The following is a 54805-nucleotide window of genomic DNA, read 5'->3' on the forward strand; positions in this document are numbered from 1 at the left end:
GCCACGCGCTCGGCCGGGGTCATCGACTCCAGCACCACGAGGAAGGCCATGGTGAGCGACTCGTCGAGGGTGACCCGGTCGGCCGGGTCCGCTCCGCCGCCGCCCGACCATCCTGTGATCCACTCCGCGCGGTCGGGCAGCGGCTCCGGGATCCATTCGCCGACGTAGCTCTCGCGCCGGGCCCGCGCCGAGCGGAGCAGATCGAGGCAGATGCGGCCGGCGACCTTCGTCAGCCAGGCGCCGGGCGAGGCGATCGCCCGCTGGTCCTGCGCCGACATGGCGTACCAGCGGGCGTACGTCTCCTGCACGACGTCCTCGGCGTCGGCCAGCGAGCCGAGGAGCCGGTAGGCGAGATTGATCAGCTGCCGGCGCTCGCTCATGACCGCGTCCAGGCCCGAGTCGAGCGGGCCGTCTCCTGGCTCGGACCGGCTGGTCATGGTGCGGCACCTCCCTCGGTCGCATCCGTGCGCACCGCTGTGCCCACATCTGTCCGACGAGACAGCGCCGTGAAGTGTGAGCCGTGGCCCGGCAGCATCCCGCACCTCACATTCCGGGGGGCTGTGTCGTCGTACGGATCGAGACGACTGGGATCAGTTTGGGAGCTATCTGCCATGACTACCACGATCAACGCCGGCGGCGAGCTGACCGGCGACTACGTTCTCGACCCCGCCCGCACCCGGATCGGCTTCGCCGCCCGGGCGATGCTGCTCGGCAAGGTGCGCGGGCACTTCGACGACTTCGAGGGCAGCGCCCATCTGGACGGCGACGACCCGTCGAGGTCCGACGTACGGCTGGTGATCCGGAGCCACAGCATCCAGACCCGCAACGAGAAGCGCGACGACCATCTGCGCGGCGGCGACTTCCTCGCCGCGGACGAGCACCCGGCCATCGTGTTCGCCTCGACCGGGGTGGAGCGGATCACCGGGACCGACTTCAGGGTCACCGGTGATCTCACACTCCGCGGTGCGACCGGACCGGTCACCGTGGACCTCCGGCTGACCGACGCCGAGAGCGACGCACCGGGCGGCTCCCGCGTCGGCTTCACGGGCAGGGCGACGATCGACCGCACGGACTGGGGCATCACCTGGGGGCGGGGCATGATCGGCAGGAAGGTGACGCTGGAGTTCGAGGTCGCGGCGACCCGTCCGTAGTGGGACGGACCGTCGGTGCCGTCGGTCAGGGGGCCGTCGTGGCGGCACTGGTCGGGACGTCCGGGTCCGGGGCGCTGTCCTTTGCGTCCGAGTCCGGGCCTTCCGCCAGGAAGCCGCCCGACTGGTGCCGCCACAGCTTCGCGTAGGCGCCCTCGGATGCGAGCAGTTCCTGGTGGGTCCCCTGCTCGACGATCCGGCCGCGGTCGAGGACGACGAGCCGGTCCATGGTGGCGACCGTGCTCAGCCGGTGTGCCACCACCAGCGCCGTACGCCCCTCCATGAGCCGCCACAGCGCCGCCTGCACGAGGATCTCGCTCTCGGAGTCCAGCGCACTGGTCGCCTCGTCCAGCAGCAGGATCGGCGCGTCCCGCAGGATCGCCCTGGCCAGCGCGACCCGCTGGCGCTGGCCGCCGGAGAGCTTGATGCCGCGCTCGCCCACCATCGTCTCGAAGCCGTCCGGCAGCGCGTCGGCGAACTCCGTGACGTGGGCCGCCTCGGCCGCGCGGCGGATCTCGGCGTCGGTGGCGTCGGGCCGGGCGAAGGCGATGTTCTCCCGCAGGGTGCGGTGGAACATCGCCGGATCCTGCGGAACGTAGGCGATCAGCCCGCGCAGGTCGCTCTGGCGCAGCCGGCTGATGTCCTGGCCGCCGATCAGGATGCGGCCGCCGTCGATGTCCGTCATGCGCAGCAGCAGCCGCGTCAGCGTGGTCTTCCCGCCGCCGGACCGGCCGACGAGGCCGATCTTCGTCCCGGCGGCCACGTCCAGGTCGAGGCCCTCGAAGAGCGGGTCCCCGCCGCCGTGGGCGAAGTTCACCCGCTCGAAGCGGACGTCGGCGGGCCCGGGCGGCAGCGGCTCGGGCGACTGCGGGTCGAGCACGGTGGGCTCGACCAGCAGCAGTTCGGTGAACTGGGCGGCCTCCGTCATCGAGCTCTCCAGACGGCGGTAGATCTGGTTGAACTCGAACATGATCTTCGTGGCGTTGGTGTAGTACGTGAAGGCCACGACCACGGCCTCGACCCCGTGCTCGCCGCCGCCGAGCGCGACCGCGAGCAGCAGGCCCAGCACGTTGGTCAGTACGGACATCGGTGCGACGAGGGTGTCGATGCGCAGGTTGCCGTAGTCCCACGACTTCAGCATGAGCCGTCGCGCGTGGGCGACGCGGCGCCGGTGCTCGGCAGCCTCGCGGCGTTCGGCCGCGAACGCCCGGACGGTGTCCATGTTCATCAGGCTGTCGGCGACATGGCCCGACACCTGGGCGAGGGCCTCCTCGCGCTTGTTGACGAGTGCCTGGCGGCGCCGGATCAGTGGCGCGACGCACACCGCCGTCAGCAGGATCATCGTCAACAGGCCGACGACGAGCAGCGGTTCGTAGCGCCACAGCACCACCGAACCGAACACCAGCGGCACCAGGCTGCCCATGATGTTGAACGTCAGGGTGTCGGCGAACTCCTCGAAGCGGGAGGCGAAGCTCAGCACGCGCTTGGTCAGCGCTCCCGCGAAGTTGTCGTGGAAGAACGTCGCGTCCTTGGCGAACAGTTCGTCCATGCCGACCACATACAGATGCTCGACGCCGAGGGCGTCGAGGCGGTTCAGACAGTGCAGTCCGATGCGCCACAGCCCCTCCGACAGGAGCAGGACGCCGGCGAAGGCGAGAACGTAGGGGAGGTTGGCGCGGATGCCGCCGCCGGCGCCCCCGGCGATGCGGCCGACGATTTTCGCGACGATCAGCGGCGCGATGTACGACAGCCCGATGTTGCCCAGCGCCGGCATCAACATGCCGGGCACCGTCAGCAGCCGAAGCCGGGCCAGTTCCCGTCCGTAGTAGCGAAGCGCGAGGAGCACGGGGCCCCGGCGCGGTGGAGCCTCGCGCGAGTCAGGTAATCCCATCCCGATCCTGTGTCTTGGTGGCAGCGGCCAGGCGGAGCTATGGAGTGTCCCGCGACGGCACCCACCGTGTCCAAGCGTTTTCTCTCCGTCACGTTGCCGCGTGGCCGCCGGCGGACACGACAAAGGCCGCTTTCCCGTGATGGGAAAACGGCCTCCGACCTGCCATCGAGCTGGTCGGGACGACAGGATTTGAACCTGCGACCCCTTGACCCCCAGTCAAGTGCGCTACCAAGCTGCGCCACGTCCCGATGCGCTTCGCGTGGTGAACCACGTGATCGCGCGGACAGTACTTTACCCCACGTCGGGGCCCGCCCTCGAAGCGGGCGGCGGGGGCGCGCGACAATCGGTGCATGGCAGGGACATCCTCAGCAGACGCGGGCCGGCCGGTGGCCGCCCGGGACCGGGACGGCGAGGGGCGGGCGCGCAATGCCCGGCCGCGGGACGGGCTCGGGCGGCCGCTGCCGTACGGCGCGGGCGGTGTGGACCGGCAGCCCGAGGGCGTCGTACGCACACCGGACCGGACGGTCGCCGAGGCGCAGGAGTTGCTGGACGCGGGCAAGCCCTTCCATGCGCACGAGGTGTTCGAGGACGCCTGGAAGTCGGGCCCGCAGGAGGAGCGGACCCTGTGGCGGGGCCTGGCGCAGCTCGCCGTGGGGCTCACCCATGCCGCCCGGGGCAATGTGACGGGCGGCGCCCGGCTGCTGCGGCGGGGCGCCGGGGCCGTCCAGGAGTGGGCGGCGGAATCGGGGCAGCCGCGGCCGTACGGGATGGATCTGGCGGGACTGGCCGACTGGGCGCGCGGGCTGGCGGGCGAGGTGGAAGGCGGTGGCCCGGCTGTCGACGCCGCGGCCCGGGCCCCTCGGCTGCGGGGCCGGACCCCCTAGACCGGCACTGTCAGTGGCGTACGGCAGACTCGGGGTGTGCGAAAGATTCATGTCATCGGTATCGGCGCGGGCGACCCCGAGCAGCTGACGCTGCAGGCGGTCAGGGCGCTGCGGAGCACGGACGTGTTCTTCCTGCTCGACAAGGGCGAGGCGAAGGACGACCTGACGCGGCTGCGCCGGGACATGCTGGACGCGCACATACCGGACCCGGGGTCGTACAGGGTGGTCGAGGCGCGCGATCCGGAGCGGGACCGCACGGCCGGGGGCGCGGCCTACTCCCCCGCCGTCGGTGACTGGCGCAGCGCCCGCGCGGACATCTACGAGCGGCTGATCGCCGAGGAGCTGGGCGAGGACGAGAGCGGCGCGTTCCTGGTGTGGGGGGATCCGGCGTTGTACGACAGCACGCTCGGGATTCTCGAGGAGGTGCGCGAGCGCGGCGGTGTCGGTTTCGAGTACGACGTCGTGCCGGGCATCAGCAGTGTCTCGGCGCTGGTCGCGCGGCACCGCACGGGGCTCAACCGGGTGGCCCGGCCCGTGCAGATCACCACCGGGCGGCGGCTGTCCGAGGGCTTCCCGCAGAACGTGGACGACGTCGTGGTGATGCTGGACGCGCACCAGACGTTCCGGCAGTACGCCGAGGAGGACATCGACATCTACTGGGGTGCCTACATCGGCACTCCGGACGAGATACTCGTCTCCGGGCCGATCGGCGAGGCCGGGCCGCGGATCGAGCGGCTGCGGGCCGAGGCGCGCGAGCGCAAGGGGTGGATCATGGACACCTATTTGCTGCGGCGCCGCCCCGAGCGCCGTCCCGAGGCATAGCCGTCGCCGGGCACGCGTAGTCGTCGCCGGGCAGGCGTAGTCGTCGCCGGGCAGGCGTAGTCGTCGCCGGGCGCGGCAACCACGCGCGGCTCAGGGCGAGTTGAGCCCCAGCCGCGCCAGCACCCCCGCCACGTCCGGCACCGCGCTCACCCCGTCCGGCAGGGGCGGGCGGCCTACCACCACGACGGGCAGGGCGAGTTGGCGTGCGGCCGTGAGTTTGGCGGCTGTCGCCGCTCCCCCGCTGTCCTTCGTCACGAGCACGTCGATCAGGTGCTCGCGCAGCAGCGCCGTCTCGTCGGCCACCGTGAACGGGCCGCGGGCGAGCAGCAGTTCGGTGTGCGGTGGCATCGGTGGCTCGGGGGGCTCCACCGACCGTACGACGAAAAGCAGGTCCGCCAGATGCGCGAAGGCCGCGAGCCCGAGGCGGCCGGTGGTCAGGAGGACCCGGGAGCCGAGGCGCGGCAGCAGGTCCGCGGCGGCGGAGAGCGACGGGACCGTGTGCCAGCGGTCGCCGGGGCCCGGCCGCCAGCCCGGGCGGCGCAGCACGACCGCGGGCACGCCGCTCGCCGCCGCGGCCCGCGCCGCGTTCGCGGTGATCTGCTCGGCGAAGGGATGCGTGGCGTCGACGAGGACGTCCACGCGCTGTTCGCGCAGCCAGTCCGTCAGCCCCCGGACTCCGCCGAAGCCTCCGACGCGTACGTCCCCCGCCAGTGCGCCCGGCCGGTTCACGCGTCCCGCGAGGGAGGTCGTGACGTGCACGCCGGGGCGTGCCGCGAGCGCGGCGGCCAGTTCACGGGCCTCGGCGGTGCCGCCGAGGATCAGGACGTGGGGGGACATGGGGCGAGCGTACGAGGTCGCACTCCGCGGGGAGAGCGCAGGGCCCGCCTCGCCTCGCCCCGCCTCCACCCCCCGTCACGGGCACCGTTCGTGGGCCGCGGTGCCGCCGAACACTATGAACACAACGGTCAGAGCATGGTTCGCGGCCGCCCCCGCTCCCTAGCATCGCCGCCGACGGCGCGACGGCGCGCCGACGAGGACGAGGAGCAGCGTCTTGGACAGATCGAGAACGCGCGCACTGATCCGCGCGGCGAACCGCCGGCGGCGTACGGGAGTACTGGCCGTCCTGGCGGCCACGGTCTCCACCGCACTGGTCGGCGCGGTGCCCGCCCGGGCGACCGCGCCGCCGCCGGCGGCCGCCACCTGCCCGGCCGAACTGGCGGGCAAGGCCACGTGTTACACGGGCCAGGACGCCAACGGCGCGTACTACGCGATCGCCGTCCCCAAGGACTGGAACGGCTCCCTCGTCGTGCACGCGCACGGCGGCCCCGACCTCGGCGCCGGCTCCGACCCGCAGCGCAGCGTCGACGACCTGGCCCGCTGGTCGGTGATGGTGGACGAGGGGTATGCCTGGGCGGGTTCGTCGTACCGCAGGGGCGGATACGGCACGCGGATGGCCGCCGAGGACACCGAGAACGTGCGCCGGCTGTTCGTCGAGCGGTTCGGCAAGCCGAAGCGGACGTATGTGCACGGCCAGTCGTGGGGCGGGGACGTCGCCGCGAAGGTCGTCGAGACGTACGGACGCAAGAACGGTCCCTACGACGGGGCGCTGATCACCAGCGGTGTCCTGGGCGGCGGTTCGCGGGGCTACGACTACCGGGTGGACCTGCGCGTGGTCTACCAGTACTACTGCCACAACCATCCCCGCCCGACCGAGGTGCAGTACCCCCTCTGGGAGGGGCTGCGGGCCGGGTCGACGATGACGACGGCGGGGCTGCGGGCCCGTCTGCAGGAGTGCACGGGCTATGCCTCGGCCCCCGAGGAGCGCACGGCGCTGCAGCAGCGCAACCTCGACGACATCCTGGCCGTCACGCGTATCCCCGAGCGCACGCTGGAGTCGCACTTGCGGTTCGCGACCTTCACGTTCCGGGACATCGTGCACGACCGGCTCGGCGGCCGTAACCCGTTCTCCAACGAGGGCGTGTGGTACTCCGGTTCGCACGACGACAAGGCGCTGAACGCCGGTGTCGAGCGGTTCTCCGCCGACCCGAGTGCCGTGCGCGATCTGTCCTACGACAGCGATCTCACCGGCAAGGTGTCCATCCCGGTGCTGACGATGCACGCGATCGACGATCCGACGGCGTTCGTGGAGCACGAGGCGGCCTACCGGGCGACCGTCGAGGGTGCGCACCGGGAGCGTTATCTGGTGCAGTCGTTCACCGACGAGCACGAGCACAGCCAGCTGAGCAACTCCGAGTACGCCAACTCGATCACCGCGCTGGACAGTTGGGTGCGCACCGGGCACAAGCCGACGCCCCAGTCGCTCGCGGACTCGTGCGGCGCGTTCGACCGGACGTACGGCACGGGCTGCTTCTACGAGCCCGGCTTCCACCCCTCGCCCTACGCCACGCGCGTCCGGCCGCGGCCGGGCGGGCTGCGGTGGCCCGCCATGTCGGCGGCGCAGGAGAAGAAGTGGAGCAGGATCGACGGGGTCGGGATCGCCCCGTAGCGATGCGGTCCAGCGATGCGGTCGAGCCGACACGCGAAGGGCGGCCTCCTGCCGGGAGGCCGCCCTTGCGTGGCTCGTCGGCTGCGCGGCTCGTCAGCCCTGGCGGGCCTTGAAGCGCGGGTCCTTCTTGTTGATGACGAAGACCCTGCCGCGGCGGCGGACCACCTGGGCCCCGGGCTTGGCCTTCAGCGAGTGCAGTGAATTGCGCACCTTCATGGTTCGGCTCTCCTGGTCGCGTCTCTCAGTCGCGGGTCGCGGTGCGGCCGTAGCGGCGCTCGAAGAGCTCCACGCGGCCGGCGGTGTCCAGGACCCGTGACTTGCCGGTGTAGAAGGGGTGGCTCGCCGACGAGATCTCCACGTCGATGAGCGGGTAGGTGTGGCCGTCCTCCCACTCGATCGTCTTCGACGAGTCGGCGGTGGAACGGGTGAGGAACGCGGCGTTCGCGGCGCGGTCGCGGAAGACCACGAGGCGGGAGTCGGGGTGGATGCGGGGCTTCATGGGGTTACCTCCTCGGTGCCCTGTGCGGCGGGCGGCACGTATTCGTTCAGCGCTCCTCGCGGAACGCGACGTGCTCGCCGGCCACCGGGTCGTACTTGCGCAGGACCAGTCGGTCGGGGTTGTTCCGGCGGTTCTTGCGGGTCACGTAGGTGACTCCGGTGCCGGCCGTCGACTTCAGCCTGATGACGGGACGCGCGGTGCTGCGTGCCATGAGGTCCTCCCTTCGCCCACGCCCTGGATCACTGATCCGAGCATGTCAATCACAGTGGCTGTAACGCGGCGACCCCCCGCCGCATTCCCGCCCCCGCGGCGGCGTGCTCCGGGGCTCAGCGCAGCAGCAGCTGCAGGCCGCCCACGATCGTCGCCGCGATCACGAGCTGCTCGAAGAGACGCTGGTTGATGCGGTTCACGGCCCACTTCCCGATGAACGCGCCGGGGACGACGAACACCGCGAGCGCGGCATCCAGGAGCAGCGAGTGGCCGTCGATCAGGCCGAGTCCGGCGCTGAAGGGCACCTTCGAGACGTTCACGATCAGGAAGAAGAACGCCGACGTGCCCAGGAAGCCGAGCTTGCGGAAGCCCGCCGAGAGCAGATACATCGACATCACCGGGCCGCCCGCGTTGGCGACCATCGTGGTGAAGCCGCCGAGGACACCGTAGGAGCGGGCCTTGACGCGGCCGGAGCGGGTGACCACCGAGTCCGGTTCGTCCTCGGCCTGCGTCGTGCGCCGCCGCCAGATCGTCACGCCCGCCATCAGCAGCAGGATCGCGCCGATCGAGACGCGTACGACCGCGTCGTCGGCCCACACCAGGAAGAGCGTGCCCACGACCACGCCCGCAGCGACCGCCGGGAACAGCCGCCACAGGGTCGGCCAGTGGGCGTGCCGGCGATAGGTGAGGACGGCGAGGACGTCGCCGACGATCAGGACGGGCAGCAGTACGCCGGTGGAGGCGCGGGCGGGCAGGACCGCCGCGAAGACGGCGAGGCTCACCGTGTTCGCCCCGCTCACGGCGGTCTTGGAGAAGCCGACGAGGAGAGCCGCGAAGGCGAGGGCGGCGAACTCCCAGCCGGATATGTGCCAGAGCGTCATCGTGTCCATGCGGAGACCGATGGTATGTGCAGACATACGGTCGGGTCAGTACCGTCTCGCCTGTTGGCCACCACAGGCACAGCACCGTTCACCGACGCAGCTGGAGGAGACATGGCCGAGGCCCGCGAGCATGTGCTGAGCGGCACCCGGGGCACGATCACCGCACGCGAGTGGCCCCATGAACGGCCGCGCTACGTCGCTGTCGTGGTGCACGGCTACGGCGAGCACGTCGGACGGTACGAGGAGCTGGCCGGGGTGCTGACCGGGCACGGCGCGGCGGTGTTCGGCCCCGACCACATGGGGCACGGCGCGTCGGCCGGCGAGCGGGTGCTGATCGAGGACTTCGAGGAGGTCGTCGACGACGTCCGCGCCGTGGCCGACCTGGCCCGCTTCACGCACCCGAACGTGCCGCTCGTGCTGATCGGGCACTCGATGGGCGGTTTGATCGCCGCCCGCTACGCCCAGCGCCACGGCGACGAACTCGCCGCGCTCGTGCTGTCCGGTCCGGTGATCGGCGCCTGGGAGCTGCCGGGGCGGCTGCTGGCGCTCGACGAGATCCCCGACACGCCCATCAGCCCCTCCTCGCTCTCCCGGGACCCGGCGGTCGGCGCCGCCTATGCCGCCGATCCGCTGGTCTGGCACGGACCGATGAAGCGGCCGACCGTGGAGGCGTTCGACCGGGGCCTTCGGACCATCGCCACGAGCGGCGACATCGGCCGGCTCCCGCTGCTGTGGCTGCACGGCGCCGACGACCGGCTCGTCCCCCTGGCCGGGAGCCGGATCGGCGTCGAACAGCTGAACGGCGGCCACCTCACCGAGCGGGTCTACGCCGGTGCCCGGCACGAGGTGTTCAACGAGACGAACAAGGCCGAGGTCTTCGCCGAGCTGACCCGGTTCCTGGACGGCGTGCTCACTGGCTGAGACGAACCGGGGGGTGCCCGGAGGGTGTTTGCAGCGGTTCGGCCTGGGCACTGGGGACATGACGTCAAGAGGAGAGGAACCCCATGTCTGTCGTGAAGAGCACGCTTCCGGAACCGGCCCGCAAGGTCGTCGGCCAGGCCCTGCAGAGCACTCTTGTGGATCTTCTCGGGCTCTCGCTGATAGGTAAGCAGGCGCACTGGAACATCGTGGGTCCGCGGTTCCGCTCGATCCATCTCCAGCTCGACGAGGTGGTGACCACGGCACGCACGTTCTCGGACACCGTGGCGGAGCGCACCGCCGCGCTCGGCCTGCCGCCCGACGGCCGGCCGGAGACCATCGCGGCGGCCTGCACGCTGCCCGGCCCGAAGGACGGCTGGCTGAAGGACACCGAGGTCGTCCAGGTCATCGTGGACGCCCTGGAGGCCGCGATCGGGCGGCTGCGCGAGCGCATCACCGCGACCGACGAGGCGGACCCGGTCACCCAGGACCTGCTGATCTCCATCACGGCCGAGCTGGAGAAGCAGCGCTGGATGTTCGACGCGGAGAACTGGCCGCGGGACAACTGAGCCGCCGTGGAGAGGGGTTCGTGATGACCGACGCCCTCGAACTGGACGCGCTGTGGGAGGACTTCCACCGCGCGGTCAACATGACGTCGCAGGAGCTGGCCGCCTGGCTGCGGGTGAGCGACGCCACCGACACCATTGAGCCGTTGCCGGACAAGGCGGGTACACCGACCGGGCAGCACGTCCTCGCCATCCTGCAGAAGCGGCGCACCGACCTCACCGACGCGGACATCCGGGTGATGTACCAGGTGGTGGACACGGTCGAGGCGCAGGCGGACGTGGAGAACGAGCCCGAGGCCGAGGACTCCGACCGCCGGCACCGGCTGATGACGATCGGCCACGACCCGCTCAAGCCGTGACCGGCCAGAAGGACGTGGTGCGGGCGCTCGTCGGCTCCCACGGGCGGACGTTCGCAGAGGAGGCGGGCATCACGCTCAGGGACACGCCGCAGCCGCTGTACCGGCTGCTCGTCCTCGCGCTGCTGCTCAGCGCCCGCATCCGCGGGTCAGTCGCCCTCGCGACCGCCCGCGCGCTGTACGAGGCGGGGCTGCGCGACCCCCGCCGGATGGCCGGGGCGAGCTGGCAGCAGCGCGTGGACGCCCTCGGCCGCGGCGGCTACCGGCGCTACGACGAGCGCACCGCCACCCAACTCGGCGACGGCGCCGAGCTGTTGACCGAGCGCTGGGGCGGCGACCTGCGTCGTGTACGCAAGGAGGCGGACGGCGACACCGGGCGGCTGCGTGACCTGCTTGAGGAGGTCCCGGGCCTGGGCCCGGCGGGGGCCGACATCTTCCTGCGCGAGGTTCAGCTCGTCTGGCCGGAGGTCGCTCCGTACCTGGACCGCAAGGCCCTCGACGGTGCGGCGCGGCTGGGGCTGCCGAAGGAGCCCGACCGGATCGTGCGCCTCGCCGGTGACACCGAACCGGCCGTGGTGGCCGCCGCGTTGGTGCGCGCCGCGCTCGACAAGAACGTGGTCGAGGACAGCCGCCGCGGAGCGGCATGACGGATCACCCCAGCAGCCATCCCCCGTCCACGCTCAACTCCACCGCGTTCACCGACCTGTTGCGCAGCAGGAAGTCCACCGCGTCCACGACGTCCGCCATGGTGGCGAGCCGCCCGGTCGGTGTCCTCGCGCGCAGGGCGGCCAGTACCTCGTCCGGCTTGTCGCGCCAGTAGGGGCTGTCGCCGACGACCCCGGGGTGGACGGCGTTGACGCGGATCGGCGCGAGTTCGACCGCGAGGGTGTTCACCAGGCCCCGTACGCCCGCGTTGACCGTGGCCACGGTCGTCGCGCCGGGGTAGGGGCGCTCCTTGGCCTGGCCGCCGAACAGGACGATCGCGCCGTCGTCGGGCATGCGCGGCCGCAGACAGTGCACGACCTCGGTGTACCCGACGAGCTTGAGGGTCACGAGGCGGAGCGCGGCGCCGATGTCGTACTGCGTGGCGTGGTTCTCGTCACGGGTGATGCCCGCGAGGACCAGATGGTCGACGTGTGCCAAGTCCCCGAGGACGTCCGCGAGTTCGTGCGGCCGGGACAGGTCGAGGGCGAGGCCGCGGGCACCGATCTCCTTGGCGACGGCGTCGGCGCGGCCGGGGTCTCGGCCGGTGAGGACGACCTCGTCGCCCCGCTCGGCGCGGACGCGGGCGAGTTCGCGGCCGATGCCCGATGTGCCGCCGACGACCAGGACGTTGCTCATGACTCCAGGGCCTCCCTCAGATAGTCCCAGTCCCGGGTGAACCGGTACGAGTGGCGTGGCGGCGGCTGCGGCGCCTGCGTCTCCAGCCAACGCAGCGGTCCCCGACCGGCGTTGGCGAAGCCGTGCACACAACCGGCGCCCGCCCAGGCGCAGTCGCCGGGTCCGAGGCGGTACCGCTCGCCGTCGAACACCGCGTCCGCCTCCCCTTCCAGGAAGTAGTACGTCTCCTCGAAGGGGTGGTCGTGGGTGCCGGCGACGCCGTCGGGCGCGTACTGCACCATGAACATCGTCGAGGCGACCGCGCCGAGATCGCTGTCGACCATCATCTTGACGGTGATGCCGCTGTAGACGAGCAGCGCGGTGCGCATGCTCGCCGAGACGGCCAGCAGGTCCTGGGACTGTTTGCCCGGGTCCATCTGCGCGGGCTCGAAGTGGCCGAAGGCGCGGGTGCGCGGATCACGCACGTCGATACGGACGGGGTCGCGCCGCGGCAGGTCGGGCACCCGCTGCGTGTCGTGCCCGTAGCGCGCCCGCGGCACGGGCGCCAGCATGTCCGCCCAGCGCGCGGCGGTGTCACCGGAGCCGCGCCAGGCATGGGGCACGCCCGTCGGGAGGATGCCGTAGTCGCCCTCATCCAGGAGGTACGAGCCCTCGGGCACGTCGAGGACCGCGGTGCCGTCGAGGATGTGGAAGCTCTCCTCGTACGAGTGCACATGCGCCGGCACCCGTCCGTCGGGGCGCAGTTCGCACAGGCCGAAGCCGGTGTGCACGCTGCCGTCGTCCTCGCCGACCAGCGTCCGGCGGCGGTGGCCGTGTGTGTCGTACGGCGGCTCGGGCACCTCGGTGGCCCGCCGCACCAGATGCCGGGTCATGCGCTCTGCTTCGCCTCCTTCGCCGCCAGCAGCCGGTCGCGTGACTCCTCGACGAGCCGCCGGGCGCGCGCGACGTCGCCCGTCAGCTTCCCGTCGCGCTTGTGGATCACGCCGTCGACGACGACCGTCTCGACGTTGGACACGTCCGCGCACAGCGTGACCGCACTGGTCGCGTCGTGCACAGGCGCCATGTTGAGCGCGGTGGCGTCGAGGGCGACGACGTCGGCGCGCTTGCCGGGGGTCAGGGAACCGGTGCGGTGCTCCAGTCCCGCGACATGCGCGCCGTTCGCCGTCGCGATCTCCAGCATCCGACGGGCCGTCAACATGGTGTCCGGCACCGGCATGTTGGCCTTCCAGCAGTCGGCGTTGACCCGGGCCCGCTCGGCGCCGAAGGCCGCGCGGATCTGGGTGAACATGTCGCCGGGCACGGTGGTGACGACGTCGGTGCTGAGCGAGGGCCGCAGGCCGTACTCGATGGCCTTCATCACGGGCGGCCAGCCGTGTCCCATCTGGGTCTCGACCTGCGGTGCGACCGACACCGTGCCGCCGCTGTCGGCGACCATCCGCCACTCGTCCTCGCTCAGGTAGCAGCAGTGGACGTAGGTGGTGTCCGGGCCGAGCAGCCCCAGGTCGTGCAGCTGCTTGACCATGCCGAAGCGGCCGGCGAGCCGGCCCATCGCGACGTGCACGGTGATCGGGATGTCCAGCTCACGGGCGAGCGCCCACTCGGAGGTGACGACCTCGTTGAGGCAGAAGCCGGGGCCGCGGGTGGCGAGCGCCATGGTCAGCAGGCCGTCGTCGGAGGCGAAGTAGGTGTCGCGGATGCGGCGTACGTCGTCGCCGGGGATCGCGATCTTGCTCTCGAACCAGTAGTCGGCGAGGGAGGTGTTGGCGCTGCCGTACGCGTACTGGGCGCGGATGCCGGACTCGGTGAGCGCCTGGATCGCCGCGTCCGGGTGTGCGGGCGTGTTGTTGATGTGGGACCAGTCGACGAGCGTCGTGATGCCGGCGTTGAGGCATTCCAGCGCGCCGGCGAGGTTGGCCGCGTACACGTCCTCGGCGGTGTACAGCGGGGCGAAGGTGTCGAGGATGTCGACGAAGTAGTCGTCGAGCGTGGCGTCGGGGGCGACGCCCCGGATCGAGGCCTCCCAGGTGTGGCGGTGGGTGTCGACGAAGCCGGGGATCACGATGCGCCCGGTCATGTCGAGGACCTCGGCGTCGGCGCTGATCTCCGGCTGCACGGCGGCGATCCTCCCGTCCTCGATCAGGACGTCGCCCTTCGGCAGCTCCCCGACGGAGGTGTCCATGGAGATCACGTGCCCGGCGCGAAGCAGTGTCCGATCGGTCATCGCGCTTCCTCCTCAGGGGTGTTCAGTACGCGGCGAGGCTCCGGACGCCCGCCACGAGCTTGTCCACGGTGGGAATGACCCGCTCCTCGAGCGCGTCGGCGAACGGCAGCGGCACGCACTCCCCCGCGACCCGCCGCACGGGCGCGTCCAGCAGGGAGAACCCCTCGTCGGCGACGACCGACACGAGGGTGGCGCCCCAGCCGCCCTGGTACGGGTTCTCCTCGACGGTCACGAGCCGCGAGGTCTTCGCCAGGGAGGCGAGGACGGTGGCGGTGTCCAGGGGGACCAGGCAGCGCAGGTCCACGACCTCCGCGTCGATGCCCTCCTCGGCGAGCCGCGCTGCTGCCTGCAGCGCCAGCGGCACCATGGCGGCGAGGGCCACCAGCGTGACGTCGGCGCCCTCGCGGACGACGGCGGCGCGGCCCAGTTCGACCACATGGCCGGGCGGCGGCGGGGCGCCCTTGCTCGCCAGCAGCCCCTTGTGCTCGAAGAAGACGACGGGGTCGTCGCTGCGGATCGCCGCCGCCATCATGCCGATGACGTCGGCGGGGGTGGCGGGTGCGGCGATCTTCAGGCCGGGGACGGTGAACGCCCAGTTCTCGGTGGACTGCGAGTGCTGGGCGCCGAAGCCGAGCCCGCCGCCGTTGGCGGTGCGCACGACGAGCGGGACGGTGACCTGACCGCCCGTCATATAGCGGACCTTGGGTATCTCGTTGGCGAGGTAGTCCCAGCAACAGGCCAGGAAGTCGGAGAACATGATCTCGGCGACCGGGCGCATCCCGGTCATGGCAGCGCCCATCGCCGCGCCCACGATGGCCTGTTCGGAGATCGGCGTGTCCCACACCCGCTCGGGCCCGAACTCCTTGAACAGGCCGACGGTCGTCTTGAACACCCCGCCGGCCTCGCCGATGTCCTCGCCCAGGCACACCACGGCCGGATCGCGCCGCATCTCGCGCGCGATGCCCTCGGCGACCGCGTCCCGGTAGGTGATCACGTCCCGTGCCGTGCTCAGGTCCGCCATGCCGCACCTCCGTCCGCCCATACGTCGGTCAGCGCCTCGGCCGGGTCCGGCGGCGGCGCGTTCTTCGCCGCGTCGATCGCCTTCTGTACGACGTCACGGGCGCGCTCGTCGGCCGCCGTGAGCGTCTCCTCGGGCACGCCCAGTTCGGCGAGCCGGCCGCGCGCCAGGTCCAACGGGTCGTGCTTGAGCCAGCGTTCGACCTCCTCGGCCGGGCGGTAGGTGGCCGGGTCGGCGCGGCTGTGCCCGAAGTGGCGGTAGGTCTCGGCCTCCAGCAGGGCGGGCCCCTCCCCTGCCCGGGCCCGCCGCGCGAGCGCGGCCACCGCGTCCCGTACGGCGACGACGTCGTTGCCGTCGACGACCTCGCCCGGGATGCCGTACGAGGGGGCGCGGTCGGCCGCGGGCCGGGCGACGGCGGTGACGTCGGCGATCGGCGTGTACTCCATGTACAGGTTGTTCTCGCAGACGAACAGCACCGGCAGCTTCCACACGGCGGCCAGGTTGAGCGCCTCGTGGAAGGCGCCGATGTTGGTGGCGCCGTCGCCGAAGAAGGCGACGGCGATCTGTCCGGTGCCGCGCAGCCGGGCCGACCAGGCGGCGCCGACCGCCATCGGGAGGTGGGCGCCGACGATGGCGTAGGAACCGAGCATGTTGCCGGTGGCCTTGGTGAGGTGCATGGAGCCGCCCTTGGCCCTGCACAACCCCGTTGCGCGGCTCATGAGTTCGGCGAGGCACTCCTCGGGGGTGGCGCCGCGGGCCATCGCGTGGTGGTGGCCGCGGTAGGTGGCGAAGACGTAGTCGTCGTCGCGCAGCGCGGCGCTCGCGCCGACGGCGATCGCCTCGTGACCGGCCGCGAGATGGGTGGTGCCCTTGACCAGGCCGGACATGAACAGGTCGTGGGCGGCCTTCTCCGTACGGCGGATGACGGCCATCTGCTCGTACAGGACGAGGAGTTCGTCGCGGGATGCGTCACGGTCGGTCATCAGGCACCCCCATTGGTCGGGGTGTTGAGGTGGGACTGGGACTCGCGGCGGGTGTTGAGCTCGCCGCCCGCGGTCCAGTACTTGCGGCCCGCGACGAGCAGTTCCTCGGCCGGGAACTTGGTGATGACCTCGCAGCCGTCGGCGGTGACGACCAGCTCCTCCTCGATCCGGGCGGCCGACCAGCCGTCGGCGGCCGGCCAGTAGGTCTCCAGGGCGAACACCATGCCCTCTTCGAGGACTTCGGGGTGGTCGAGGGAGACCAGCCGGCTGAAGATGGGCTTCTCCCAGATCGACAGGCCGACCCCGTGGCCGTACTGCAGGGCGAAGGCCGCCATCTCGTCGGCGAAGCCGAACTCCTCGGCACGCGGCCACACTTGGACGATGTCGGCTGTGGTGGCGCCGGGCCGGACGAGGGCGATGGCCTGGTCCATGTACTCGCGGCAGCGGACGTAGGCGTCGCGCTGGGCGCGGGAGGCGCTGCCGACGGCGAACGTGCGGTAGTAGCAGGTGCGGTAGCCGAGGTGGCTGTGCAGGATGTCGAAGAAGGCCGGGTCGCCGGGGCGGATCAGGCGATCGCTGTATACGTGCGGGTGGGGTGAACAGCGTTCGCCGGAGATGGCGTTGACGCCTTCGACGTACTCGCTGCCGAGGTCGTAGAGCACCTTGCTGACGAGGCCGACGCACTCGTTCTCGCGCACCCCCGGGCGCAGATACCCGTACAGCTCCTCGTAGGCGGCGTCCACCATCGCGCAGGCCTGGGTCAGCAGGGAGATCTCGTCGCGGGTCTTGGTGCGGCGGGCCTCCAGGAAGACCTGCTGGCCGTCGACGACGTCGATGCCCTCGGCGCGCAGTGCGGCGAGGACTGGCATCTCGGCTACGTCGACGCCGAGGGGTTCGTTCGCGAGGCCGTGTTCGCGCAGTTCGACGGCGATCTTGCGGGCGACGTCCTCGGCGATCCCGGCGTCCGGGTGGAAGGCGCCGCGCAGGGTGGAGATCCCGGCGCGGGCGCCGGTGGGCGGGCCGTCCTTGCCGTCGCTGTAGTCCAGCCACGGGTTGTAGAGCTGGTGGTGGCGGGCGGCGGAGCCGAAGTCCCAGATCACCGGTTCGCCGCCGCGCACCAGCAGGGCGAAGCGGATCAGCTTGTCCATCGCCCAGGTGCCGATGTGCGTGGCGGTCATGTAGCGGATGTTGGCGAAGTCGAAGCTCAGCACGGCGCCGAGCGACGAGCGGTTCAGCGAGTCGTTCAGCCGGGACAGGCGCTCTTGGCGCAGCCGGTCCAGGTCGATGCGCTCTTCCCAGTCGACGGCATTGGGGCCGAAGGTACGGATCGCCATGACGACCACCCCCACTTCGGAGTGAACGACCGTACGGCACGAGTGTCAAGTGTCACTGAACACGAACCAGACCCCGACGGCCGGTTCCTCTCCATCGTTGCGGTAGCGGTGCGGGGTCGTCGACTCGAAGCACACCGCGTCGCCGGGGCGCAGCGTGTACTCCTCGAAGCCGAGGGTGAGGACCAGCTCCCCCGAGGTCAGACAGCCGTACTCGGTGCCCGCGTGCCGCATCAGTCCGCCCGAGCCGGAGGAGGCGCCGCCGGGCCGGTAGGTGACCTGGAGGAAGTCGACGTCCGTGCCGGGCACGTGTCCCAGCCGCTCCCACACCACCCCGGAGTCCAGCTCCAGCACCTCCCGCTCGCCGGGCGTGACCACCGGGCCGATACGGCGGCCCGGGTCGGCAGAGAAGGCGGCCAGGGCATGCAGGACGGGTCCGGGTGCGGCGGCCGACGAGGCGGCGACGACCGGGGAGGCGGCCGCGCTCTCCGTGGCGTCGAAGAGCGACTCCAGGGAGATGCCGAGGGCGGTCGTGATGGCGTAGAGGGTGCTCACCGACGGCTGGCTCTTGCCGGTCTCGATCTGGGACACCAGACTCGCTGAGACACCGACGTCCCGGGCGAGGGCACGCAGGCTCACGCCTTTCGCGGTGCGCGCCTGACGGATGCGCGCACCGAGCGGCGGCACGGCGGCGGAAGACACGGCGACTCCTCTCCGGTACGGAATGTCCAGTCTCCGGTACGGGCTTGCCAGCCCTGTTCGCGGGATGTTCAGCCCCATTGAACAGCCGGGGCCGTCCGGGGCGCCAGAGCCGCAGGTGAGGCGAGGCGGCGGCCCGCTGTGCGTCAGGTCGGCAGGCCCAGCACCCGCGTGATCGTGCGCAGCACGCCGTTGTCGTTGTTGGACGGGGCGAGGTGGCGGGCGCGGGCGATGACGTCGGGGTGGGCGTTGGCCATGGCGAACGACCACTCGGCGGCGTCCAGCATCTCCAGGTCGTTGAGGTAGTCGCCGAAGACCATGGTCTGGGCGGGCGTGATGCCCAGCTCCCTCTGCAGCCGGCGCAGGTCGGCGCCCTTGTCGGCGGTGCGGTTCATGACGTCGACCCAGTGCTCGCCGGAGACGACGACCTGGTGGGTGGCGGTGAAGGGCGCCAGGGCGGGGGCGGTGGTGCGCGCGGCGGAGCCGAAGTCGAAGAGGGCGACCTTGATGACGTCGTCGTCGGGTGCGGTGGCGTCCTCGACGACGCGGTGTTCGACGTAGTACTTGCGCACCTCGGCGAGGAACGCCTCGTCGGACCGCTCGACGTAGGCGGAGCGCTTGCCGCAGACGACGGCGCCCACGTCCACCCCGTCAGCCACCAGTGCGCGTACGGCCCGCACGATGCAGGCGGCGTCCTCGGGCTCCAGCGGGTCCGAGCTGAGCTCCACGCCGTCGCGCACCACATAGGTGCCGTTCTCGGCGATGAACACCATGCCCTCGGCCACGTCGGCGAACTCCCGTGCCAGCGTGGCGTATTGACGCCCGCTCGCCGGGCTGAACAGCACCCCGCGCCGGCGCAGTTCGGCGAGCATGTCCCGCAGCCCCGGCGGCATCCGCTTGGCGTCGTCCAGGAGCGTGCCGTCCATGTCGGTGACGATCAGCCGGATGTCGGCGGAGCCGGCGGGCGGGCCGGGGGTGGTCATCAGGGGCGCGGGGGCGGTGGACATGACCTGCTTCCGGTGGGGGTCGACGACGGCCCCGCCAGCCTACGTGGTCAGGTGTTCTGCCTGATCAACCCGGTCAGGTAGCGCCACAGCGAAAACCGCCGCCCGGCCGGCCGGTCCGGTGCGGCGGGTGCGTCCGGTACGTCCGGCACGCGCGCCGGTGCGAGTTGCGGCACCGGCCCCACGATCTCGTAGCGCACCGGCAGTGCGCGCAGCCCCCGCATGAACGGCGAGGAGCGCCACGGCAGTTGGTCGACGGGGAGGGCGAGCTCGAGATGCCCGAACCGTTCGAAGAGGCGGCGTACGCCTGCCGACGCGATGGTTGACCTCGAGGGAGGGGCCGAGCGGCCAGTCGGCGGGCACGCGGCCCTCGGAGCGGGCCCGCCAGTTCTCCAGCCCCTTGGGCCAGGCGGCGTCGTCCTGGAGGATGCGGAGCGACTGGCGGTAGCCGAGCACGAGCCAGGCGGGTACGCCGAGGAGGTCGACCGGCGCGACGGGGCCGTGCCGTTCGCGCAGCCGCTCGTAGACGAGTTCGGGCCGGGTCTCGTAGTCGCGGGTCAGCAGGGGCTGCGGGTCCAGGTGCTCCAGCGGTGTGCCGTCCGGCGTCGCGTGCCCTTCGTCGCCTCCGCCGCCGTCGACCAGGTGGAACTCCATGCCTCAGCCGCCCCTTCGACACCGCGTGTGACGGTCGGCACGCTGCGGGTGTGCGCGGACCCGGGAGGGACCGTACCTCAGGCGTCACACGTGTCACATGGCGGGGTACTGGTCAGTAGCTAGCGGTGCGGAGGGGGTCGCTCGCGGCCGCCGTTGCCGCCGTCGGCGCCCACGAGCCGCTCGAGCCGGTCGAAGCGCTCGTGCAGCGCACGGACCGTTTCCTCGCCCAACTCCTCGGCGTGGTGGGCGAGATGGTGGCGGCGGCGCTGTTCCCGGCCGACGAACCAGGTGGCCAGGGCCGCGGTGACCATGCCGTACGTGGTGATCCCGACGACCATCACGACGGTCCCGACGACGCGGCCGCCGAGGGTCACGGGGAAGAAGTCGCCGTAGCCGACGGTCGTGGCCGTCTCGATCGACCACCACAGCGCCTGGGGGTACGTCCGCAGGTTGGCGCGCGGGGCGTCGTGTTCGGCGGCGACGACGGCCCACGCGCCGAGCAGCATCACCACCCCGAGTACGGCCGTGGCCGCACCCGCCGCCTTCAGATGCAGCGAGCGGCCCTGCCGGCCGAGCAGCAACTCGACCGCCCTGGTGAGGAATCCGGGCAGCACGCTCACTCCTCGGCACGCGTCGGCATGGGGCCAGTGTCACCGCGGGCGGGTGTGCGGGCATGCCGGGCGGGGCGTTCGAGTTGCCCTGCGGCCCGCGAGGGCGGTCCCCCGAACGGACCGGTGCGCTGGTGGGCCGGGGCCGCCGGTGGTGCGCTGAACGGAGCCCCTGTCCGTCGGTTTCTCTGGAGGCCTCCGCCATGTCCCGACGCCCGTCCCTGCCCCGGTACCTCAAGGACTCCGGGGGTGCCTCCACCGCTCGGGTGCTCGCCGCCGGGCTGGCCACGGCCGCGCTGCTGACCACAGCGGCCTGTTCCGACGACGGCGGCGACTCGGGTTCCCGGGCCTCGGACGTCGCCGCCTCGCCCCTGGCCGCACAGACGCCCACGTCCTCGCCCGCGTCCACGCCCGCCACCTCGCCCAGCTCGTCGCCCACCTCCTCGCCCGCCACCTCCGCCCCTGCCCGCCTCACCGAGGCCGGGGCCCGGTCCGCGCTGATCACCGAGGGGGACATCGAGGACAGCTGGAACGAGGTCAAGGACGCCTCCAAGTGGAGTGACACCCTCCTTGTCGGCAAGGTCGACGTCGCCGACTTCCTGACCGCCAAGGCGAACGCCGCCGACTGCCAGAAGCTCCTCGACGCGCTCTACTCCGACCATCTGCTGGGCAAGCCGTCCGGCGCCTCCGCGCTCAGAGGGTTCCAGCAGGGCGACTCCCGGCTCCTCTACCAGGTGGCCTCCTACGACTCCGGCCAACTGAACTCCTCCCTGGCCTGGCTCAAGACGCTGCCGGTCAAGTGCGACCAGTTCACCGCGACCGACTCCAAGGGCGGCAAACGAACCGTCCAGGTCACCGAGGGCTCGGTGCCCGCCGTGGGCGACGCCCGGCAGGATCTGCGGGTGGTCGTGCAGGGCACCGCCAACGGTGAGGCCACCACACTCACCCTGGACGTCGCCGTCGTACGCGTCGGCGAAAACGCGATCACCGTCACCGCGGGCGGCCTCAACGGCGCCGAACAGCAGTCCACCGCCCAGGCGGTGACAAAGGGAACGCAGCGCCTGAAGGACGTCCTGTCCGGGAAGACGCCTGCGGCGGGCCCGGCGCAATCCCACTGACCGACGATTACGCACCAGGGCCCGGCCGGCCCTGCTGACCCGCGACGCACACCGGACCGGCCGGCCCGCCGACCCGCGGCTACGCACCCTCTGGACCGGCCGATCCCGCTGATCACCGACCGCGCCCTCCGGACCGGCCGCTTCCGCCGACCCACGACTACGCACCCCAGACCGGCTGGCCCCGCCGACCCGCGACTACGTACCCTCCGGACCGACCGGCCCCGCTGACCACCGACTGCACCCTTTGGTCCGACGGGTCCTGCCGACCAGCGACCTCGGTCCCCCCGGACCGATCGATCCTGCCGACCACCGACCTCGCTCCCCCGGACCGGTCGGTGGTACTGATCACGGCCCCGTCTCCCGGACCGGCCGGTCCTACCGACCACCGGCACCGCCTCCCGAACCCGCCGGTCCCGCTAACCACCGACCCGCTCCAGCGGACCGACCAGCGTCGCCGAGCACCAACCCCACCCCCCAGACCGGCCGGTGCCACTGACCACGACACCACCTCCCGGACCGGCCGATTGTGCTGAGCACCGGCCCCCCTCCCGAACCCGCCGGTCCCGCCAACCACCGACCCGCTCCGGCAGACCGACTGGCCCCTCCGACCACCAACCTCGCCCTCCCGGACCGGCCGATCCCGCCGACCAAGACACCGACTCTCAGACCGGCCGGTCGTGCCGACCACCAACCCCGCCCCCCAGACCGGCCGGTGCCACTGACCACGACACCGCCTCCCGAACCGACGACGCCCGCCCACCGCCGACCCGCTCCAGCGGACCGACCGGCCCCGCCAACCACCAACCCCGCCCTCACGAACCGGTCGGTCCCGCTAACCACCACCCCCGCCCTCCCGAACCGGCCGGTCCCACTGACCACGACCCCGCCAACCACCACCCCCGCTCCCCCGAACCAACCGCCCCCCCGCCCCCGCCCCGTTCCCAAGATCCCCGGACAAAGTGATCACCGGGCGGCACAATGGCGGCGACGGCCGCAGGTGTGGGAGAGGGAGTTGGGTCGTGAACACCGGTGTGGCGCAGAACGCTCGCGTGTGGAATTACTGGATCGGCGGGAGGGACAACTACTTCGTCGACCAGCAGGTCGGTGAGCAGGTCGCCGACATGTTCCCCGTCATCCGGGACATCGCCCGCGCCGACCGCTGGTTCCTGGGACGGGCGGTCCGCTTTCTCGCCGAGGAGCGCGGGGTGCGGCAGTTCCTGGACATCGGCACGGGCCTGCCCACGGCGGACAACACGCATCAGATCGCCCAGCGGATCGCGCCCGAGGCACGGATCGTCTACGTCGACAACGACCCCGTCGTGCTCGCCCACGCCCGCACCCTGCTCATCGGCACCCCCGAAGGCGCCACCGACTACATCGACGCGGACGTCCACGACCCGGCCACGATCCTCGAACGGGCCGCCCGGACACTCGACTTCGGCCAGCCGGTCGCGGTGATGATGCTGGGCATCCTCAACTTCGTGCTGGACAACGACGAGGCCCGGGAGATCGTCCGAAGGGTCATGTCTGCGGTCTGCTCCGGCAGTTACCTGGTCCTCACCCACCCGACCTTCGACCCGGGCCTCGGCGGCGCGGGCCAGATCCCGGCCATGAGGTTCTGGAACGCCCACGCCCGTCCCCCGATCACCGCCCGCAGCGCCCAGGACATCGCCGCGTTCTTCGAGGGGCTCGAACTCCTCGACCCGGGTCTTGTGCCGTGCTCCCGCTGGCGCGCGGAAGCGGAACCCGAAACGCCCGCTGTGGTGCCGCAGTTCGGTGCCGTGGCCGTGAAACCCTGACGGACGTGACGGCCCGTCGAGGACGCGGACCGAGGACGTTGACCGAGGACATGGCCGTGGAGGACGTACCCGTGGAAGACGTACCCGTGGAGGATGCATGACCACTCTTGCCGATCCCGTCCCCGGCGGGCGCCCCGGTGAGGTCGAGCGGGCCAAGGCCCTCGGCGGCGAGTTGGCCGACCGGGGTGTGCACGGCGTCGTGCTGTCCTACGTCGACACCGCGGGCGTGGGCCGGGTCAAGACGATCCCGACCGCCAAGCTGGCCTCGGCCGCGGCCTGGGGAGTCGGCATGTCCCCGGTGTTCGACACGTTCCTGGCGAACGACTCGATCGTCTCCACCGATGTACTGGGCTCCCCGGACGGCGACCTGCGCCTCTACCCCGATCTCGATCAACTCACCGTCCTGGCCGGGCAGTCCGGCTGGGCGTGGGCGCCGGTCGACCGGATCACGCAGGAGGGCGAACCGCACCCCGGGTGCAGCCGCACGGTCCTGCGTCACCTCGTCGCCGAGGCCGCCGAGCGGCACGGTCTGACCTTCAGGGCCGGTATCGAGGTGGAGTGGTCGGTCGGCCAAGGGCCCACGGAGGGCGGGGAGTTCGTGCCCGCGCTCACCGGGCCCGCGTACAGCGCCACCCGCCAGATCGAGCTGAGCGACTGCACCGCCGACCTGCTGGCCGCGTTCGCCGCGCAGGGCGTGGAGGTCGAGCAGATCCATCCCGAGTACGCGGCCGGGCAGTTCGAGATCTCGGTGGGCGCGCTGGACCCGGTGGCGGCGGCCGACCGCAGTGTGCTGGTGCGGCAGACGATCCGCGCGGTGTCCCGGCGCCACGGCTTCGTGGTCTCGTTCGCCCCGGCGGTCTTCGCGCAGGGCGTCGGCAACGGCGGCCACATCCATCTCTCCGCCTGGCGCGACGGCGTCAACCTGCACTCCGGCGGCGCGGGCCGGCACGGCATGACGCCCGACGCCGAGTCGTTCGCGGCCGGTGTGCTCGCCCATCTGCCCGCCCTCACGGCGCTCACCGCGCCCAGCCCGGCGAGCCATCTGCGGCTCAAACCCTCCCAGTGGGCAGGGGTGTTCACCTGCTGGGGCCGCGAGACCCGCGAGGCAGCGCTGCGCGTGGTCACGGGGACCGCGGGGCTGCGCGGGCAGGCGGCCAACCTGGAGGTGAAGCCGGTCGACCTGGCCGCCAACCCCTATCTCGCGCTCGCCGGTCTGATCACGGCCGGCCTCGACGGTCTGACCTCGTCCGCCTCGCTGCCCGAGGAGATCACCGGCGATCCGGCCCGCCTCGAACCGGCGGCCGCCGCGGCCCGGGGCGTACGGCGGCTGCCGGCCTCGCTCGCCGAGTCGGTCGCGGAGTTCCGCAAGGACGAACGGCTGCGGGCCGCGCTCGGACCGGTCCTCGCCGACGCCGTGATCGCCGTACGGGAAGGGGAGATCGCGGCGGTCGACGGGCTGGACGACGAGCGGGTCGCGGCGGCCTACCGCTGGAAGTACTGACGTGGGCGCGGTCCGCGAGGCGCTCGACGCGCTGCCGTTGGTGGATCACCACTGCCACGGCGTCGTGGGTGCCGAGCTGACCCAGGAGGGCTTCGAGGAGCTGATCACCGAGGGCGGCAGCTGGCCGGGGATCTCGTCCTTCGACAGCCCCGTCGGCGTGGCCGTGCGCCGCCACTGCGCCCCGCTGCTGGACCTGCCGCGGCACGCGCCGCCCGATCAATACCTCGCCCGGCGGGCCGAGTTGGGCCCCAGCGAGGTGAACCGCCGCTTCCTGGCCGCTTCCGGGACCGGCGTGTTCTGCGTGGACACCGGGTACGCGCCGGACCGCCTCACCACTCCGGCGGAGCTGGCCGACGCGGCGGGCGGGACGGCGTACGAGGTCGTACGGCTGGAGAGCGTCGCCGAGGCGGTGGCCGCCGGGGGTGTCGAGCCGGACGCGTACGGAGACGCCTTCCGAGCGGCCGCGCAGCGGGCCGTGGCGCGTCCGGGCGTGGTCGGGGTGAAGTCCGTGGCCGCCTACCGCACCGGCTTCGACCTCGACCCGGCGCGCCCGTCCCCGGCCGAGGTGACCGGCGCGGCCCGCGGCTGGTCGGCGCGCGGCGGACGCCTCGACGATCCCGTCCTCGTACGGCATCTGCTGTGGACCGCGGTCGACCTCGGCCTTCCGCTCCAGCTGCACACCGGCTTCGGCGACAACGACATCCGGATGCACCGGGCCGACCCCACGCACCTGACCGACTGGCTGCATCTGACCGGCGGCGCGATCCCGGTGCTGCTGCTGCACTGCTGGCCGTACCAGCGCCAGGCCGCCTATCTGGCGGCGGTGTTCGAGCAGGTGTACCTCGACGTGGGTCTCACCCTCCATTACGTCGGCCCTGCGCGCGCCCGCGCGGTGTTGGAGGAGGCGCTGGAGATCACGCCGTTCCGCAAGCTGCTGTACAGCTCCGACGCCTATGGTGTGGCCGAGTTCTACCATCTCGGCGCGCTCGCCTTCCGCCGCGGTCTGGGCGATCTGCTTCAGGACCGGGTGGCCGCGGACGAGCTGGGCCTGCCCGACGCGTTGCGGATCGCCGAGTGGGCAGGAGCACACAACGCCCTTCGGGTCTACGGCCTCCCCGGCCCCTCCTGAAAGTATGATCAAGCAATGTCTGACATGACCGAAACCACTCCGGGCTGGCTGAGCGCCGACGATCTCGAATCGGCGCGCGCCCGGATGCCGATCCTGTACGTCGAGGCCGTGCCCGTGCGCGTCGACGACAGCGGCGAAGTGACCAGCGTCGGCGTGCTGCTGCGCATCGGCCCGGACGGGACGGTCAGCCGCACCCTGGTCTCCGGTCGGGTGCTGCACCACGAGCGGGTCCGGGACGCCCTGCTGCGGCATCTGGAGAAGGACCTCGGCCCGGTCGCGCTGCCGCGGGTGCCGGCCTCACTGCAGCCGTTCACGGTCGCGGAGTACTTCCCGACGCTGGGCATCACGCCGTTCCACGACCCGCGCCAGCACGCGGTCTCGCTGGCCTACGTCGTCCCGGTCACCGGCGACTGCCGGCCCCGGCAGGACGCCCTCGACCTGGTCTGGTTCAGCCCCCAGGAGGCCGTCTCGGAGGCGGTGCAGAGCGAGATGCCGGGCGGCCACGGCGTCCTGCTCAAGCAGGCCCTGGCCCATGTGGGCTGCTCCGTCTGAGCATCGCACTGAACGGCGTGACGGGGCGCTGAAGGCGCTCGCCGTCCACGGTGATGTCGACGGCCTCGTTGAAGAACGCGAGGAGTCCGCGGATCGGGCCCACGGCGGGCAGTGGTTCGGGGTAGCTCCAGACGATGTTGGGCGTTACGTCGGCCTCGACGCCGAGCGACCAGTACTGTGCCGTGCCCTTGTACGGGCAGCCGGTGTGGTGGTCGGTGGGTTCGAGGAGGTCGAGGCGGACGTCCTCGGGCGGGACGTAGTAGCGCGTCGGCAGACCTGTCTCGAAGAGCAGCACGGGCCGGATGGTGTCGGCGAGGACGTGGCCCTCGACCTCGACCAGCACGTGACGGCTGCTGGGCAGGGCGTCGACGCGCTTGTGCGGGTCGCGGGGGTGGATGAAGATCTCTTCCTCCTCCTCGTACCAGTGGTCCAGGCCCCTGCCGCTGCGCTCGAACCACTCGAAGGCGATGTACTCGGCCAGGTCCGCGGCCGGGAAGGTCCAGGCGGCGTTCTCCAGCAGCTCGCCGTCGACTTCGAGGTCGTAGAAGATCGTCGATCCGGTGTGCGCGCCCGGCCGCGGGTTCTTCGCGGGGCGCAGCAGGTCCTCGCGGACGTCCCCGCGCGGGAAGGCGTACTGCGGCACGGGCAGTGAGGGCTCCCAGACGAGGACCGGGTGGCGGCTGTCGACGACGGTGACGTCGCCCTTGCGGCCGCGCACCCAGCGTTCGCCGGGCTCCCAGAGCAGGCCTTCCGGGGTGCTGCGGACGGACTGTTCGCCGGGCAGAGGGCTCATGGGTCCATGATGACCCCATGGAGTTCGAGCCGTACCGGGGTGAGTTGGTCGCGTACTGCTATCGCATGGTGGGCTCGTTCCACGAGGCCGAGGACCTGGTGCAGGACACGATGCTGCGGGCGTGGAAGGCCCGCGAGCGCTACGACCCCTCGCGCGCGTCGGTGCGCACGTGGCTGTACCGGATCGCGACGAACGTGTGCCTGACCGCGCTGGAGGGCCGGGCCCGGCGGGCGCTGCCGTCGGGTCTCGGCGCCCCGAGCGAGAACCCGGGGGCGCCGCTCACGCCCACCTTCGACATCCCGTGGCTGCAGCCGTTCCCCGATGCCCGCTACGACGTCGAGGCGCGCGCCGATCTGCGGCTCACGCTGGTGGCGGCACTGCAGCTGCTGCCCGCGCGGCAGCGGGCGGTGCTGGTGCTGCGGGAGGTGCTGGAGTTCAGCGCGGCGGAGGTCGCCGAGCAGCTCGGCACGTCGGTCGCCGCGGTCAACAGCTCACTGCAGCGGGCGCGGGCCGCGATCGCCGGCGTCCGCGATCCCGGGGAGGTGCCGGAGCCGGACGACGCCGAGGCGCGGGAGGTCGTGCGGCGGTATGCGCGGGCCTTCGAGGCGGCCGACGTACCGGCGCTGGTGCGGCTGCTGACCGAGGCGGCCGTGCTGGAGATGCCGCCGGTGCCGCTGTGGTTCCGGGGCCGCCGGGACTACGGCCTGTTCATGGACCGTGCGTTCGCGCTGCGCGGCACGGGCTGGGTGACGCGGCCGCTGACCGCTTCCGGGCAGCCCGCGCTCGCCGCGTACGCGCCGGATCCTGACGGCGGGCACCGGCTGCACACGCTGCAGGTCTTCACGGTCAGCGGCGGGCGGATCGCGAGCAACGTGGTGTTCGCCGATCCGCGGGTCTTCGAGGCGTTCGAGCTGCCCGGAAAGATTTCCGCGAAGAATTCCGGCGACGGGCGATGAGTCCGGGCGGTGGCGCCGGTACGTACCGGTGAGCATCCGTCGAGAGGACATCACCATGAGCGTCATCGTCATCGCACTCACCACGGTGGACGGCATTGTGTCCGACCCGGACGGCCGCGCGGGCACACCCGGCGGGGGCTGGGCGTTCCGGCACGGCCCCGAGGCGGTCGACTGGGACAAGTTCCGGCTCGGGGCCAGCCTGGACGACGGGGTCATGCTGCTGGGCCGTACCACCTGGGAGCTGTTCTCCCGGCTGTGGCCGGGACGCGAGGGCCCGTTCGCCGAGCGCATGAACGCCGCGGCCAAACTCGTCGCCACCCGCACCCTCACCGACGTCTCTGCCTGGCGGAACTCCAGCGTCCTGGACGGCGACCTGGTGGACGAGGTCAAGAAGGAACAGCGCGACGTGGTGGTCACGGGCAGCCCGAGCGTCGCCCGCGCCCTGATCGCCGAGGACGTGGTCGACGAATACCGTCTGCTCACCTTCCCCACGGTCCTCGGCACGGGCGTCCCCCTCTTCCCCGCGGGCGGCCCGCCGATGCACCTGGAGTGCGTGTCGGCGGACCAGGAGGGGCCGGCCGTCCTCACGTGCTACCGCAGGGCGGGGGACGGCGCCTGACGGGTCAGTGGGCGGCGTCCAGGCGGGAGCGCTGGTCCGGGGTCAGCTCCAGGTCGGCCGCCGCGAGGCTCTCCTCCAGCTGGGCCACCGAGGAGGCGCCCACCAGCGGGACGATCGGGAGGCTGCCGCCCAACTGCCAGGCCAGGACGACCTGGTTGACGGTGGCGCCGGTCTCGCGGGCCACGTCGTGCAGGGCCGCGAGGCGGGGCGGGGTGCCCGGGTGGTCGAAGTCGGAGGGCAGCCGGTCCGGGCGGACGTAGGCGCCCTTCAGGAGTGGTGAGTAGGCGACCATGGTCAGACCGGGCTCGGCCCTCAGATAGGTGAGCAGGTCGGGTCCGGCGTGGCCGAGGCTGCCGTCCGGGAACATGTCGTCGGGCACGTCGGTGCGCGGGCGCAGGTGGCTGTGCGCGTACTGGAGGACCTCGTAGCCCGGCAGCTCGGACGCGGCGGCGATCGCGCGGGCCCGCTCCACCCGCCAGGCGGCCTGGTTGCTCACGCCGAGCAGGCCGACCGTGCCCTCGGCGACGAGTGCGGCGAAGGCCTCCACGGTCTCGCGCTGGGGGACGGTGGGGTCGTCGATGTGTGCGTAGAGCAGGTCCAGCCTGTCCACGCCGAGCCGCTCCCGGCTGCGTTCGGAGGACTCGCGGATCACCTTCGCCGAGAGGCCTTCGGGGTTGTCGACGTAGCTGGTGCCGGCGGCGAGCGGGCGGGCGCCGAGCTTCGTCGCGATGACGATCTCGTCGCCGATGCCGCGGCTGCGCCGCCACCGGCCGAGCAGTTCCTCGCTCTGGCCGCCCTGGCCGCCGTCCTCCCAGAAGGCGTAGTTGTCGGAGGTGTCGATGAAGGTGCCGCCGGCCTCGACATAGCGGTCGAGGACGGCGAACGACGTCTTCTCGTCCGTGCGTGAGCCCATGAGCATCGCCCCGAGGGCGATGACGCTGACCTCACGGCGGCGGGCCGGGTCGCTTCCGATGGTGCGGTACTTCATGGTGTCCCTCCCGTTGACGCCCGGGTGTTCGGGCACAGACGGGAGTCTTCAGCCTGGAGCGCACTTGAAGTCAAGGGGTCCCGGCCCGATCGGCGAACGGGCCCTCCAGGGCCGCCCATTGCAGCAGCATGATGGTCTTGGCGTCGTTGATCTCCCCGGTGCGGATCATCTCCAGGGCGCGGCGGAAGGGCAGTTCGACGATCTCGATGTCCTCGCCCTCCTCGTCGAGGCCCCCGCCCTCGTGGGTGCGGGTCGAGGCCCCGTAGGCGGCGGCGTAGAAGCTGACGCGTTCGGTGACCGAGCCCGGGCTCATGTACACGTCGAAGACGTGCTGGACGTCGCCGATGGTGTGCCCGGTCTCCTCCACCACCTCGCGCCGCACGGCGAGTTCGGGGTGCTCGTCATCGTCGTCGAGGAGCCCGCCGGGGGTCTCGATCAGCATGCCGTCGGGGTGGCCGTTGACATACACCGGGAAGCGGAACTGCCGGGTGAGCAGGACGGTTTCGCGGTCCTTGTCGTACAGCAGCATGGTGGCGCCGTTGCCGCGGTCGTGCGTCTCGCGCTGCTGGGTGCTCCAGGTGCCGTCACGGTGCCGGAAGTCGAAGGTGGTGGCGCGCTCCACGTACCAGTGACTGGAGAGCAGCTTCACCTCCCGCACCTTCACGCGCGGGTTCCCGGTCAGCTCGAGTCCGGTGCGGTCAAGGCCGGTGCGGCCACGGCGGTCCGGCGTGTCGACACCCTCGGTCATCGGACACCCCCGGTCCGGCGCGGGGTGGTGCAGCAGTTGGTCATGGTCCGCTTGTACCACGGGCGTGAGTCAGCTCAGGGTCGGCACTCGGGAGTGCCGGGGCGGCAGGTCCACGTACAGGCCTGGAGCAAGCAGCTCGCCGCCGTCGCGGTCGTACATCCGCGCCGAGTGCGGGCCCGCCGGCAGGCGTGTGGCGTCGGTGCCGAATCAGCTGTGGGCGAGCAGGCGCCGGTGGCTGCCGTTGTCCGGCCGGCCGACGGGTTCAGCGGCCGCCGTTCAGCGTCGCCCACGGTGACTGCGGCCGTGAGCAACTGCCTGTGGAGCGCACGCAGTTCCTCGCCGACCGGCTTGTGCACCCGTGCGCGAGAGGAACACGGCAGGCGTGCCCTGCGGCCAGTCGTTCACGAGCAGGCCGGTATGGGCCTCAGCGAGTGCAGACGAAGCGCTCGTCCGTGAACGACGTGGCATCGGAGCTGCTGCCGCCGTTGCGGATGCTCCATACGAGGTCGTCGCCGCTCGGGTCGAAGAAGTCGACGTAGACGGACTGGTTGTTGCGGTAGGACCCGACGTTGGTGATCCCGAAGTCGAGGAGGTTGCGGCAGTAGCCGTGCCGCTGCGTCATGTAGGCCATGTCGGTGAAGTTGCGGCCCTTGTACAGGCACAGCCATCCCGCACCGCAGGGTTCGGCGGCGGACGCCGTCGGGGCGAACACGATGCCGCCGGCCGTCATGGTGAGCAGCGCGAGGATGAGTCGCAGTCGCAGCTTCCGCACGGGCAACTCCCGGGCTCGGCCTCGCGCGTTCGCGAGGAGGGCTGTTCCAAGGCTGGTCGCAGGAACGGGGACTGCCTACCCGGTGGGAGGCCGGCGTAGTCGCCGGACCGGCCACGAGCCGGCCGACGGGCGGGCGGCCACGACGGCTCCGCCGCAGCCACCAGGCCCTGATGGCGGGCATGGACGAACGCCGGCAACAGGACTGAACTGCAAGGGAATCGGGCGTCAGGCCCCCGGCACCGGGAACAGCATGCAGCTGCTGGTGGCGTGGGCCAGGATGCGGTCGGACGGGTCGAGGAGGCGGGCCTCGGCGAGGGCGGTGCGGCGGCCGCTGCTGAGGACGGTGCCGATGGCGCGGACCTTGCCCATGTCGGCGGTGACCGGGCGCAGGAACTTCACGTTCAGGTCGAGCGAGGTGTACGCCATGCCCTCCGGCAGCGTCGACTGCACGGCACAGCCGGCCGCCGAGTCGAGCATCGTCGCGTAGACGCCGCCGTGGACGCTGCCGATGGGGTTGTAGTGCTCCTCGCCCGGCACCAGGGAGAACACCGCGTGCCCGTGGTCCACCTCTTCGAGGTCCATGCCCAGGGTGGCGGCGATGGGCGGCGCGGGCAGCCGGCCGGCCAGGAGTTCGCGCAGGAAGTGCAGGCCGGAGCCGTGCCCGACGGCGGCCGCGGAGATCGCGGGGTCGTCCCAGTCGTACGTACGAGTGCGTTCCATGCGGCTGCGCTTCCTCTCTGACTTTGTTTCTCGAAGCTAGCTTCCCCCGCAGCTGACTGTCAATGACGAAGCCAGGTGCCCTACGATGGCCCCATGAAGTGGCTCGAGATGAGCACCGAGAACTGTACGGTCCAGCGCACCCTCGACCTGGTCGGCGAGAAGTGGACGCTGCTGCTCCTGCGCGACGCCTTCAACGGGGTGCGGCGCTTCGACGACTTCCGCCGTCATGTGGGGCTCTCCGAGGCGGTCCTGGCCGACCGGCTGCGCAAGCTGGCCGCGGCCGGGATCCTGGTCACCGTCCCCTACCAGGAGCGCGGCAGCCGGACCCGGCACGAGTACCGCCTCACCCCCAAGGGCCGCGACCTGTGGCCCGTCCTGGTGGCGCTGCGGCAGTGGGGCGAGACCTACGTCGGGGACCCCGAGGGCCCCGTCCTGGACATCCGGCACCGCGACTGCGGCGCCCCGGTCCGGGTCGTCGTCGAGTGCCCGGACGAGCACACGGCCCTCTCCCCGACCGAGGTCACGGTCCTGCCGGGCCCGGCGGCACGCCCGGCGGGCTGAGCGCCCGCCGCGCCGGGCCGGCGGTCATCGGCTCTACGTCACCTGCTTCACGTCATCCGCTCCACGTCGTCTACGTCGTCTGCCGTGCGGGGCTGTTCGCGGCGGGGCGGCGCCTGCGCAGCAGCAGGCGTCTCGCGGGACCTTCCACCGTCTCGTACAGGATCCAGGACAGGCCGAGGGAGACAGCGAAGGCGACCGCGGTGACGGCCAGTGCCTCCGGCGTGCCGTAGCGGGGCTTGACGCCGATCACGTTGGTGCCGGCGCTCAGCACCAGCAGATGGATCATGTAGAAGGCGAACGAGAGCTCCCCGAGCCTGACCAGCCGCCGCCCGCGCCACAGCGAGGGCAGGCCGCGCAGGTCCGCGACGGCGGCGGCCGGGATGAGCAGGGCGAAGCCGACGACGGTGCAGGTGGTGGCCCGGTAGTCGGTGGTGACCTGCGGGACGAGGAAGTAGCCGATGATCGCCAGCGCGAGGGAGGCCTCCAGGCCGGGCCCCCGCCAGCGGTCGAGCACCACCAGGCGGGCGATCGCGATGCCGAGCACGAACTCGGGCAGGCGTGCGGCGGGAAAGGAGTCCAGCGGCTGGCTCAGCCAGTCGTGCGCGTTGACCCAGGCGACGGCGAGGACCGCGAGGACCGACAGTCCGGCCAGCACCGTCGCGCCCCGGGCACCGAGACGGCGCAGCAGGAGCGCCAGCAGCGGGAAGGCGGCGTAGAAGAAGGCCTCGCAGGCCAGGGACCAGCTGACCGGGTCCAGGGTCTGCCACCAGGGGCGCCACCAGGAGTGCACCAGCAGCACGTTGGCCAGCCCCTGGCCCAGCGTCGGCTTCGTCTGGTGCCGCAGTGTGTACGCCATGACCAGCGCGATCGCGGCGGTCACCAGATGCACCGGCACGATACGGGCGACACGGCGCCGCCAGAAGGTGCGGGCCCGGTCGCCGGGCCGCGCGGACCAGGTCAGCACGAACCCCGAGAGCACGAAGAAGAACGACACACCCGTGGCGCCCGCCCCGAACGCCCAGCTCACGATGCGGCCGCCGGTGCCGTCGAAATAGCCGAAGTTGTTCACGTGCAGTCCGAAGACGAGCAGGGCCGCGATCCACCGCAGCCCGGTGAGCGAGGGCAGCGACGGCGCCGGGGCGGGGGTGGATCTCTTGGCGGAGGGTGTGGTCGAGATGGCGGACGGCGACCCGGTCGCCCTGGTCGCCGTCGTCATCGGACCACCTGCCGGGTGCTGTGTGTACGGGGCATGAAACGGGGCATGGAGGGGTACGTTGCCCGTTCAGCCCCTTTCATTCCGTCCCGGCACCGACGTCACACCAATGCCAGGGAACTGCGCGTATGACACGCTCAGCGGTGGCCGTGTCCCTTGTCCAGGCGTTCGAGCAGCGCACGCGCCATCGCTTCCTCGCCCTTGGCGTTCGGGTGCGCGGGGGCCGCGGGCGAGGTGGGCTGGAGCGGTTCGATCCAGCGGACGGCGGGCGCCTTGCACATGTCATGGCCGCGGGTGGGCCGGTAGGTGTCGACGTACTCCGCCCGGTTCCACCGGGCCACCAGGCGCAGCATCAGGTTCAGCCGCTTGCCGGTGTCGCGCAGATAGGGGAAGTCCCCGGTCGCGAACGGCACCGTCGGGTAGCAGCCGCTGCCGTCGTCGGGCAGCAGGTCCGGGTAGCCGACGACGAGCACCCGGGCGTGCGGCGCCCTGGCGTGCACGGCCCGCAGGACGGCATCGACCTTCGGCGCCGTGCGCAGGATGTTGAGCGCGAGCTGGTCGGTCCCGGACGAGGTGTAGTAGCGCCGGCACGGGGCCCCGCTCAGGTCCTCGGGGGCGAGTTTGGCGCAGGTGGCGATGATGGAGCCGAAGCCGATGTCGTTGCCGCCGATCTGGACCGTCACCAGATCGGTGTCCCGGTGCACGGCGTTGAGCTGGGGGCCGTTGGTGCCCTGCGCCTTCCACATGTTCTCGGTCGTCGCCCCGCCGCAGCTCACGTCCTTGAACGCGGACACCTTCAGCGCGTTCGCCGCGAGCGAGGGGTAATTGTGGTCGCTGCGCGCGCAGTTGGCGTCCACCTGGGTGGGGATCACGGGACCCGAGGTGTACGAGTCCCCCAGCGCCGCGTAGCTGGTGCCGCGGCCGTGTCCCGCGCCGTGCGCCGCGGCCGGCGACGTCGACATGGCCACCAGGGCGCAGCTGCCGAGCGCCACCCCCACCGCGATCCTCTGCCTGCGTCTCGCCGCCGCTCCCGAACGCCTGTCGTCCGCACGTCTGCCGTCCGTCATGCGACCCTCCCCCGGATCCGCCCCTCACGACGTGGACGTCGCGTGGAACCGGCACCCGGGGTGCGGGCGTCACACGCGACGGAGTCTGTATACCGCTCGGTATGTGTCCGGGGATAGATGTGGGAGGCGGCCGGTCCGCCCCACCCGCAGCCGGCCCGGCACGGCCCGCGCGGTCCGCTGATGCCATCCCCATTGGGTCGCCGACCCGGGTGGGTCTATCGTCTGAATCATGGGCCTATACAGGAGAGAGCCGGCGTGATGCCGCAGGACGAAGCCGTGGTCGGCTGCACGGGCAAGGTGCTCATCGGAACACGCGGATCCGCGGGCCCGGGTGAAGTACTCGTGCGGGTCAGAGGCGGTTCCGAAACCTTCCTCGCCTGGTCCGAAGAACCACTGCCCACCGGGGCGACGGTGCTCGTGATCGAGTCGCGTGGACGTCGAGAGGTCGTCGTCATCGAGTGGGTGGATCCATTGGACGCGCTCGGCGGCGACCCCGCCGGCGCAGACTGAGGAGTACAACGACATGTTCGGATACCGCGTTCCCGCTCCCGACGAGGCGATGTTGATCTCGGGGGGCCGGCGGGGACTGGGGGGCGCGCCGTTCCGAGTGGTGACGGGGCACGGCAAGTTCGTGGTCCCGTTCTTCCGTAAGACCCGCTTCCTGACCCTGTCGATGAACGAGGCCGAGGTCACGGAGACCTGTGTGACCCGTCAGGGCATCGCGCTGAGCGTGCGCGCGGTCATCGCCTTCAAGGTCGGCAACGACAGTGAGAGCATCATCAACGCGGGGCAGCGCTTCCTCTCGGACCAGGAGCAGATGTCGGTGCTGACCGGGCGCATCTTCGCCGGTCATCTGCGTTCCATCATCGGCTCGATGACGGTCGAGGAGATCGTCACCGAGCGGCAGAAGCTGGCCGCCGAGGTGCTGGACACCTCGAAGACCGAGATGGCGAAGATCGGCCTGATCGTGGACTCGTTGCAGATCCAGTCCATCGACGACGGCGACGCCGGGTACATCGACGCGATGTCGCAGCCGCACCGGGCGGCCATCCAGCGGCAGGCCCAGATCGCGCAGGCGCAGGCCACCCAGACGGCGGCCGAGGCGCAGCAGGAGGCGAACCGCAAGCAGGCCGAGTACGCCCGGCAGACGGCCGTCGTTCAGGCGGAGTACTCGGCCCAGGTGGACCGCGCCCAGGCGCAGGCCGCCCAGGCCGGACCGCTCGCGCAGGCCCACGCCCAGCAGGAGGTGCTCGCCGCGCAGACCGAACTGGCCCAGCGGCAGGCGCAGTTGCGTCAGCAGCAGCTGGTGGCCGAGGTCGTGAAGCCGGCCGAGGCGGAGGCCGAGCGGGTCAGGATCCTCGCCGCCGCCGAGGCGCAGCGCATGAAGATCCAGGCGGAGGCGGCCGCCTCCTACGACCGGGTCGCGCTCGACCGCATGCTGATCGACCAGCTGCCGCAGATCGTCAAGGAGGCCGCCGGCGGTCTGGCCGGCGCCAACGTCAACGTCCTCAACGGCGCGGACGGCCTCGGCGAGATCGCGGCCGGTCTGGTCTCGCAGGGCCTGACGATCCTCGACTCGGTCCGGGCGAACCTGCACGGCCAGAACTCCGAGGACAACCGCGGCTCCGAGGACGGCAACGGCGGCCCCGGCAGCGCGCTGCTGCAGCTGCGCTCGGGCAAGGACCGCAAGTCGGACGACGGTCCGGTGGACGTGGACTAGCAACCGGCCCCGGACGCCTGCGGGTGTCCGGGGCTTCGACGCGTCGCTCGGCGCACAACACACCAGGCCCGCCCACGCCGTACGCGTGAACGGGCCTCGTATTCCGAGCGCTGGGCAGGCCTTGCACCTGCATTTCCCCGCAGGAAGCGGGGCGTCTTTCCTTGGACCACCAACGCAGTACCAGCCAACCGCGGTTGCGGCGACCAGCTCGTGATCGATCCTAGCGTATGTACGACGTACTGATGAACGACCACGCCGGCGAATGACCGTGCCGGCGAAGGCCCGCGCTCAGGGTCGGCCCTCATCGCCGGCGGTCCAGCGCCGCGGTGCTCAGACAGCCGAAGGCGAGCACCAGGGCGACGGTCCGTACGGCGTGGGCGATCTGCCAGCGGTCGCGGACGCGCGCCCAGTCGCCGGGCGGAGCGTGCGCGCTCCAGTGCGTCTGCTCCACGTTGATGGGCCCGTTGACCGCGAGCGTGACCACGAGGGCCACTAGGATCAGCCCCAACGCCCAGGCGAGCAGCGGCAGTTCGGGCCCGCGCTCGCGGCGCGCCCGCAGGGCGAGGAGCACCACGGCGACGAACGTCGGCACAATGAGGACGCCGATGAACCAGGTGAAGGGGGCGTACTCGGCCTGCCGGACCCGGACGTACTCGGGCCCGTTCAGGTCCCGCAGCGCGAGTTCCAGGAAGAGCACGGTGAGCGCGACCCCGGCGAGCATGCCGGAGCCCAGCAGGGCGGTGTACCGGACGATCCTGACCGGAACGGGGTTCGTCATCGTGCCCTCCACCTCGTCGGCCGAGCGGGAGCAGCTCCTCGTAGAAGCCGCCGAAGTCCCGATCCCGGTCGACGAGATGGATCTCCAGGATCCAGTGGCAGCGGCGGCCCGCCTTGTCCGGGCGGCGCAGCGGGGTGCCGTTGGCCGGATGGGCCCGATCTTCCTTCCGCGCGCTCCCGCTCGCCCGGCGCGACCAGCCCGCGCTCGTCGATCTCCGCGAACAGCCGCGCGGCCCTGTCCTGGGCGTCCAGCAGCCGTGCCGCACGAACGACTTCGTCATCCGCCATGCGCCCGACCGTAGAACGGCCGGCACCCTCCGGCAAACGCGTACCGCCCACCCCCGGGGTGCGTGCTCCCCTCAGACGTTGACCCCGAAGTCGGAGGCGATACCGGCAAGCCCGGAGGCGTAACCCTGGCCCACCGCGCGGAACTTCCACTCGCTGCCGTTGCGGTACAGCTCGCCGAAGACCATCGCGGTCTCGGAGGAGGCGTCCTCCGACAGGTCGTAGCGGGCGAGTTCGGCGCCACCGGCCTGGTTGACCACGCGGATGAAGGCGTTGCGCACCTGGCCGAAGCTCTGGCCGCGCGTGTCCGCCTCGTGGATCGACACCGGGAAGACGATCTTGTCGACGCCCGCGGGCACGGCCGCCAGGTCGACCTTGATGCTCTCGTCGTCGCCCTCGCCCTCACCGGTGAGGTTGTCGCCGGTGTGCTCGACCGAACCGTCCGGGCTCTTCAGGTTGTTGTAGAAGACGAAGTGCTGGTCGGAGAGGACCTTGCCCGAGGCGTCCAGCAGCAGCGCCGAGGCGTCGAGGTCGAAGTCGGCTCCGGTGGTGGTCCTCACGTCCCACCCGAGGCCCACCAGGACGGCGGACAGCCCCGGTGCCTCCTTGCTCAGTGAGACATTGCCGCCCTTGGACAGGGAAACACCCATAACTCGCCCCTCCGTCACGTCGTTTCGGGTCCGCACCGCGAACCCGAGTTAGAATCTACAACAGTGTAGAAGAGGGCGCCCCCTCTGTGCGAAGGACGGGGCGAGGGTGCGACAGGAGGGAGACCCCGCGTGGTGGAGCCCGGTCCGCGTCGCCCGCGCAGGGCGCAGGGCGCTCTGGAGACACAGGTGCTCGCCGCGCTGAACGCGGCCGAGGGACCGGTGACCGCGGGCTGGATCCAGGACCGGCTGGCCGCCGACCTCGCCTACACGACGGTGATGACGGTGCTGGCCCGGCTCCTCGCCAAGGGCGCCGTCACCCGCCGCCGCGAGGGCCGCTCGTTCGTCTGGATGCCCGTCGCGGACAAGGCGGCGCTCGCGGCCTGGAAGATGCACCGGGTGCTGGACGGCGAGCAGGACCGCAGAGCGGTGCTGGCCAGCTTCGTCACACGGCTGCCGGAGGACGAGGAGCAACTGCTGCGCGAGCTGCTGGACCGGGAGGGCGACGAGGACTGACGCAGCTGAACACCTCTCACCGCGCCGCGTCGGCCCGTCGTAGATGCTGTTGCGCCAGGCGCAGGAAAGCCTCCGTGGCGGTGTGCGTCGGGACGGCGGGGCGGGCGAGGTGGACGGTGACAGGGGCGGCGTCGGTCAGCGGGAGGTAGCGGACACCCGGGTGGAGATGGTGGTGGCTGGTGCCCTCGGCGGTGACGCCGACGGCCTCGCCGGTGGCGATGACGGTGAGCCACTCGTCCACGCCGGGAACGCTCAGGGTGCGGGGGGTCAGGCCCTCGGGCCACAGGTCGGCGCCGGTGGTGGCGGCCGTGGTGCACAGGGCGACCACCTCGTCGGTCAGGTCGGCCAGGGCGACGGCGTCCCGCTCGGTGAGCCGGTGGCCCTCGGGCACCGCCGCCACGCGCCGCTCCTGGGCCAGTGCGGTGTACCTCAGTCCGGAGTCGTCGGCGGGCCGGGTGCGCAGGAAGGCCACGTCCGCCTCCCCACGCCGTAGCGCCGCTTCCGGGTCGTCCAGGCGGCGCACCTCCACCGGGATGCCGGGGTGCCGCTCCCGCCAGTCGCGCAGCAGGGGTACGGTGTGCCGGCCGAGCGCGGCCCAGGCGAAGGCGAGACGCAGCGGCCTGGGGCCGTTTCGGCCGGACGCCTCGGACAGGGCGTCGTCGAGCTGGCCGAGGATGCGCCGGGCGTGCTCCGACAGACGCTGTCCGGCGCCGGTCAGCGCGAGACGGCGGGTGGTGCGCTCCACCAGGCGGACCCCGAGGCGGCTCTCCAGCTGCTCCAGGGTGCGCGAGAGCGCGGGCTGGCTGAGGTGCAGGGCGATCGCGGCGTCGGTGATGGTGCGCTCCTCGTCGATCGCGACGAGGGCCCGCAGATGCCGCAGCTCCACATTCATGACCGGCAAGCATAAGTGCTTCGCGATCGGCATTTCCGTCCCCGCCTTGCCGGTTCTAGCGTCGCGGGCATGAAGACTCTGCTGATCGGGGCCACCGGCACGCTCGGTGCGGCCCTGCACAAGGAACTGTCCGCCCGCGGCCACGACGTGATCGCCGTCGGCCGCAGCGCCGGCGACCTGCGCTGCGACATCAGCGACCCGGCGCAGACCGCGGAGTTGTACCGGCAGGTGGGCCGGGTGGACGCGGTCGTCAGCGCCGCCGGCGACGTGCCGTACAAGCCGCTCGCCGAGATGAGGCCCGAGGACTACCGAGCGGCGTTCACCGGCAAGGTGCTGGCCCAGATCGAACTGGTCCGGCAGGGGCTCGCGCACATCGCCGAGCGCGGCTCGTTCACGCTCGTCACCGGCATCCCGGCGCGCGAGCCCGTCCCCACCGGCAGTGCCGCCTCCATGGCCAACGGCGCGCTGGAGGCGTTCGTCCGCGCCGCCGCGATCGAGATCGCGCCGCGGCGCATCAACGCGGTCAGCCCCAACGTCTTCACCGAGAGCCTCGCCGCCTACGGCTCCTACTTCCCGGGCATGGGCTCGGTCGGCCTCGACCAGGTCACCCAGGCCTACGTCCGCTCCGTGGAGGGCGGTCAGACCGGGCAGGTCTACGCGCTGTAGGGGCGCCCCGCGCGAGCAGACAGGCCGGTACGGCGACGGCGGCGCCGATGTACAGCAGTGCCGGGTAGTCCAGGGCGTGCACGATCTGCCCACCGGCGGCACCGGCCACGGACAGGCCCACGAACAGAGCGCTGTTGTTCCAGGACAGCACGGCGGTCGCGCGGCCGGGGAACAGGTCGACCAGGTGCCGCTGCTGGGCGGGGAAGAAGGCATAGGCGGCCAGGGCGAACAGGGCCAGCGCGCAGGCCAGCGCCCAGGTGACGGGGAAGGCCAGGGCGACCACGACTTCCAGCACCGCGGTCAGCGCCAGGGCCGCCCCGGTGACCCGTACGGCGTCGGCGCGGTCGGCGATGCGTCCGCCCACCTGTCCGCCGACGACGGCGCCGACACCGTAGACGGCCAGCAGCCAGGTGACGTCGGTCGACCTGCCGTCGGAGTGCAGGGCGACGGCCAGGAAGGTGTAGAGGGTGTAGACGGAGAAGGCCCACAGGGTCGTCACCGCGACGGCCGACGCCGCGAGGCGCGTGGGGGGCCGCCCGGCGCCGTGTGCCGCGGTCGGCGCGACCGCGTCCGCCGGGACCGGCCGGGCGCGCCAGACGAAGGCGTGCGGGAAGGCCAGCAGCAGCGTGCCCGCGGCCAGGATGACGAAGGCGGCCTGCCAGCCCACGTACCGTCCCAGCAGCGACCCGGCCGGAGCGCCCACCCACAGGGCCGTCAGCAGTCCCGAACCCACCACGGCCAGCACCTGCGCCCGGGCCTGCGGCCGTGCGCGGGTGCTGACCAGGGCGTACACCGTGGGCCCTGTCGCGGCGGCCGCGAGTCCGGCCACCACGCGGGCCACCAGCAGCAGGCCGAAGCCCGGCGCGAGCGCGGTGCCGACGTTGGCGGCGGAGAACAGGACCAGCGCCACCACCAGGACCGTGGCGCGGTCCCACCGGTCGGAGAGCCAGCCGGCGAAGGGCGATGCGACCACGTACGCGATGGAGAAGACCGTGACCAGCAGGCCGGTACTGGCCGCGGAGACGTCGAACGACGCGGCGATGCGCGGGAGCAGCGGCGCCACCACGAAGAGGTCGGTTCCCACCAGGAACTGCGTCAGCCAGGCCAGTGCGACCGGCCCGGCCGACAGACCGGGCACGGTGTCTTCGGCCGGCTCGCTGGGGGGCGGGTGCATGGTCCGACGCTAGATCACCGGCGGGAGCACGGCCATGGGGGGGGTGGGCCCGCGGCCGTCCCCCTTCCGGCTTCCGGCGTGGGCTCAGCCGTGGGCCTGCTGGGCGTGCCTGGGCAGCAGGCCCACCAGCAGCAGCGTGAGGAGGTTGAGGCCCGCGGTGATGGCGAAGACCAGTTCCGCGGCGGCGAAGTAGGAGTGGACGGAGGGGTGTCCGACCCGGGCGAGGAACACCGTGCCGAGGGCGGCCACGCCGATGGCGCCGGCGAACTGCTGGACGGCGTTGAGCAGGCCCGCCCCGGTGCCGACCTCCTCGGGTGTGGCGTCGCCGATGATGAAGTCGACGAGCGGGACGAACACCAGGCCGGAGCCGAACCCGGTGAGCAGCAGCGCGGGCGCCAGCTTCCAGACGGTCAGGTCGGCGCCCCAGTGGGCGACGGTCCACCAGTCGGCGAGCAGGCCCACGACCGCGAGGGACAGGCCCAGGTGCAGGGTGGCGCGTCCCAGCTTCTCGGCGAGTACGGCGCCGGCGAGCAGGACGGCGACGGCGGTGCCGAGGGCCCAGGGGATCAGGGTGAGGCCGGTGCGCAGCGGCGTCCAGTGCATGCCCTGCTGCAGCAGCAGGTTGACGATGAGGACGAAGCCGCTCAGCGACGCGTAGAACCCGGCGACGATCACCAGGCCGACGACGAAGCTGCGCTTGCGGAACAGCGACGGCGTGATGATCGGGTGCCTGCTGTGCCGCTGGGAGACGACGAACAGGGCGAGCAGGACGACCGCGGCGGCCATCATGACGTAGGTCCAGGCGGGCCAGCCGAGTTCGCGGCCCTGGATGAGCGGGACGATGAGCAGGGCCGAGGCCGCGGTGAGCAGGGCGACGCCGGTGAGGTCGAGGCGGGCGGTGCGGTCCTCTCCCCCGTGCCGGGGCAGGACGCGCCGGCCGAGCAGGAGGGCGGCGACGCCGAACGGCACGTTGATCAGGAAGATGGGGCGCCACTGGCTGCCGTAGAGATCCAGGTGGAGCAGCCAGCCGGCCAGGATGGGCCCGGCCACCATGGTCAGGCCCATCAGCGGGCCGACCGGGGCCAGGGCCTTGCGCAGGTGCTGGGGCGGAAAGACGACCTTCACCAGGGCCAGGCCCTGCGGGATCATGACCGATCCGAACAGGCCCTGCAGGGTGCGGGCGACTATCAGGAAGACCACGTCGGGGGCGAGTCCGCAGGCCAGTGAGGCGAGGGTGAAGCCGGTCATGCCGAGCAGGAAGAGGCGTCGGCGGCCGAGCAGGTCCCCGAGCCGTCCGGAGGTGACGAGCCCGAGGGCGAAGGCCGCGGTGTAGGCGCTCAGCACCCACTGGACGGTGACCTGGCCGCCGCCGAGGTCGGCGCGGATGGAGGGGCCCGCGAGGTTGGCGATGCTGGAGTCGATGAGATCCATGAGGTCGGCCAGGACGACGACGGCCAGGACGAGCCATGCGGTGCGCAGCGGAAGGCTGCTGGTGGTGGGCGCTTGAGAGGTGCGCTGGTCAGTGGACACGAACACCGTTCTACATACGAACAGTGTTCAGAGCAAGGTGAACGTCGTTCTTAGTGACATGGAACACTGTTCGTAGATCCGCTAGACTGCCCGCATGTCTCCGACTCCGCAGCAACGCCGCGCAGCGCGGCACCAGCTCGGCACCGGCCCGGACACCCCCGCCACCCGGCGTGGACCGTCCGGCGGACGCAAGAAGCCGATCACGGTCGACGCCATCATCGCCACCGCGTTCACCATCGTGGAGACGGAGGGGTACGAGGCCCTGACGATGCGGCGCGTGGCCGCCGCACTGGAGACCGGGCCCTCCTCGCTCTACGCCCATGTGGTCAACAAGGAGGACCTGGACGAGCTGCTCATCGGCCGCCTGTGCGCCGAGATCGAGCTGCCGGAGCCCGACCCCGACCGCTGGCGAAAGCAGATCACCGACGTCTGCACCCAGCTGCGCGACCAGTACCTGCGCTACCCCGGCATCTCCCGGGCCGCCTTCGCCTCCGCCCCGTCCAATCTGGACACGCTGCGCGTCGGCGAGGGGATGCTCGCCATCCTGCTCGCCGGGGGCATCGCCCCGCAGACCGCCGCCTGGGCCATCGACTCACTGATGCTCTACGTCGGCGCCTACAGCCTCGAGGTCTCGCTGGCGAGCAGGCGGCTCGCCCGCAGTGACGACGAGTGGGTCGTCGGGCGCGACGAACTGCTGCGCCGGTTCGCCGCACTGCCCGACACATTCCCGAACAGCAAGCACTACGCCGCCGAACTCACCGCCGGAACCGTCCACGACCGCTTCGACTTCACGCTGGGGCTGATGATCGACGGGCTCGGCTGAACGGTGCTGCGACGTCCAGGGCGGACGGGAGATCAGACGGAGCCGTCGGCGGGCAGGTCGTCGGCGTGCTCTCCCGTGACCAGATAGACCACGCGCTTGGCCACGGACACCGCGTGGTCGGCGAACCGCTCGTAGTAGCGGCCGACCAGGGTGACGTCCACGGCCGTCTCCACTCCGTGGTGCCACTTCTCGTCCAGGAGATGCTGGAAGATCATGCGGTGCAGCTCGTCCATCCGGTCGTCGTCCTTCTCCAGCTGGAGAGCGGACTCGACGTCGTGGGTGACGATCACTTCCGCGGCCTGCGCCATCAGCCGCTGAGCGAGCTGCCCCATCTCCAGGATCGTGCGGCGAAGATCCCGCGGCACGGCCTGCTCGGGGAACCGTCGCCGGGCCACCTTGGCCACGTGCTGGGCGAGGACCCCGCAGCGCTCCAGGTCCGCGCTCATGCGCAGCGACGTGACGACCAGCCGCAGGTCCCTGGCGACCGGCTGCTGTCGCGCCAGCACCGTGACCGCCCGGTTCTCCAGCTCGCGCTGCAGTTCGTCGACCTTGTCACCGCCCGAGATCACCGACTCCGCGAGCTGCAGATCGGCGTCCAGCAGGGCGCTGGTGGCGCGGCCCATGGCCGACGTGACCACGTTCGCCATCTCCACCAGGCCGTCGCCGATCGACTCCAGCTCCTGCTGATAGGCCGCCCGCATGGTGCTCTCCCCGCTCCGTCAAGGTGCCGACTGAGCCCGGTGCCGGGCTCGCACACATCATGCCGCGTGCAAAATGGGTGCACTGTGCACTTTCTCACGGGCGCGGGACGCGGCGCTGCCGGTAACGTGCCGACCAGCTGACATGACGACGGCACCCGCGCCCCCGCGCGCGTGCCCGCAAGGAGAAACGGCCCGTGTCCCTGACGACCTCGCCCTCCCCCGAGGGCAGCTACTTCGAGGCCATAGACGAGCACCGCTACAAGCCGACGAACCACGCGAGCGGCGCCTGGGACCCGGACGAGCAGCACTTCAGCCCCCTGGGCGGACTGATCGTCCACGCCCTGGACCGCCATCGGGCCGCCGCTCGGGACACCGGGCTGCTGCTCTCCCGGATCAGCTACGACATCCTCGGCCGTCTCGCCCTCGACGAGTGCGAGATCCAGGTGGAGACCGTCCGCCCCGGCCGCACCATCGAACTCGTCGAGGCGGTCGTACGGATCGCCGGCCGTCCGGCCGTCCGGGCCCGCGCCTGGTATCTCACCGCCGTCGACACCGCCGCGGTCGCGGGCGGCCCCGACGACCGCCTCGCCCCACCGGAGTCACTCGCCCCCTGGCGCATGTCCGACGCCTGGCCCGGCGGGTACATCGCCTCCGTGGACGTACGCCCCGTCGGACCGCCCAGGCCGGGCCGTACGACCGCGTGGGTCAGCACGCCGCTGGACCTGGTCGCGGGCCACGAGGTCAGCCCGCTCGCGTCCTATCTCGCCCTGGTCGACACCGCGAACGGAATCGCGGTGCGCCAGTCGCCCACCGAGTGGATGTTCCCCAACGTCGACCTCACCGTCCATCTCCACCGCCGGCCGCGCGGCCCCTGGACGGGCCTGGACACCACCGTCACCTTCGGCCCCACCGGGCAGGGCCTGACCAGCACCGTCCTGCACGACGTGCACGGCCCCGTCGGCCAAGCCCAGCAGATCCTCACCGTCCGCCCGCAACCGGGGGTCTGACCGGCCCGGTCGGCGCCGCCGGTGGCCATACTGGAAACAGGGCCCATTCCATTCGTGGGTGTCAGGTTTCCCCAGGTCAAAGCAGCGTTAACGGAGATGACAACGGTCACCGGTGCAGCCTTTGGCAATTGCCCCGGCCATGCGTTTCACTGCGGCCGGGGGAACGATGCGAGGGGGAAGGCGTAGGACATGACCGATCACGAGCACCAGGCGGGGCACGGGCACGACGGCCACGGGCACGGCGCAGGCGGGCACGCCGGGCACTCGCACGGTGTCTCGGCGGACGCCGACCGCCGCTGGCTGGCCATCGCGCTCACCCTGATCACGGTGTTCATGGCGGCCGAGGTCGTCGTCGGCATCATCGCGAGCTCCCTCGCGCTGATCTCGGACGCGGCGCACATGCTCACCGACGCCGCCTCGATCGTGCTCGCCCTGATCGCGATGCGGCTCTCGGCCCGCCCCGCCCGCGGCGTCTTCACCTACGGCCTCAAACGTGCGGAGATCCTCTCCGCCCAGGCCAACGGCCTGACGCTGCTGCTGCTCGGGACCTGGCTGGCGTACGAGGCGGTCCGCCGGCTCGTCAGCCCGCCCGAGGTCGACGGCGGGCTGATGCTGGCCACCGCACTCACCGGCATCGCCGTCAACGTCGCCGCCACCTGGTGCATCTCCAGGGCGAACCGCAGTTCCCTGAACATCGAGGGCGCCTACCAGCACATCCTCAACGACCTGTTCGCCTTCATCGGCACCGCCGTCGCCGCCCTGGTCGTCGTGCTGACCGGGTTCGCCCGCGCCGACGCCATCGCCACACTCGTCGTGGTCGCGCTCATGTTCAGGGCGGGCTACGGCCTGGTGCGCGACTCGGGGCGGATCTTCCTGGAGGCCGCGCCGGTGGGCTTCGACGTCGACGAGATCGGCGACCAACTCGCCGACCAGCCGCAGGTCGTGGAGATCCACGACCTGCACGTGTGGACCATCACCTCCGGCGAACCCGCCCTCTCCGCGCACGTCCTGGTCGAACCGGGCGGCGACTGCCACGCGGTACGCCGCCATCTGCAGCAGCTGCTGCGCGACAAGCACGGCATCGGCCACGCCACGCTCCAGGTCGACCACCTCGGCGAGGACACCGACGCCAAGGAACTGCTGCAGATCACCACGGCTTCGACCGAACCGACGGACCACTGCGACGACGCCCACGGCCCTGTCCACCGGCCCGGTCCGCACGAACACTGAGCACGGGCTCCGCGGCCCCGGGCGTTTGGACCTGTCCTTGCCCGTCCCGGTCCAAGGCGCCCACCGGCCTCAGCGAGGGTGGGAGAATTCACTGTCAGGCGTGGTCCATTGAGGCTCTCGACCACGTGCGGCCGCGCGTCGGGAAGGAGCCGCGGACGTGATCGAATGGCAGCAGCTCGGCACCGGGGCACGAGCCGTACCGAAACCCGTGGCGACTCCGCGGATCTGGGCGGTGGCCTTCGCCGGCGCACTGCTGCTCATGCCGGTCCTCGGCCTCATCGGCGTCTCCGACCGCCCGGCCCTTGCCCTGTCGGCGCTCTCGCTGCTCGCCGCGGCGCTGGGCCTGTGGGCCAAGTTCGTCGCGGCGCCGGGCACCGCGCTGCTGTGCTGGCTCTTCCTCAACAGCTTCGGCGTGCCGCCCGTCGGCGAGCTGAGCTGGGCGGCGGAGCGCGACCTCGCCTGGATCGGCTGTCTGCTGACGGCCACCGTCGTCGGCACGGCCGTCGCCCGCGTCGTCAACGCACGCGCCGCATACCGCCGTATCACTCCTGCCACACCCGCGAAACGGCGCGATTCCCGCCTGGGCCCGCCTCAGTCCCGCTGAGTCGCGGTCCCGTCAGCCCAAGGTCCTGTCAGAACTCACCCCCGCTAAGCCGACTCCCGCACCACCAGTTCCGTAGGCAGCATCAACTGCTGCCGATCCTCGCCGTGTTGGGTGATCCCGGTGAGGATGCGCACCATCGTGCGACCCAGCTCCTCCACGGGCTGGCGCACCGTCGTCAGCGGCGGGTGGGCGTAGCGGGCGAGTGAGTCCTCGAAGCCGATGACGGCGACGTCCTCGGGGACCTGCCGCTGCTGCCGGCGCAGTTCGTCCAGGGCGCCGAGTGCCATGAGGTCGGAGGCGGCGAAGACGGCGTCCAGGTCGGGAGCGCGTTCAAGAAGCGAACGCATGGCCCGGCGGCCGCTCTCCCAGCTGAAGTCGCCCGTCTCGACCAGGACTTGGCTTTCCTGGACGCCCGCCTCGTGATGGGCGGTGCGCCAGCCCTCCAGCCGGCTGCGGCCGACGTCCATGTCCAGGGGCCCGGCGATGGTGGCGATCCGGCGGCGTCCGCTGCTCAGCAGGTGGCGGACGGCCTGGGCCGCGCCGCCGGTGTTGTCGGCGTGCACATAGCTCAGCCGTTCGCCTACGTCGCGGCGGCCGGCCAGCACGGTGGGCAGGCCCATCTCCTCCAGCATCGCGGGCAGCGGGTCGTCGGCGTGCACGGAGACCAGCAGGACGCCGTCGACCCGGCGGGCCGCCACCGACTCGGTGAGCTGCTCGCGCTCGGCCTGGTCGCGGACGAGCATCAGCTGCAGCTGTGTCCGGTCGTCGGCGAGGGCCTCGCTGACGCCGCGGATCAGAGCGGCGAAGAACGGTTCGGAGCCGAGGCGGCTGGCCGACTCCGGGATGACCAGGGCCACCGCGTTGGTGCGGCTGGTGACGAGACCGCGGGCGACCGTGTTGGGGACGTAGTTGAGCTCCTTGATCGCCGCCAGGACCCTGGCCCGGGCGTCGGCACTGACCAGATCCGAGCCGTTGACGACCCGGGACACCGTCGTCCTGCCCACGCCCGCGCGGGCGGCGACCGTCTTGATCGTCGGACGGCGATTCCCAGCCATGCACTCCCCTCCCGGCAGCCGCGGCAGCCTCGGCCGCGCTGATGACCAGCACCGATTCTTGCAGACAGCGCTGTCGGCAGGACCAAGCGCCGTCCAAGAAAAATGAAGGCGGAGACCGGTCGATATGCGCTCGTCGCCTTCAAGTCATTGACAGATCGGCTCTGTGCCGTGAGTCTGCCATGCATCGGTGGGAACGTGCCCACCTTTCTTTGGGGCATTGCTGGGCACGTTCCCACCACCTTCCAGAGCCGTTCTTTTCGTAGCGAAGCGCGCTATTCGGGCACCTCTGCGTAGCCGCCTAGGAGGAGATCCATGAGCAGTCCCGGTTCGTTCGGCAGCAGGAGGCTGGCGTCAGCACTTGCGGCGGTGGGTGCGCTGGCACTCGTCGCCGGCTGCGGCAGCAGCGACGGCTCGGCCACGGGCGGCGGCAAGAAGGACGGCAAGACCGTCATCACCATGGGCATGTTCGGCGTGATGGGCTTCAAGGAGTCGGGCCTGCTGGAGAAGTACGAGAAGGAGAACCCCGGCGTCGAGATCAAGGCCGAGATAGCCGGCGACGAGCAGACCTACTACACCGCCCTGCAGACGCACCTCGCCGCGGGCAACGGCCTCAAGGACATCCAGGGCATCGAGATCGGCCGGGCCAAGGAGATCACCGAGACGCAGGCCGACAAGTTCGCCGACTTCTCCAAGACGCCGGGCACCGACCACTTCCTGCCCTGGAAGCAGTCGCAGATCACCACCAAGGACGGCAAGGTGCTGGGCCTCGGCACCGACGCCGGCCCGATGGCCGTGTGCTACCGCAAGGACTACTTCGCCAAGGCCGGACTGCCCACCGACCGGGAGCAGGTCTCGAAGCTGTGGGCGGGCGACTGGAAGAAGTACGTCGAAGTCGGCCGCACCTTCAAGAAGGACTTCAAGGGCGGCAAGGTCTCCTACATGGACTCGGTCAGCGGCCTGTTCAACGCCATGGTCTACGGCTACCCGCAGCAGTACTACAACGAGAACGGCGACCTGATCTACGACAAGAACCCGGTCGTCAAGCAGGCCTGGAACCTTGCCGCGGACGCCGCCGACGCCGGGCTGAGCGCCAAGTTGCGCCAGTTCCAGCCCGGTTGGGACCCGGGACTGGCCAACGGCACCTTCGCCACGGCGGTCTGTCCGGCGTGGATGCTGAGCCACATCAGCGAGAAGGCCGGTGACAAGAACAAGGGCAAGTGGGATGTCGCCAGGGCCCCCAAGGGCGCCAACTGGGGCGGCTCCTTCCTGGGTGTGACCGAGAAGAGCCCGGTGAAGGCCGAGGCGCAGAAGCTCGTCGCCTGGCTGACCGCGCCGGAGCAGCAGGCGTACATCTTCAAGAAGCTCGGCAACTTCCCGTCCTCCAAGCAGGCGTTGGAGCGGGCGGACGTCAAGAACGTCACCTCCCCGTACTTCAGCAACGCGCCGATCGGCCAGATCTTCGGTGCCGCCGCGCAGGAGATCCCCGACAAGCAGGTCCTCGGCCGCAAGGACGGCACGATCAAGGACACCTTCACCCAGGGCCTGGCCCTGGTCGAGCAGGGCCAGTCGCGGGACAAGGCGTGGAAGACCACCGCCGGGCGCATCGACAAGGCGGTCGGCTGACCCTCGGGCCCTTCGAACACCCCGGGCGCGCCTCCCACCCTGCCGGGCGCGCCCGGGGCCCCTCTCGGACATCCGCACCACGGACATCCGCACTCAGGAAGGAACTCCGGTGGCGACCTCCACCACCAACGCCCTGGCCGGCGAGGAGCGTGCCGGCCCGCCCGCGAATAGCCCCGGCGGGAAGACCGGCCGCAAGCGCAGCGCGCTGCTGCACCGGATCGACCTCAAGGGCGCCCCGTACGCCTTCGTCGCGCCGTTCTTCGTCGTCTTCGCCGCGTTCAGCTTCTACCCCCTGATCTATACGGCGTGGATCTCGCTGCACCATGTGGAGCTGGCCACGCTGGACTCCATGCAGTGGGTGGGGTTCGACAACTACGTCGACCTGTTCAAGGACTCACGGTTCTGGAACGCGCTGGAGAACACCATCACCATCGGTGTCATCTCCACCGTGCCGCAGCTGCTGATGGCGCTCGGCATGGCGCACCTGCTCAACTACCGGATGCGCGCCTCGCTGTTCTTCCGGGTCGCGTCGCTGGTGCCGTACGCCACCTCGGTCGGCGCGGCGGCCCTCGTGTTCACCATGCTCTTCGAGCGCGACTTCGGCATGATCAACTGGGTGCTCGGCTCGGTCGGCATCGACCCGCTGGACTGGGAGGCCAACAAGTGGCCTGCCCAGGCGGCCATTTCGAGCATCGTGATCTGGCGCTGGACCGGCTACAACGCGCTGCTGTACCTGGCCGCGATGCAGGCCATCCCCGCCGAGCGGTACGAGGCGGCGTCCATCGACGGTGCCTCGCGGTGGAAGCAGTTCACCCATGTCACCGTGCCCGGGATCCGCTCCACCATCGTCTTCACCATCGTGCTCTCCACCATCGGCGCCACCCAGTTGTTCGGTGAGCCGCTGATCTTCGGCCAGGGGCCCAACGGCGTCACCGGCGGCGCGGACAACCAGTACCAGACGCTGGGTCTGCTGCTGTACGAGGAGGGCTGGAAGAACTACCAGATGGGCCGCGCGGCGACCGTCGCCTGGGCGATGTTCCTGCTGCTCATCGTCGTCTTCGTGGCGCAGCGCCTGATCAGCCGGCTGCGCTCCCGCAAGCCCTGACCAGGAGCCGTCATGACCGTCAACTCCCTTCCGGTCCGCACGGACGCCCCGGTCCGGACCCCCGCCCCGAAAGCCCCGCGCACCGGCCGCCGGCTGCTGCGGATACGTGCCGGCCGCCAGCACCACGCCGGCCCGCTCGCCTACGTCCTGCTCGGGATCATGGCGCTGGTGTCGATCTTCCCGCTGTACTGGACGATGGTGGCGGCCTCCACGGACAACACCCGGGTCAGCCAGACGCCGCCGCCGTTCCTGCCGGGCCCCAACCTGTTCAGCAACCTCGCCCGCGCCTGGAACGAGGCGGCGATGGGCAAGGCCATGGTCAACAGCCTGATCGTGGCCGGGGTCATCGCCCTGTCCACGGTGCTGTTCGCGACGCTGGCCGGCTTCGCCTTCGCCAAACTGCGCTTCAAGGGCCGCAACATCCTGCTCACGCTGGTGATCGGCACCATGATGGTGCCGCCCCAACTCGGCGTCGTACCGCTGTTCATGATGATGTCTCAGCTCGGACTGGCGCAGCAGCTGCCCGCCGTCATCTTCCCGACGCTGGTGAGCGCGGTCGGGGTGTTCTTCATGCGGCAGTACCTCGGGGAGGCCCTGCCGGACGAACTCGTCGAGGCGGCGCGGGTGGACGGGGCGCACTCGCTGCGCATCTTCTGGAGCATCGTGCTGCCGGTGGCGCGGCCCGCGATGGCCGTCCTGTTCATGATCACGTTCGTGCACGCATGGAACGACTTCTTCTGGCCGTTCGTGGTGCTCGACATGTCCAACCCGACCGTCCCGGTCGCCCTCACCCAGCTCAGCGCGGGCTATGTCCGCGACCAGTCACTGATCATGGCGGGCGCGCTGCTCGGCACCCTGCCGCTGCTGGCGATGTTCATCGTCTTCGGCCGCCAGATCGTCAGCGGGATCATGGCGGGCGCGGTCAAGGGCTGACCCGAGGCGCGACCTCTTCTTGCATTGCCCGTTTCAACTCACCTACGTGACACACCTTTTGAGAGGATCTACGTGGTCACCGCAGCACGACAAGGCGGATCTGCCCCGGACGTGGCACGCGTCTTCCCCGACGGCTTCCTGTGGGGCTCCGCGACCGCCTCGTACCAGATCGAGGGCGCGACCGCCGAAGATGGCCGCACCCCCTCCATCTGGGACACCTACGCCCACACCCCCGGCCGGGTCCGCAACGGCGACACCGGCGACATCGCCACGGACCACTATCACCGCTGGCGTGAGGACGTGGCGCTCATGGGCGAACTCGGCCTGGGCGCCTACCGGTTCTCCCTGGCCTGGCCCCGCATCCAGCCCACCGGCCGCGGCCCCGCCGTCCAGAAGGGCCTGGACTTCTACCGCCGGCTCGTCGACGAACTGCTGGCCAAGGGGATCACGCCCGTGGCCACGCTCTACCACTGGGATCTGCCGCAGGAGTTGGAGGACGCGGGCGGCTGGCCCGAGCGCGTCACGGCCGAGCGGTTCGCCGAGTACGCGGCCATCGCCGCGGACGCCCTCGGGGACCGGGTGAAGACCTGGACCACGCTCAACGAGCCCTGGTGCAGCGCCTTTCTCGGCTACGGCTCCGGTGTCCACGCCCCCGGCCGCACCGACCCGGTGGCCGCCCTGCGCGCCGCACACCACCTCAACCTGGGGCACGGTCTGGCCGTTCGGGCACTGCGCGCCGCGCTGCCCTCCGACGCCCAGTGCTCGGTGACGCTGAACTTCCACGAGGTACGCCCGCTCACCGACAGCGACGCCGACACCGACGCGGCCCGCCGGATCGACGCGCTCGCCAACCGGGTGTTCACCGGGCCGATGCTGCAGGGCGCGTACCCGGAGGACCTGCTCAAGGACACGGCGTCGCTGACCGACTGGTCCTTCGTACGCGAAGGCGACCTGGAGCAGATCAACCAGCCGCTGGACTTCCTCGGCGTCAACTACTACACGCCCACGGTGGTTTCGGAGGCCGACGGCAGCGGCACGCACAACGCGGACGGACACGGCAGGAGTACGCACAGCCCGTGGCCCGCAGCGGACCTGGTCGCCTTCCACCAGCCGCCCGGCGACACCACCGCCATGGGCTGGGCCGTCGACCCCTCGGGCCTCTACGACCTCCTGACCCGGCTGTCGGCCCAGTTCACGGCACTGCCCCTGGTCGTCACGGAGAACGGGGCGGCCTTCGACGACTACGCCGACCCCTCCGGCCAGGTCAACGACCCCGACCGCATCGCCTATGTGCGCGGCCACCTGGCCGCCGTGCACCAGGCCATCGAGGACGGCGCGGACGTACGCGGCTACTTCCTGTGGTCCCTGCTGGACAACTTCGAGTGGGGCTACGGCTACAGCAAGCGCTTCGGGGCCGTCTACGTCGACTACCCCACCGGCACCCGCATCCCCAAGGCCAGCGCCCTCTGGTACTCCCAGGTCGCCCGCACCGGCACCCTGCCCGGCGCCTGACGGGCCGAGGAGGGACCACGGGCGGACGGCACGGCCCCGCCGGTCCAACAACCGCGGCATGCCGCACACCAATTGGGGTATCCGGACGATCGCGACCACCGCCGGAGTCGGCGCCGACGGCGGCCGTGCGCGTGAGACCCCCACCCCCCTGGGTCTCACGCGCTGGCTGCCCTCCGAACCATCGAGCCCCCTCCTCGAATCGGGCCGGAGGACAAGGGGCCGGTGCCCGGGGCGTGTGAGGTTCCGGGCACCGGCTGCCCGACGGTTCGGCGGCGGTCCTGTCGGTGGGGCCGGTCGGCAGTCCGGTCACCGTATGCGCGCGCTCGTCCGTCTTCAGGTCGACGAATTCGCCGAGCATGTGGGGCCGGTGCGGGGCACGGTCGCTGATTGGCCGGAGGGCGGCGGCGGTCGTGTACGTGAGCAGTGCGCCGCCGTGCTGGACACGGCAACCGAGCGCCCGCCCCGCGCTCAGCAGCGCGGCCGCGCTCAAGCGGATACCGGTGCCGCGGATCCACAGGCCGCCGTGCCGCAGTTCCGCCAGGCCGTGGCTCGTTCCGGCCGCCGCTTCGGCCAGGGCGCTGATCAGGCCGTCGGCCTGCTTGAGGTGGCGGTCGTGGGCTTCACTGTCGGGGAGCGCACGTGCGACAGAGGCCGCGTTGCCCTCGGCGCCGGCTGGATGCCCTCACCGTTTCGCGCCTGCGAGCGCCGGACCGGGGACCTCGGGACTGCCGCTGCCAGGCTCACGGTCGCGGTGCGCCGCAAACGCAAACCGGCGGGTCTGCTGTCATCAGCAGACCCGCCGGCGAACACCGTCGGGACGACAGGATTTGAACCTGCGACCCCTTGACCCCCAGTCAAGTGCGCTACCAAGCTGCGCCACGTCCCGGTGCCTGTCTGACCTGGGGTTTCCCCGGGCCGGACGTGCACGG

59 protein-coding genes, 2 tRNA genes and 2 pseudogenes (1 of these 63 cut by a window edge) are annotated in these 54805 nt (G+C 71.5%); 29 read left to right on the top strand and 34 right to left on the bottom strand.

All coding sequences use genetic code 11. The features are described from left to right. Positions 1-437: the beginning of an RNA polymerase sigma factor SigJ gene (gene sigJ, locus JYK17_RS22830; RefSeq protein WP_222811085.1), read on the bottom strand. The gene continues 499 nt to the left of window position 1, outside the view; the window shows 437 of its 936 coding nt (coding positions 1-437); it begins with the start codon at positions 435-437; the stop codon falls past the left edge of the window. A 174-nt stretch (positions 438-611) separates the two neighbouring features. On the opposite strand from sigJ, the gene JYK17_RS22835 reads away from it, so the two are divergent. Then, positions 612-1151, top strand: coding sequence for a YceI family protein (locus JYK17_RS22835; RefSeq protein ID WP_108012166.1), 540 nt, complete (start codon positions 612-614; stop codon positions 1149-1151). A 25-nt stretch (positions 1152-1176) separates the two neighbouring features. Here JYK17_RS22835 and JYK17_RS22840 read toward each other — a convergent pair whose 3' ends face one another. Both JYK17_RS22840 and JYK17_RS22845 read right to left on the bottom strand, forming a co-directional pair. Beyond that, the gene (locus JYK17_RS22840) at positions 1177-3039 is read right to left on the bottom strand and encodes an ABC transporter ATP-binding protein (RefSeq protein ID WP_108012165.1); all 1863 of its coding nucleotides are present in this window, start codon (positions 3037-3039) and stop codon (positions 1177-1179) included. Positions 3040-3210: 171 nt separating this feature from the next. After that, a tRNA-Pro gene (locus tag JYK17_RS22845) sits at positions 3211-3287 on the bottom strand. Between the two features lie 102 nt (positions 3288-3389). Between JYK17_RS22845 and JYK17_RS22850 the strand changes: the two genes are divergently transcribed. Then, the gene (locus tag JYK17_RS22850; RefSeq protein ID WP_222811086.1) at positions 3390-3923 is read left to right on the top strand and encodes a DUF309 domain-containing protein; all 534 of its coding nucleotides are present in this window, start codon (positions 3390-3392) and stop codon (positions 3921-3923) included. Positions 3924-3959: 36 nt separating this feature from the next. Next, on the top strand, positions 3960-4745 hold the full coding sequence (gene cobF, locus JYK17_RS22855) for a precorrin-6A synthase (deacetylating) (RefSeq protein WP_222811087.1): 786 nt from the start codon (positions 3960-3962) through the stop codon (positions 4743-4745). 90 nt (positions 4746-4835) lie between these two features. On the opposite strand, the gene JYK17_RS22860 is transcribed toward cobF, so the two are convergent. Beyond that, positions 4836-5582: a cobalt-precorrin-6A reductase gene (locus tag JYK17_RS22860; RefSeq protein WP_128801297.1), complete on the bottom strand. Its 747-nt coding sequence runs from the start codon at positions 5580-5582 to the stop codon at positions 4836-4838. Positions 5583-5796: 214 nt separating this feature from the next. Here JYK17_RS22860 and JYK17_RS22865 point away from each other — a divergent pair, with 214 nt between their 5' ends. Continuing rightward, positions 5797-7251, top strand: coding sequence for a DUF6351 family protein (locus JYK17_RS22865; protein ID WP_222811088.1), 1455 nt, complete (start codon positions 5797-5799; stop codon positions 7249-7251). A gap of 93 nt (positions 7252-7344) precedes the next feature. Here JYK17_RS22865 and ykgO read toward each other — a convergent pair whose 3' ends face one another. The 4 genes from ykgO to JYK17_RS22885 all read right to left on the bottom strand — a co-directional run bounded on the left by ykgO (position 7345) and on the right by JYK17_RS22885 (position 8850). Then, on the bottom strand, positions 7345-7467 hold the full coding sequence (gene ykgO / locus JYK17_RS22870) for a type B 50S ribosomal protein L36 (RefSeq protein WP_108012160.1): 123 nt from the start codon (positions 7465-7467) through the stop codon (positions 7345-7347). 25 nt (positions 7468-7492) lie between these two features. Then, a complete protein-coding gene (locus JYK17_RS22875; protein ID WP_108012159.1) occupies positions 7493-7750 on the bottom strand; it encodes a type B 50S ribosomal protein L31 in 258 nt (85 codons plus the stop codon). 46 nt (positions 7751-7796) lie between these two features. Further along, positions 7797-7961 (bottom strand): 50S ribosomal protein L33, encoded by a 165-nt coding sequence (gene rpmG, locus JYK17_RS22880; RefSeq protein WP_128801299.1) that lies wholly within the window; start codon positions 7959-7961, stop codon positions 7797-7799. Between the two features lie 115 nt (positions 7962-8076). Beyond that, complete coding sequence (locus tag JYK17_RS22885; protein ID WP_108012157.1) at positions 8077-8850, bottom strand: sulfite exporter TauE/SafE family protein; 774 nt, start codon at positions 8848-8850, stop codon at positions 8077-8079. Between the two features lie 102 nt (positions 8851-8952). Here JYK17_RS22885 and JYK17_RS22890 point away from each other — a divergent pair, with 102 nt between their 5' ends. The 4 genes from JYK17_RS22890 (at position 8953) to JYK17_RS22905 (ending at position 11328) form a co-directional block, all read left to right on the top strand. Further along, positions 8953-9762 carry an alpha/beta hydrolase gene (locus tag JYK17_RS22890; protein ID WP_128801300.1) on the top strand — a complete coding sequence of 270 codons (810 nt, stop codon included), beginning with the start codon at positions 8953-8955 and terminating at the stop codon, positions 9760-9762. An 83-nt stretch (positions 9763-9845) separates the two neighbouring features. Continuing rightward, on the top strand, positions 9846-10328 hold the full coding sequence (locus tag JYK17_RS22895) for a Dps family protein (RefSeq protein ID WP_222811089.1): 483 nt from the start codon (positions 9846-9848) through the stop codon (positions 10326-10328). Positions 10329-10351: 23 nt separating this feature from the next. Beyond that, positions 10352-10684, top strand: a complete 333-nt coding sequence (locus JYK17_RS22900; RefSeq protein ID WP_108012154.1) for a DUF3140 domain-containing protein — start codon at positions 10352-10354, stop codon at positions 10682-10684. Continuing rightward, entirely contained in the window at positions 10681-11328 is a 648-nt protein-coding gene (locus JYK17_RS22905) for an HhH-GDP family DNA glycosylase (protein ID WP_222811090.1), read from the top strand. The genes JYK17_RS22900 and JYK17_RS22905 overlap by 4 nt, the downstream gene beginning before the upstream one ends. 4 nt (positions 11329-11332) lie before the next feature. Here JYK17_RS22905 and JYK17_RS22910 read toward each other — a convergent pair whose 3' ends face one another. The 10 genes and pseudogenes from JYK17_RS22910 to JYK17_RS22955 form a co-directional block, all read right to left on the bottom strand. Further along, positions 11333-12022 (bottom strand): SDR family NAD(P)-dependent oxidoreductase, encoded by a 690-nt coding sequence (locus tag JYK17_RS22910; RefSeq protein ID WP_222811091.1) that lies wholly within the window; start codon positions 12020-12022, stop codon positions 11333-11335. Then, positions 12019-12894 carry a cupin domain-containing protein gene (locus JYK17_RS22915; RefSeq protein ID WP_222811092.1) on the bottom strand — a complete coding sequence of 292 codons (876 nt, stop codon included), beginning with the start codon at positions 12892-12894 and terminating at the stop codon, positions 12019-12021. The genes JYK17_RS22910 and JYK17_RS22915 overlap by 4 nt, the downstream gene beginning before the upstream one ends. After that, positions 12891-14243 (bottom strand): amidohydrolase family protein, encoded by a 1353-nt coding sequence (locus tag JYK17_RS22920; protein WP_222811093.1) that lies wholly within the window; start codon positions 14241-14243, stop codon positions 12891-12893. The genes JYK17_RS22915 and JYK17_RS22920 overlap by 4 nt, the downstream gene beginning before the upstream one ends. A gap of 22 nt (positions 14244-14265) precedes the next feature. Beyond that, positions 14266-15264 (bottom strand): alpha-ketoacid dehydrogenase subunit beta, encoded by a 999-nt coding sequence (locus JYK17_RS22925; protein WP_222811094.1) that lies wholly within the window; start codon positions 15262-15264, stop codon positions 14266-14268. Beyond that, entirely contained in the window at positions 15252-16244 is a 993-nt protein-coding gene (locus JYK17_RS22930) for a thiamine pyrophosphate-dependent dehydrogenase E1 component subunit alpha (RefSeq protein WP_222811095.1), read from the bottom strand. Before JYK17_RS22930 ends, JYK17_RS22925 begins: the two co-directional genes overlap by 13 nt. Continuing rightward, positions 16244-17578, bottom strand: coding sequence for a M24 family metallopeptidase (locus JYK17_RS22935; RefSeq protein ID WP_222811096.1), 1335 nt, complete (start codon positions 17576-17578; stop codon positions 16244-16246). The genes JYK17_RS22930 and JYK17_RS22935 overlap by 1 nt, the downstream gene beginning before the upstream one ends. A gap of 45 nt (positions 17579-17623) precedes the next feature. Then, positions 17624-18277 (bottom strand): helix-turn-helix domain-containing protein, encoded by a 654-nt coding sequence (locus JYK17_RS22940; RefSeq protein ID WP_222811097.1) that lies wholly within the window; start codon positions 18275-18277, stop codon positions 17624-17626. Positions 18278-18420: 143 nt separating this feature from the next. Further along, on the bottom strand, positions 18421-19281 hold the full coding sequence (locus tag JYK17_RS22945) for a Cof-type HAD-IIB family hydrolase (RefSeq protein ID WP_222811098.1): 861 nt from the start codon (positions 19279-19281) through the stop codon (positions 18421-18423). A gap of 270 nt (positions 19282-19551) precedes the next feature. After that, positions 19552-19932: pseudogene (locus tag JYK17_RS41375) on the bottom strand (cytochrome); the annotation flags it as partial. Positions 19933-20051: 119 nt separating this feature from the next. Beyond that, complete coding sequence (locus JYK17_RS22955) at positions 20052-20546, bottom strand: potassium channel family protein (protein ID WP_108012145.1); 495 nt, start codon at positions 20544-20546, stop codon at positions 20052-20054. A 197-nt stretch (positions 20547-20743) separates the two neighbouring features. On the opposite strand from JYK17_RS22955, the gene JYK17_RS22960 reads away from it, so the two are divergent. The 5 genes from JYK17_RS22960 to JYK17_RS22980 all read left to right on the top strand — a co-directional run bounded on the left by JYK17_RS22960 (position 20744) and on the right by JYK17_RS22980 (position 26639). Continuing rightward, positions 20744-21658 carry a hypothetical protein gene (locus tag JYK17_RS22960; RefSeq protein ID WP_222811100.1) on the top strand — a complete coding sequence of 305 codons (915 nt, stop codon included), beginning with the start codon at positions 20744-20746 and terminating at the stop codon, positions 21656-21658. 1019 nt (positions 21659-22677) lie between these two features. Next, positions 22678-23457, top strand: coding sequence for an SAM-dependent methyltransferase (locus JYK17_RS22965; RefSeq protein WP_222811101.1), 780 nt, complete (start codon positions 22678-22680; stop codon positions 23455-23457). Positions 23458-23554: 97 nt separating this feature from the next. Further along, positions 23555-24958, top strand: a complete 1404-nt coding sequence (locus JYK17_RS22970) for a glutamine synthetase family protein (RefSeq protein WP_222811102.1) — start codon at positions 23555-23557, stop codon at positions 24956-24958. Position 24959: 1 nt separating this feature from the next. Next, a complete protein-coding gene (locus JYK17_RS22975; protein ID WP_222811103.1) occupies positions 24960-26087 on the top strand; it encodes an amidohydrolase family protein in 1128 nt (375 codons plus the stop codon). Between the two features lie 15 nt (positions 26088-26102). Beyond that, entirely contained in the window at positions 26103-26639 is a 537-nt protein-coding gene (locus tag JYK17_RS22980) for an NUDIX hydrolase family protein (protein WP_108012140.1), read from the top strand. On the opposite strand, the gene JYK17_RS22985 is transcribed toward JYK17_RS22980, so the two are convergent. Further along, on the bottom strand, positions 26602-27432 hold the full coding sequence (locus JYK17_RS22985; RefSeq protein ID WP_222811104.1) for a DUF427 domain-containing protein: 831 nt from the start codon (positions 27430-27432) through the stop codon (positions 26602-26604). The genes JYK17_RS22980 and JYK17_RS22985 overlap by 38 nt on opposite strands. Before the next feature lie 17 nt (positions 27433-27449). Between JYK17_RS22985 and JYK17_RS22990 the strand changes: the two genes are divergently transcribed. Both JYK17_RS22990 and JYK17_RS22995 read left to right on the top strand, forming a co-directional pair. Further along, a complete protein-coding gene (locus tag JYK17_RS22990) occupies positions 27450-28388 on the top strand; it encodes a sigma-70 family RNA polymerase sigma factor (RefSeq protein WP_222811105.1) in 939 nt (312 codons plus the stop codon). A 55-nt stretch (positions 28389-28443) separates the two neighbouring features. Beyond that, positions 28444-29007 carry a dihydrofolate reductase family protein gene (locus tag JYK17_RS22995; protein WP_108012137.1) on the top strand — a complete coding sequence of 188 codons (564 nt, stop codon included), beginning with the start codon at positions 28444-28446 and terminating at the stop codon, positions 29005-29007. Between the two features lie 4 nt (positions 29008-29011). Here the strand turns inward: JYK17_RS22995 and JYK17_RS23000 are convergent, their stop codons facing one another. From JYK17_RS23000 to JYK17_RS23015, 4 genes are all read right to left on the bottom strand, one after another. Continuing rightward, positions 29012-29995: an aldo/keto reductase gene (locus JYK17_RS23000; protein ID WP_222811106.1), complete on the bottom strand. Its 984-nt coding sequence runs from the start codon at positions 29993-29995 to the stop codon at positions 29012-29014. Positions 29996-30065: 70 nt separating this feature from the next. Next, positions 30066-30743: an NUDIX domain-containing protein gene (locus tag JYK17_RS23005; RefSeq protein WP_108012135.1), complete on the bottom strand. Its 678-nt coding sequence runs from the start codon at positions 30741-30743 to the stop codon at positions 30066-30068. Positions 30744-31167: 424 nt separating this feature from the next. After that, positions 31168-31515 carry a peptidase inhibitor family I36 protein gene (locus JYK17_RS23010; protein WP_108012134.1) on the bottom strand — a complete coding sequence of 116 codons (348 nt, stop codon included), beginning with the start codon at positions 31513-31515 and terminating at the stop codon, positions 31168-31170. 225 nt (positions 31516-31740) lie between these two features. Continuing rightward, positions 31741-32235 carry a PaaI family thioesterase gene (locus JYK17_RS23015; RefSeq protein ID WP_108012133.1) on the bottom strand — a complete coding sequence of 165 codons (495 nt, stop codon included), beginning with the start codon at positions 32233-32235 and terminating at the stop codon, positions 31741-31743. A gap of 93 nt (positions 32236-32328) precedes the next feature. On the opposite strand from JYK17_RS23015, the gene JYK17_RS23020 reads away from it, so the two are divergent. Further along, the gene (locus tag JYK17_RS23020; RefSeq protein WP_108012132.1) at positions 32329-32796 is read left to right on the top strand and encodes a winged helix-turn-helix transcriptional regulator; all 468 of its coding nucleotides are present in this window, start codon (positions 32329-32331) and stop codon (positions 32794-32796) included. Between the two features lie 70 nt (positions 32797-32866). Here the strand turns inward: JYK17_RS23020 and JYK17_RS23025 are convergent, their stop codons facing one another. Then, positions 32867-34012 carry an acyltransferase family protein gene (locus JYK17_RS23025; RefSeq protein ID WP_128801316.1) on the bottom strand — a complete coding sequence of 382 codons (1146 nt, stop codon included), beginning with the start codon at positions 34010-34012 and terminating at the stop codon, positions 32867-32869. A 134-nt stretch (positions 34013-34146) separates the two neighbouring features. Beyond that, positions 34147-35076 carry an SGNH/GDSL hydrolase family protein gene (locus JYK17_RS23030; RefSeq protein ID WP_206660134.1) on the bottom strand — a complete coding sequence of 310 codons (930 nt, stop codon included), beginning with the start codon at positions 35074-35076 and terminating at the stop codon, positions 34147-34149. A 258-nt stretch (positions 35077-35334) separates the two neighbouring features. Between JYK17_RS23030 and JYK17_RS23035 the strand changes: the two genes are divergently transcribed. Beyond that, positions 35335-35586 (top strand): NfeD C-terminal domain-containing protein, encoded by a 252-nt coding sequence (locus JYK17_RS23035; RefSeq protein WP_108012129.1) that lies wholly within the window; start codon positions 35335-35337, stop codon positions 35584-35586. Positions 35587-35599: 13 nt separating this feature from the next. Continuing rightward, the gene (locus tag JYK17_RS23040) at positions 35600-36796 is read left to right on the top strand and encodes an SPFH domain-containing protein (RefSeq protein ID WP_108012128.1); all 1197 of its coding nucleotides are present in this window, start codon (positions 35600-35602) and stop codon (positions 36794-36796) included. 301 nt (positions 36797-37097) lie between these two features. Here JYK17_RS23040 and JYK17_RS23045 read toward each other — a convergent pair whose 3' ends face one another. The 3 genes and pseudogenes from JYK17_RS23045 to JYK17_RS23050 all read right to left on the bottom strand — a co-directional run bounded on the left by JYK17_RS23045 (position 37098) and on the right by JYK17_RS23050 (position 38508). Then, positions 37098-37574, bottom strand: a complete 477-nt coding sequence (locus tag JYK17_RS23045; RefSeq protein WP_222811107.1) for an anthrone oxygenase family protein — start codon at positions 37572-37574, stop codon at positions 37098-37100. Positions 37575-37596: 22 nt separating this feature from the next. Continuing rightward, a pseudogene (locus tag JYK17_RS40645) lies at positions 37597-37722 on the bottom strand (M24 family metallopeptidase); the annotation flags it as partial. Between the two features lie 210 nt (positions 37723-37932). Continuing rightward, a complete protein-coding gene (locus JYK17_RS23050) occupies positions 37933-38508 on the bottom strand; it encodes a TerD family protein (RefSeq protein ID WP_128801318.1) in 576 nt (191 codons plus the stop codon). Between the two features lie 129 nt (positions 38509-38637). Here JYK17_RS23050 and JYK17_RS23055 point away from each other — a divergent pair, with 129 nt between their 5' ends. Beyond that, positions 38638-39021 (top strand): BlaI/MecI/CopY family transcriptional regulator, encoded by a 384-nt coding sequence (locus JYK17_RS23055; RefSeq protein WP_222811108.1) that lies wholly within the window; start codon positions 38638-38640, stop codon positions 39019-39021. A 16-nt stretch (positions 39022-39037) separates the two neighbouring features. Here the strand turns inward: JYK17_RS23055 and JYK17_RS23060 are convergent, their stop codons facing one another. Next, a complete protein-coding gene (locus JYK17_RS23060; protein WP_222811109.1) occupies positions 39038-39913 on the bottom strand; it encodes a LysR family transcriptional regulator in 876 nt (291 codons plus the stop codon). A gap of 69 nt (positions 39914-39982) precedes the next feature. Here JYK17_RS23060 and JYK17_RS23065 point away from each other — a divergent pair, with 69 nt between their 5' ends. Next, positions 39983-40579: a short chain dehydrogenase gene (locus tag JYK17_RS23065; protein ID WP_128801321.1), complete on the top strand. Its 597-nt coding sequence runs from the start codon at positions 39983-39985 to the stop codon at positions 40577-40579. Here the strand turns inward: JYK17_RS23065 and JYK17_RS23070 are convergent. Then, on the bottom strand, positions 40518-41753 hold the full coding sequence (locus JYK17_RS23070; RefSeq protein WP_222811110.1) for an MFS transporter: 1236 nt from the start codon (positions 41751-41753) through the stop codon (positions 40518-40520). The genes JYK17_RS23065 and JYK17_RS23070 overlap by 62 nt on opposite strands. A gap of 84 nt (positions 41754-41837) precedes the next feature. Then, positions 41838-43283 (bottom strand): DHA2 family efflux MFS transporter permease subunit, encoded by a 1446-nt coding sequence (locus JYK17_RS23075; protein ID WP_277751721.1) that lies wholly within the window; start codon positions 43281-43283, stop codon positions 41838-41840. Between the two features lie 94 nt (positions 43284-43377). Here JYK17_RS23075 and JYK17_RS23080 point away from each other — a divergent pair, with 94 nt between their 5' ends. Then, complete coding sequence (locus JYK17_RS23080; RefSeq protein WP_128801324.1) at positions 43378-44106, top strand: TetR/AcrR family transcriptional regulator; 729 nt, start codon at positions 43378-43380, stop codon at positions 44104-44106. Between the two features lie 32 nt (positions 44107-44138). Here the strand turns inward: JYK17_RS23080 and phoU are convergent, their stop codons facing one another. After that, the gene (gene phoU / locus JYK17_RS23085; protein ID WP_108012120.1) at positions 44139-44807 is read right to left on the bottom strand and encodes a phosphate signaling complex protein PhoU; all 669 of its coding nucleotides are present in this window, start codon (positions 44805-44807) and stop codon (positions 44139-44141) included. 194 nt (positions 44808-45001) lie between these two features. Between phoU and JYK17_RS23090 the strand changes: the two genes are divergently transcribed. From JYK17_RS23090 to JYK17_RS23100, 3 genes are all read left to right on the top strand, one after another. Continuing rightward, on the top strand, positions 45002-45814 hold the full coding sequence (locus JYK17_RS23090) for a thioesterase family protein (RefSeq protein ID WP_222811111.1): 813 nt from the start codon (positions 45002-45004) through the stop codon (positions 45812-45814). Positions 45815-46003: 189 nt separating this feature from the next. Continuing rightward, a complete protein-coding gene (locus JYK17_RS23095) occupies positions 46004-47044 on the top strand; it encodes a cation diffusion facilitator family transporter (RefSeq protein ID WP_108012119.1) in 1041 nt (346 codons plus the stop codon). Positions 47045-47201: 157 nt separating this feature from the next. Next, positions 47202-47648: a hypothetical protein gene (locus tag JYK17_RS23100; protein WP_108012118.1), complete on the top strand. Its 447-nt coding sequence runs from the start codon at positions 47202-47204 to the stop codon at positions 47646-47648. A gap of 44 nt (positions 47649-47692) precedes the next feature. On the opposite strand, the gene JYK17_RS23105 is transcribed toward JYK17_RS23100, so the two are convergent. Then, positions 47693-48703: a LacI family DNA-binding transcriptional regulator gene (locus tag JYK17_RS23105; protein WP_128801328.1), complete on the bottom strand. Its 1011-nt coding sequence runs from the start codon at positions 48701-48703 to the stop codon at positions 47693-47695. A 312-nt stretch (positions 48704-49015) separates the two neighbouring features. Between JYK17_RS23105 and JYK17_RS23110 the strand changes: the two genes are divergently transcribed. From JYK17_RS23110 to JYK17_RS23130, 5 genes are all read left to right on the top strand, one after another. Continuing rightward, positions 49016-50326, top strand: a complete 1311-nt coding sequence (locus tag JYK17_RS23110) for an ABC transporter substrate-binding protein (protein WP_128801329.1) — start codon at positions 49016-49018, stop codon at positions 50324-50326. A 109-nt stretch (positions 50327-50435) separates the two neighbouring features. Beyond that, a complete protein-coding gene (locus tag JYK17_RS23115; RefSeq protein ID WP_222811112.1) occupies positions 50436-51431 on the top strand; it encodes a carbohydrate ABC transporter permease in 996 nt (331 codons plus the stop codon). A 12-nt stretch (positions 51432-51443) separates the two neighbouring features. Beyond that, the gene (locus JYK17_RS23120; protein ID WP_222811113.1) at positions 51444-52364 is read left to right on the top strand and encodes a carbohydrate ABC transporter permease; all 921 of its coding nucleotides are present in this window, start codon (positions 51444-51446) and stop codon (positions 52362-52364) included. A gap of 72 nt (positions 52365-52436) precedes the next feature. Continuing rightward, positions 52437-53876, top strand: a complete 1440-nt coding sequence (locus JYK17_RS23125) for a GH1 family beta-glucosidase (protein ID WP_222811114.1) — start codon at positions 52437-52439, stop codon at positions 53874-53876. Positions 53877-54189: 313 nt separating this feature from the next. After that, positions 54190-54723, top strand: coding sequence for a hypothetical protein (locus JYK17_RS23130; protein ID WP_108012112.1), 534 nt, complete (start codon positions 54190-54192; stop codon positions 54721-54723). Here the strand turns inward: JYK17_RS23130 and JYK17_RS23135 are convergent. Further along, a tRNA-Pro gene (locus tag JYK17_RS23135) sits at positions 54689-54762 on the bottom strand. The genes JYK17_RS23130 and JYK17_RS23135 overlap by 35 nt on opposite strands. Positions 54763-54805 lie beyond the last annotated feature (43 nt).

Source organism: Streptomyces plumbidurans (assembly GCF_019857225.1).
In the GTDB taxonomy this organism is placed as follows: domain Bacteria; phylum Actinomycetota; class Actinomycetes; order Streptomycetales; family Streptomycetaceae; genus Streptomyces; species Streptomyces plumbidurans.

Coding starts and splice junctions, on each gene's coding strand:
- JYK17_RS22945 (WP_222811098.1), bottom strand. CDS start 19,281: ATGTCCACCGCCCCCGCGCCCCTGATGACCACCCCCGGCCCGCCCGCC.
- JYK17_RS23040 (WP_108012128.1), top strand. CDS start 35,600: ATGTTCGGATACCGCGTTCCCGCTCCCGACGAGGCGATGTTGATCTCG.
- JYK17_RS22850 (WP_222811086.1), top strand. CDS start 3,390: ATGGCAGGGACATCCTCAGCAGACGCGGGCCGGCCGGTGGCCGCCCGG.
- JYK17_RS23035 (WP_108012129.1), top strand. CDS start 35,335: ATGCCGCAGGACGAAGCCGTGGTCGGCTGCACGGGCAAGGTGCTCATC.
- phoU (WP_108012120.1), bottom strand. CDS start 44,807: ATGCGGGCGGCCTATCAGCAGGAGCTGGAGTCGATCGGCGACGGCCTG.
- rpmG (WP_128801299.1), bottom strand. CDS start 7,961: ATGGCACGCAGCACCGCGCGTCCCGTCATCAGGCTGAAGTCGACGGCC.
- JYK17_RS23025 (WP_128801316.1), bottom strand. CDS start 34,012: ATGACGACGGCGACCAGGGCGACCGGGTCGCCGTCCGCCATCTCGACC.
- JYK17_RS23015 (WP_108012133.1), bottom strand. CDS start 32,235: ATGGAACGCACTCGTACGTACGACTGGGACGACCCCGCGATCTCCGCG.
- JYK17_RS22925 (WP_222811094.1), bottom strand. CDS start 15,264: ATGGCGGACCTGAGCACGGCACGGGACGTGATCACCTACCGGGACGCG.
- JYK17_RS23045 (WP_222811107.1), bottom strand. CDS start 37,574: ATGACGAACCCCGTTCCGGTCAGGATCGTCCGGTACACCGCCCTGCTG.
- JYK17_RS22840 (WP_108012165.1), bottom strand. CDS start 3,039: ATGGGATTACCTGACTCGCGCGAGGCTCCACCGCGCCGGGGCCCCGTG.
- ykgO (WP_108012160.1), bottom strand. CDS start 7,467: ATGAAGGTGCGCAATTCACTGCACTCGCTGAAGGCCAAGCCCGGGGCC.
- JYK17_RS23005 (WP_108012135.1), bottom strand. CDS start 30,743: ATGACCGAGGGTGTCGACACGCCGGACCGCCGTGGCCGCACCGGCCTT.
- JYK17_RS22960 (WP_222811100.1), top strand. CDS start 20,744: ATGTCCCGACGCCCGTCCCTGCCCCGGTACCTCAAGGACTCCGGGGGT.
- JYK17_RS22970 (WP_222811102.1), top strand. CDS start 23,555: ATGACCACTCTTGCCGATCCCGTCCCCGGCGGGCGCCCCGGTGAGGTC.
- JYK17_RS22980 (WP_108012140.1), top strand. CDS start 26,103: ATGTCTGACATGACCGAAACCACTCCGGGCTGGCTGAGCGCCGACGAT.
- JYK17_RS22890 (WP_128801300.1), top strand. CDS start 8,953: ATGGCCGAGGCCCGCGAGCATGTGCTGAGCGGCACCCGGGGCACGATC.
- JYK17_RS22985 (WP_222811104.1), bottom strand. CDS start 27,432: ATGAGCCCTCTGCCCGGCGAACAGTCCGTCCGCAGCACCCCGGAAGGC.
- JYK17_RS22935 (WP_222811096.1), bottom strand. CDS start 17,578: ATGGCGATCCGTACCTTCGGCCCCAATGCCGTCGACTGGGAAGAGCGC.
- JYK17_RS22995 (WP_108012137.1), top strand. CDS start 28,444: ATGAGCGTCATCGTCATCGCACTCACCACGGTGGACGGCATTGTGTCC.
- JYK17_RS22990 (WP_222811105.1), top strand. CDS start 27,450: ATGGAGTTCGAGCCGTACCGGGGTGAGTTGGTCGCGTACTGCTATCGC.
- JYK17_RS23095 (WP_108012119.1), top strand. CDS start 46,004: ATGACCGATCACGAGCACCAGGCGGGGCACGGGCACGACGGCCACGGG.
- JYK17_RS22900 (WP_108012154.1), top strand. CDS start 10,352: ATGACCGACGCCCTCGAACTGGACGCGCTGTGGGAGGACTTCCACCGC.
- JYK17_RS22875 (WP_108012159.1), bottom strand. CDS start 7,750: ATGAAGCCCCGCATCCACCCCGACTCCCGCCTCGTGGTCTTCCGCGAC.
- JYK17_RS22860 (WP_128801297.1), bottom strand. CDS start 5,582: ATGTCCCCCCACGTCCTGATCCTCGGCGGCACCGCCGAGGCCCGTGAA.
- JYK17_RS23130 (WP_108012112.1), top strand. CDS start 54,190: ATGCGCGCGCTCGTCCGTCTTCAGGTCGACGAATTCGCCGAGCATGTG.
- JYK17_RS22930 (WP_222811095.1), bottom strand. CDS start 16,244: ATGACCGACCGTGACGCATCCCGCGACGAACTCCTCGTCCTGTACGAG.
- JYK17_RS22835 (WP_108012166.1), top strand. CDS start 612: ATGACTACCACGATCAACGCCGGCGGCGAGCTGACCGGCGACTACGTT.
- JYK17_RS23065 (WP_128801321.1), top strand. CDS start 39,983: ATGAAGACTCTGCTGATCGGGGCCACCGGCACGCTCGGTGCGGCCCTG.
- JYK17_RS23120 (WP_222811113.1), top strand. CDS start 51,444: ATGACCGTCAACTCCCTTCCGGTCCGCACGGACGCCCCGGTCCGGACC.
- JYK17_RS22895 (WP_222811089.1), top strand. CDS start 9,846: ATGTCTGTCGTGAAGAGCACGCTTCCGGAACCGGCCCGCAAGGTCGTC.
- JYK17_RS23110 (WP_128801329.1), top strand. CDS start 49,016: ATGAGCAGTCCCGGTTCGTTCGGCAGCAGGAGGCTGGCGTCAGCACTT.
- JYK17_RS22915 (WP_222811092.1), bottom strand. CDS start 12,894: ATGACCCGGCATCTGGTGCGGCGGGCCACCGAGGTGCCCGAGCCGCCG.
- JYK17_RS22910 (WP_222811091.1), bottom strand. CDS start 12,022: ATGAGCAACGTCCTGGTCGTCGGCGGCACATCGGGCATCGGCCGCGAA.
- JYK17_RS23070 (WP_222811110.1), bottom strand. CDS start 41,753: ATGCACCCGCCCCCCAGCGAGCCGGCCGAAGACACCGTGCCCGGTCTG.
- JYK17_RS22920 (WP_222811093.1), bottom strand. CDS start 14,243: ATGACCGATCGGACACTGCTTCGCGCCGGGCACGTGATCTCCATGGAC.
- JYK17_RS23020 (WP_108012132.1), top strand. CDS start 32,329: ATGAAGTGGCTCGAGATGAGCACCGAGAACTGTACGGTCCAGCGCACC.
- JYK17_RS23000 (WP_222811106.1), bottom strand. CDS start 29,995: ATGAAGTACCGCACCATCGGAAGCGACCCGGCCCGCCGCCGTGAGGTC.
- JYK17_RS23030 (WP_206660134.1), bottom strand. CDS start 35,076: ATGACGGACGGCAGACGTGCGGACGACAGGCGTTCGGGAGCGGCGGCG.
- JYK17_RS23080 (WP_128801324.1), top strand. CDS start 43,378: ATGTCTCCGACTCCGCAGCAACGCCGCGCAGCGCGGCACCAGCTCGGC.
- JYK17_RS23105 (WP_128801328.1), bottom strand. CDS start 48,703: ATGGCTGGGAATCGCCGTCCGACGATCAAGACGGTCGCCGCCCGCGCG.
- JYK17_RS22885 (WP_108012157.1), bottom strand. CDS start 8,850: ATGGACACGATGACGCTCTGGCACATATCCGGCTGGGAGTTCGCCGCC.
- JYK17_RS23060 (WP_222811109.1), bottom strand. CDS start 39,913: ATGAATGTGGAGCTGCGGCATCTGCGGGCCCTCGTCGCGATCGACGAG.
- JYK17_RS23050 (WP_128801318.1), bottom strand. CDS start 38,508: ATGGGTGTTTCCCTGTCCAAGGGCGGCAATGTCTCACTGAGCAAGGAG.